Here is a 57,671-nt window from a genome sequence, read left to right as displayed (position 1 = left end):
CCAGGTTCGCAGAGCATGCGTGTCCCAAATTGTGTAGGTCGCAATGGAGACCCCGGTCAACACTCCGAAGACGATGCTCAGATCGAGCCCCCGTCGCGCACCCGGTGCAGGTTTTGTTCGGCCGATCAGGCCCGTGAAGACCACCCCGACGACAATGACAGCGATGCCGATTCCGGCGACCAGGCCGATGTGCTCTCCCAGCAGCACCACGGCGAGAAACGAGCTCAATGCCGGTCCGGTCCCGCGGGCAGTCGCGTAGACCGTCGACAACCGGCCGCGCGCGTAGCCCTGCTGGAGCACCAGCATGTACACCACGTGCAACACTCCCGAGACGCCCACCCCCAGGGCGAATCCGGTGAGCAGCTCAGGCCCGCCGTCTCCGAGACCACCGGTGAATGGAATGAGCGGCGCCCAGATCACCGTGCTCGCCAGAGCTCCCCACCAGAGGAATGGAATGCCGGTCCGGCTCACGCTGTGAGCAAGCACATTCCAGGCCGCATGGCAGACTGCGGCGGACAAGACGAGAAACAGAACGAAGGCTGACACGAAGGACCTTTCCTGCCGCGCGAAGGCGCGGCTCAGGGGTCCTCCAGGCTTCTATCCCTTGAGATGACGGTCGATCGATCGCGGTCGCCGTGGCGCCGCTCGAACCAGACAGACGGTGTCGTCCCGGAACCCTAGGCGCTATCGGGGGCGAGCGTAGCAGCAGCAAGTAAACGCTCGGTGCCACCCGCACCTGGCCGAGTCATCGCGGAATGCGGTGAACAGATTCAGGCGAAGAAGCGCCGGAGATAGCCAGATCCGGATGCTCGGCAAAGAATGTGACGTAGTTCAGGAGGTCTTGCACTTCGCGCATGTGCTGACCCGGGCATCCGCCGTTGACGCTGCCACGCTAGGCCCCCTAGATTGGGGCGGGAACCCGGGCAATGACATGACTACTCCTCCTCGCTCCCCGTCGGCCGATGAGCGCATCCCGGCCTCGCCTGGCGCTGCGGTATCCGCTGTGCTCCGTTCCCCGTCGGTGATCGTGCCGCTCGTGCTCGTGTGGGCCGTTGTCGGCGCATCCGTCGCCTTCGGCCCGACTCTGTTTGCTGCGCCAATCGCTCCAGTGGTCGCCGGCGGATCGTTCGTCGTGATCTTGGCGGCCATCGTCGTCGCGTCGTTTGGTGTGGTTCGCGAGGCCGAGCATCTCGCCCAGGCGCTCGGCGAGCCTTTCGGCACCCTTGTTCTGACGCTGTCGATCGTTCTCATCGAGGTGATCCTGATCTCGTCGGTGATGCTCGGCCCCGCCGCATCCCCGACGATCGGCCGCGATTCCTTGTTCGCCGTGATGATGATCATCTTGAACGGCGTCATGGGTGTCGCGCTCGTGGCCGGCGGGCTGAAGTATGGCCAGCAGGCCTACAACCGGCAGGGCACCTCCTCGTATCTGGCGATGATCGTCGTGCTCTCGCTTCTCTCACTCGTGCTTCCGAACTTCACCTCGTCGACGGCCGATGGCTCGCTGGTTCCGCTGCAGGCGATCGTGCTCTCGGTGCTGGCCGCTGCCCTCTACGCGTTCTTCCTCATCTTGCAGATGACGACACACCGAGACCTGTTCGTGCAGCCGGGGCTGGGAGATGCACCGCCAACGGGTACTCCGGCGCAGCGCTCGGCACACGCTCCCTCCGTGCCATCGACCGTAGCCTCGCGGGTCCGACGCGCGACGCTCCTCACGCATTCCGTGCTGCTGGTGATCTTCGTGCTGCCCATCGTGTTGCTTTCGCACGACCTCGCGATCGTGCTCGACGTCGGTATCGAGCTGCTGGATGCCCCGGCCGTGCTGAGCGGCGTGCTCATCGCAGCGATCGTCTTCACCCCGGAAGCCGCAACCGCCATCCGTGCGTCACTCGGCAATGAGACGCAGCGCACGATCAACCTCGGGCTCGGAGCCTTCGTGTCGACGGTCGGGCTCACAATCCCGGCCGTGCTCATCATCGGTCTCCTGACGGGCAAGGCGGTGGTGCTCGGTGAGTCGCCCGCGAACATGCTCCTCATCGTCACGACGCTCGTGCTGACGATCGTCACCTTCACCGCGCGCCGCACAACCAGCCTGCATGGTGCCGCGCACTTGGTGCTGTTCGGGATGTTCGTGCTGCTGATTTTTGCGCCGTAGGTGACGTTTGCGTTGCCGGGCACGCACAGAAATGAAGCTAGCGTTGCCCCATGGACTTCACGCGCAGGATGATCCGGAGCGGGCAGCTCGACGTGGCGATCGAGACGGCCGGGCCCGAAGACGGCTGGCCGGTTCTGCTCCTGCACGGATTCCCGTTCGACCCGCACTCGTACGAAGCGGTCGCCGACGAATTGGTTGGCGCGGGAGCACGGGTTTTTGCTCCCTATCTGAGGGGTTACGGCCCGACGCGGTTCATCTCGGAGTCAACGCTTCGATCGGGCCAGCAAGCAGCAATTGGCAGCGATGCCATCGACTTGATCGAGACTCTCGCCCTCGACAACCCCATCGTCGTGGGCTTCGACTGGGGCGGCCGGGCGGCGTGCATCGCGGCCGCGACCCGCCCAGAGCTGATCGGGGGGCTCGTCGCGGTCGGTGGTTACGAAATTCAGGACATCGAGCGATTCGCCGAGCCGGAACCGCCGCTGGAGGAGAGCCGCGGCTGGTACCAGTTCTATTTCCATGGGGAGCGAGGCCGTGCGGGCCTTGAAAAATACCGAGCGGAACTCGCCGCACAGTTGTGGCAGGAGTGGGCGCCGGGTCGCGAGTTCTCACCGACCGAGTTCGCACGTGCCGCGGTCGCGTTCGACAACCCCGACTTCGTCGAGGTCGTCATCCACTCGTACCGTCACCGCTTCGGACTCGTTGCCGGTGCCGAGATGTATGACGAGCTTGAGCTCGCGCTGGCCGGCCAACCGCAAATCGCTGTGCCGACGATCGTGCTCGATCCGACCGAAGACCCCATGGTGGAGCCCCAAAGCAGGGAAGCCCACGCCGAGCGGTTCACGCGACTCGTTGATCACCGCCTCGTCTCAAGCGGACACGACATGCCGCACGATGCGCCGCATGCAGTCGCTACCGCCGTGATGGATCTCCATGCGCTGCAGGCGAGGAGCTAGTTTGTGTAGCCAATCGCTTCGACCACACGGCGCGAAGCGCCAAGATCATTCCTGGGCTTGCTTGCCCGTCTAGTTCGAGTGATCGGCCGCGGAATGGTGCCGGGGTGTTCCACCGATCGAGTGCTCAGCCTGGAAGATGGCGTCGGTCACCAGCTTGGAGACGTGTTCATTTTCAAGCCGGTAGAACACCCGCGTGCCCTCCTGCCGAGTAGTGACAAAACGACCGAGCCGAAGCTTGGCGAGATGTTGCGAGACCGCCGCCGGTGACTTGTCCACGATGTCGGCCAGGCTATTCACCGACATCTCGCCGTCGCGAAGTGCGAGCACTATTCGCACACGAGTGGCATCGGCAAGCATTGCGAAGACCTCGACGGCGAGTTCGACGTACTGGCTATCGGGCTCACGGCCGCACACGGGCTTGTCTGCATCCATATGCAGATCCTTTCACGGAAGCAGGCGCGGGCGGCTAAACCCCGCAGTAGTGCGCAACGCCGCTTCGCTGGTCACATCCGCATGCATGCATATCTGCATGCCTGCGCAGATATATGATTACTGAATCATCAATCGTTTGGAGTCACGCGTGCTGTCCGTTCTGCGAAGCCCCGTCTACCGAAATCTGTTTACCGCGCAGGTTGTCGCGCTTCTGGGCACCGGGCTGCTGACCGTCGCGCTGGGCTTGCTGGCGTATGACCTTGCCGGCCCGAACGCCGGCGCGGTGCTGGGAACGGCGTTGACCATCAAGATGGTCGCGTATGTGGGGGTTGCCCCCGTCATCGCGGCGATCGTCGCGCGGCTTCCCAAGAAGGCGGTACTCGTCTCGGCCGACGTCATCCGTGCACTCGTGGCGTTGTCGCTACCGTTTCTCGGCGAAATCTGGCAGATCTATGTTCTGGTCTTCGTGTTGCAGGCAGCATCTGCCACGTTCACCCCGGCGTTCCAATCGCTCATCCCAACGGTTCTTCCCGATGAGAAGGACTACACGAAAGCGCTCTCACTCTCCCGTCTCGCCTATGACCTCGAGGCACTCGTTAGCCCCATCCTTGCCGCGATTCTGTTGACCGTGATCAGCTACAACAACCTCTTCCTCGGCACCATGATTGGCTTTCTCGCCTCGGCGACCCTGGTCCTCGCAACGACCCTGCCGAGGCAGATGCTCGTCGCCCAGCCGGGCAACCTCTGGCAGCGCACAACACTCGGCGTTCGAATTTTCGCGCGCACTCCCAGCCTGCGCTTTTTGATGCTGATGAATCTCACGGTCGGCGCCGCGACCGCGCTGGTACTCGTCAACAGCGTCGTCTACTCCCGTGACGTGTTCGGCCTGTCCAGCTCGAGCCTGGCGATGGCACTCGCGTGCTACGGAGCCGGATCGCTGCTTGTGGCGCTCAACGTGCCTCGACTACTCAGCCGGTTCGGTGACCGCACCGTCATGTTCTCCGGAGGAATGGTTTCCGCGAGTGGGTTGCTCCTCTCGATACCGATGACCATTGCAGCGAAAGAGTGGGACGGAGCCTGGTGGATGCTCCTGGCCGCGTGGTTCATTATCGGCGCCGGAACCTCCCTCATCAGCACACCGTCGTCACGCCTTCTCCTGCGCGCCTCCACCGATGACACGCGCGGCTCGATCTACACAGCGCAGTTTTCGCTCTCGCACGCCTGTTTCCTCGTCACCTATCCGCTTGCCGGCTGGGTCGGTTCCGTGAGCCTGACGGCCGCCGCAGGTCTTCTCTTTGTCATTGCGTTTGCCAGCGCGTTCGCGGCTCGCCGCTTCTGGCCCACGGGAGTCACGCCGACACGTTCATCCGCGATGGTCGGAGCTGCATCGTGACTGCCTCTGCTCAACGTGGCTGAGAACTCACAGACAGTGTGGGAAACGAAAGTGAGCGGATGACGGGAATCGAACCCGCGCTATCAGCTTGGGAAGCTGAAGTTCTACCATTGAACTACATCCGCGCGACCGGCTTCTGACGAACAGACACCGGAACGGTGCCAGCTTAGCAACCTCACGCCGATAGGCTGGCAACGTGCTTCTCTCCGACCGTGACATCAAGGCAGAACTTCAGGCAGAACGAATTGGCCTCGCGCCATACCAGCCGGAGATGATCCAGCCATCCAGCATCGACGTGCGCCTGGATCGCTTCTTCCGCCTGTTCGACAACCACAAATACCCCTTCATCGACCCGGCCGCCGACCAGCCAGACCTCACCCGTCTGATCGAGGCGGAGCCGAACGAGCCCTTCATCCTGCACCCGGGTGAGTTCGTGCTCGGGTCGACCTACGAGCAGGTCACACTGCCCGACGACATCGCGGCCCGCCTGGAGGGCAAGAGTTCGCTCGGCCGTCTCGGCCTGCTCACCCACTCGACCGCCGGCTTCATCGACCCCGGCTTCTCGGGTCACGTCACCCTTGAGCTCAGCAACGTCGCGACGCTGCCGATCAAGCTCTGGCCCGGCATGAAGATCGGCCAGATGTGCTTCTTCCGCCTGTCGTCGCAGGCCGAGAAGCCCTACGGCTCGCAGGAATACAGCTCCCGCTACCAGGGCCAGCGCGGACCGACCGCGTCGCGCTCATTCCTCAACTTCCACCGCACGGATGTCTCGGACGACCGCGGTCTCGCGCTGGAGCCGAGCGGCGAGTAGCAAGAACCGCAAGTCTGAGCATCCTGTTCACGCCGGGGCCACCGCTCGAAACATCACCGATCGTGCAGATTCTGCCGATCGGTGATGTTTTTGCGTTGTCGGGGTCGATTTGTGATGTTTTCGTGCGCACCTGGGGCTGTCACGGGAGGAAATCACGAAATACGGATGCAACATCCCCTGGGTAAAATTGGGTCATGACCTCCGCAACCGATCCCCGTTTCGCCGAGGCGCTCACCGCCAGTGGCCCGACCCCGGACTACCCGGGGCGGATGAGCAGGTTCGGCCAGCTTGTCGGTTCCTGGTCGGCGAAGGGCTCGCGGCTCGACGAAGCAACGGGTGAGTGGCACGAGCGCGACTTCACCTGGATCGCCGAGTTCATCCTCGACGGCCGTGCGGTGCAGGATGTCGAGGTCGTGCCGAGCGACACGCATCCGTCGGGCTTTGAAACCGTGGCCACCGCCGTGCGCGTCTACGACCCGCACGCCGGCGTCTGGCGAGTGAGCTATTTTGCGCCGACGATGGGGGAGTACTGCAACCTGATCGCCACGGCCTGGCGGCACGGAATCCGCCAGGACGGCATGCGCACCGACGGTCGCTCCATCCGCTGGAACTTCACCAACATCACCGAAGACAGCTACACCTGGGAGGGCTGGCTGTCTGACGACGAAGGTGTGACCTGGCACCTGATCGAGCGCAACGAGGGCACCCGGATTCACTAGTTCTCGGTGGTCGAGCTTGTCGAGACCTGGTGAGCCGTTCTCAGAACGCGGGCTTGCGTCTGAGGATTGGCGTGCGGGGTCTCGACAAGCTCGACCACCGACTCGGCCGAGACCCCCATTAGAGCTACTCCGGACGCAACCGCAGGTTCTGCATTCCACCGTCGACGGCGATCGACGCCCCCGTCGTCGAACCCGAACGCGGGCTCGCCAGGTAGGCCACGGCATCCGCCACCTCGGCGGCCTCGACCAGACGACCGTGCGGCTGACGCGCGTTCAGCGCCGCCCGCTCGGCCTCGGGGTCGGGAGCCTGCGAGAGAAGCCGGCCAATCCACGGGGTGTCGGCGGTGCCGGGGTTCACGCAGTTGACCCGGATGCCTTCACGCAGGTGATCGGCGGCCATCGCGCGGGTCAGCGACAAGACGGCGCCCTTCGACGCGGTGTACAGCGCCCGTGCGGGCAACCCGGCGGTCGCGGCGATCGACGAGGTGTTGACGACGGATGCGGCGGGTGACGCGAGCAACCACGGCAGCGCGGCACGCGTCACCCGGGCGATGCCGGTGACGTTGATGCTGAACACGCGGGCCCACTCGTCGTCGTCGTTGTCGGCGATCGTGCCGATGGCGCCGATGCCGGCATTGTTGATCACGACGTCGATGCGGCCGAACTTCTCGCCGACCGCCGCGATGGCCGCGCGCACCGAGGCGTCGTCGGCGATGTTGGCCTGCACGGCGAAGTGCGCGGCATCTGCCGCCTCAGGCTGCAGGTCGAGCACCGCGACCGATGCCCCGGCGTCGGCCAGGCGGGTGGCGATCGCCGCACCGATTCCCGACGCGCCGCCCGTGACAACGGCGACGAGACCGTCGAACTCCCGACCCGACTGACCCGACTGACCCTGCTGACCCTGTTCGCTCATTGTGCTGCCTTCTCGTGTGCGACGAATTCCTGGCGCTGACGGCCGAGACCTTCGATTTCGATCTCGCAGACATCTCCGGCTGCGAGGTAGGGGAAACGGCCGGAGAGGGCGACGCCCTCTGGCGTGCCGGTGAGCACCAGGTCGCCGGGCTCCAGGGCGAGGTACTGACTGAGGTGCCAGATGATGAACTTCACGTCGAAGATCTGGTCGGCAGTGGTGGAGTCCTGACGGATCTCGCCGTTGACCCAGCTCTTCAGCGAGAGGTTCTGAAAGTCGACCTCGTCGGGCGTCACGAGCCACGGGCCGGTCGGGTTGAAGCCGGGGGCGCATTTGCCCTTCGACCACTGGCCGCCGGAGACCGTCATCTGAAAGTCGCGCTCCGAGACATCATTGGCGGTGACGAAGCCGGCCACATGCTCGAGGGCGTCCTCGGGCGAATCGAGGTAGGAGGCACGTTTGCCGATCACGATACCGAGCTCGACCTCCCAGTCCGTCTTGGTGCTGCCCGGCGGAATCTCGACCGAATCATTCGGGCCGACGACGGTGTTCGGCGTCTTCAAGAAAATGATCGGAATCTCAGGCGGCAGCGAACCGGATTCGGCGGCGTGCGCCGCGTAGTTCATGCCGATGCAGATGACAGCACTCGGGCGAGAAATCGGAGCTCCGACCCGGAGGGCGTCGGCGTTCGGGATCTCGGGCAGCCAGCCGGCCTCCAGTGCGACGCGGGCGCGCTCGATCCCGTCTGAGGCGAGGAAGTCGCCGTCGATGTCAGCGGTGAGCGTCAAGAGATCGTAGTGACGTCCCTCGTGAAACACGGTCGGGGTCTCCTGGCCAATCGGGCCGAGGCGGGCAAACTTCATGCGTCAACTCTCTTCTCTGGATCACATAGCAGCGCTCGGAACGCCCGGAACGTCAGAACAATAATGACGCTTCCCGCCGTCGATTCCTAGGAAATCGTGTCTGAGGGCACGATTGACATTCTATACATCGGATGTTTAGGCTCAAGGTGCCCAATCAAGGAGATTCTTCTGTGACTACCGTTCTCGCGCTGCAGACCAGCGACATCCGCTTTCCGACGTCGACCTCGCTCGACGGCTCGGACGCGATGAACCTCGACCCCGACTATTCGGCCGCCTACGTGCGCATTGTCACCGATGCCGACGACGGTCTCGAGGGTCACGGATTCGTCTTCACCATCGGCCGCGGCAACGACGTACAGGTCGCCGCCATCCAGGCACTTTCAGCCCACCTCGTGGGCCGCAACGTCGAAGAGTTGCTCGCCAATATGGGCGCCACCTGGCGCGAATTCGTCTGGGATTCCCAGCTGCGCTGGCTCGGCCCGGAGAAGGGCGTCATGCACATGGCCATCGGCGCCGTCGTCAACGCGCTGTGGGACCTCAAGGCCAAGCGCGCCGGCCTGCCGCTCTGGCAGCTGCTCAGCCGGATGACCCCCGAGCAGATCGTCGAACTGATCGACTTCCGCTACCTCACCGACGCGCTCACCCCCGACGATGCCCTGGCGATCCTGCGGGCGGCCGTCCCCGGCCGCGCCGAGCGCGAAGCGATCCTGCTCGAGCAGGGCTACCCCGGTTACACGACCACGCCCGGGTGGCTGGGCTACAGCGACGAGAAGCTCGTGCGCCTGGCCAAGGAGGCCGTCGCCGACGGTTTCGGCATGATCAAGCTCAAGGTCGGCGGCAACCTGCAGGATGACATCCGTCGCCTGCGCCTGGCTCGCGAGGCCGTCGGTCCCGACATTCGCATCGGCACCGACGCCAACCAGCGCTGGGGTGTCGATGAAGCCATCGAGTGGATGTCGCACCTTGCGAAGTTCGACGTGGCCTGGATCGAAGAACCCACCAGCCCCGACGACGTGCTCGCCCACGCCGCCATCGCCCGCGGCGTCGCGCCGATCCCCGTCGCGACCGGAGAGCACATGGCGAACCGGGTCATGTTCAAACAGTTCTTGCAGGCCGACGCGCTGCAGATCCTCCAGATTGACGCCACCCGCGTCGGCGGCGTCAATGAGAACATCGCGATCCTGCTGCTCGCGGCCAAGTTCGGCGTGCCGGTCTGCCCGCACGCCGGCGGCGTGGGCCTCTGCGAAGCGGTGCAGCACCTCTCGATGTTCGACTTCGTCGCCGTCTCGGCCACGACGGAGGGCCGCGTGATCGAGTTCGTCGATCACCTGCACGAGCATTTCGTCACCCCCGTCTCGATGCGAAACGGCGCCTACCAAGCCCCGATCGCGCCGGGCGCCGGCACCGAGATGCTCGCCTCCAGTCGCGCCCAGTACGCTTTTGGGTCAAATGCTTCTGCCTCCATTTCTGCTGCCCATGTCTAACCTGACCTTCGGCCGCCTCGGGTTCGGGGCCGCCAACCTGGGCAATATGTACGCCCCGATGACGGATGAGGCGGCGCACGAGATCCTGCAGGCCGCCTGGGATGCCGGGGTGCGCTACTTCGACACCGCGCCGCACTACGGCTTGGGGCTCTCCGAGCGCCGGCTCGGCGCGTTCCTGGCGACCAAGCCGCGCGGCGAGTATCTCGTTTCGACCAAGGTGGGCCGACTGCTGCGACCCAACCCGGACGGCGTCGGAACCCTCGACCTCGAGAACAGCTTCATGGTGCCCGCCGACCAGAAGCGCGTCTGGGATGCCTCGGCCGACGGCATCCGTCGCAGTGTCGACGAGTCGCTCGAGCGCATGGGCCTCGACCGGTTCGACGTGCTGTTTCTGCACGACCCGGAGCGTTACGACCTGGCGCAGGGTCTCGATGAGGGCATCCCCGCTCTGGCCGCCCTGCGCGACGAGGGAATCATCGACGCGATCGGCGTCGGTTCGATGACGACCGAGGCACTGCTCGCGAGCGTGAACACCGGCCTGATCGACCTGCTCATGATCGCCGGACGTTTCACGTTGGCCGAGCAGCCGGCGCTGGCCGAGGTGATTCCCGCCTGCCGCGAGCACGGCGTCGGCATCGTCAACGCCTCGGTGTTCAATTCAGGGCTGCTCGCCACCGACAACCCGGGAGCCACCGACCGCTACGAATACGGTCAGGTGCCCTCCGAACTGCTCACCCGCGTGCAACAGATCGCCGCGATCTGCCACGAGTTCGGCGTCAGCCTCCCCGCCGCCGCGCTGCAGTACACGCTGCGCGAGAAGAGCGTGCGCACCGTCGTGGTCGGCGGCAGTCGCCCCGAACAGATCGGTCAGAACGTCGAACGTATCAACGTGGACATCCCCGAAGCACTCTGGGATCGCCTCACCGAGAAAGGTCTCATCCCGGCATGAGTTCCCCCGTTCCGCGCATCGACGCGCACCTCCACCTCTGGAACCGCGACGTCAGTGACTACTCCTGGCTCGTGCCGGAGTTCGGTGCGCTCTACGCCGATTTCACGCCCGCGCAGGCGAAAGCGGAGCTGGATGCGGCGGGGATGGCGGGAGTCGTGCTGGTGCAGGCCGAGGATTCCCTCGTCGACACGCAGTTCATGCTCGACGTCGCCGCTGCGAACCCCTGGGTCTGGGGCGTCGTCGGCTGGGTGAACCTCGAGAACCCCGCCGAGGCGGAGGCGTCGCTCGATCTCTGGCAGCAGCATCCGGCATTCGTTGGAATCCGCCACCTCGTTCACGACGACCCGCGCGACGACTTTCTGAGCTTCCCTGGCGTGCGCGACTCGCTGCGCCTGCTCGCCGCTCGCGGGCTCGCCTTCGACGTTCCGAATGCGTGGCCGCGGCACCTCGGCGCCCTGACCGACGTGGCACGGGACATCCCGGAGCTCACGGTGGTCATCGACCACCTGGCCAAGCCGCCGCGCGGCACGGATGCCTACCCCGAGTGGGAGCGCCAGCTCCGTGCAGCCGCCGCGCTGCCGAACGCGGTCGCCAAGTTCTCCGGCCTCGGAGCAGACGGCCAGCCCTTCACCCCCGACGCGCTGCGCGGAGTATGGAATGTCGCGCTCGAGGCATTCGGGCCCTCACGTCTGATGTACGGCGGCGACTGGCCGATGACCGTGCTCTCCGGCGGCTACCAGGCGACCTGGGCCGTGCAGAGCGCGCTGATCAGTGAGCTCTCGCATGACGAGCAGGCGAGCATACTGTCGGGCACGGCGACCGAGGTCTACCGACTCGACGTCGCATCCGGCACACCAGGGGGCACCAAATGACCCTTCGACGCATCGCCTCGGTGATCGGCCTGCCGGCCGAGAACGTTGCGGAGTACGAGCGACTCCACGCCGAAGTCTGGCCAGAGGTGCTCGCGCGCATCAGTGCCAGCAACGTGACGACCTATTCGATCTTTCGTCACGGCGACCTGCTGTTCTCCTACCTGGAGTACGTCGGTGACGACTACGAAGCCGACATGGCGGCGATGGCAGCCGACCCGGCGACCCAGCGCTGGTGGGCGATCTGCGAACCGTTGCAGCGTCCCGTGGCGGATCGCGCGCCCGGAGACTGGTGGAAGCAACTGCCAGAGGTCTTTCACGCGGCCGACAGCGACCCCACACTCGAACGTCAAAGATCTGATGTCTAACCGTTACCAAAGCATCCGATGTCTGCATTGACACCCCGACAGCCCATACTTAGTATTGCCAACGAACTACATCTCAAGGAAGAGGGTCATCGTGACCGCAGTGATACATCCGATCTTAACGGATGAGCTGGGTGAACGTCCCCCTCTGCTGCAGGTCGTCGGCGCCAGCAAAAGCTTTCCCGGCGTCAAGGCGCTGCAGAACGTGCGCCTCGAGGTGCGTCACAACGAGGTGCTCGCCCTGGTCGGCGAGAATGGCGCCGGCAAGTCGACCTTGATGAAGCTGCTCTCCGGCATCTATACCCCGGATGAGGGCGAGTTCTTTCTGAACGGCGAGAAGCTGCAGATCAACAACCCCCGCCACGCTCAAGAACTGGGCATCAGCATCATCCACCAGGAATTCAACCTGGCCAATGACCTCACCGTCGCGCAGAACATCTTCATCGGCCGGGAGCCGCGTCGCGCCGGCATCTTCCTCAGCGAGCGTGAGCTGAATCAGAAGGCGCAAGACCTGTTTGACCGCCTCGGCCTGGCGCTCAACCCCCGCCAGCGAGTAGGCGAGCTCACCGTGGCCCGCCAGCAGATGGTGGAGATCGCCAAGGCGCTCTCCTTCAACGCCAAGGTGCTGATCATGGACGAGCCGACCGCCGCCCTCAACGACGCCGAAGTGGCGACCCTGTTCGAGCTGATTGAACGGTTCACGACCCCGGAGACCGGCGTCATCTACATCTCCCACCGGATGGACGAGCTGAAGGTCATCTCCGACCGCATCAGCGTGCTGCGCGACGGCCAGTACATCGCCACCGTCGACACCCAGGCCACCGACATGACCGAGGTCATCTCACTCATGGTGGGGCGCGAGATCACCGGCGAGGCACGGCCCCAGGGCGCGGATGTGCGCGGCGAGGTCGTGCTCAGCGTCAACGGCCTGTCGACCAAGCACCTGTTGAACGACGTGAGCTTCGAGCTGCGCCGCGGAGAAATTCTCGGCTTCGCCGGCCTGATGGGTGCCGGACGCACCGAGGTGGCCAGGGCCATCGTCGGAGCCGATCCGAAAACGGCCGGACGCATCGAACTGAACGGAACGCCGGTCCAGATCGGCAGCCCGGCGATCGCCGCCGGACTCGGGATCGGCTACCTCTCCGAAGACCGCAAGGCACTCGGCGTGTTGCTCGAACGCGATGTGAAAGAGAACATCGCACTCGGGTCTCTGCCGGCGTTCGCCTCAGCGCTCGGCTTCATGAAGACCGACGCGATTCAGGCGACGGCGCAGAAGCAAGTTTCGGCGCTGTCGATCAAGACGCCGTCGATCGACCAGCTGGTGAAGAACCTCTCGGGCGGAAACCAGCAGAAGGTCGTCATCGCCAAGTGGCTGGTCAAGGACTGCGACATCTTGATCTTCGACGAGCCGACCCGCGGCATCGATGTGGGGGCGAAAGACGAGATCTACGCCCTGCTGAACGCTCTGGCCGCCGAAGGCAAGGCCATCATCATGATCTCCTCCGAACTGCCCGAGGTTCTGCGCATGTCCCACCGCATCGCGGTGATGTGCGAAGGCCGACTCAACACAATTCTTGACAACGCGGACGCGACTCAAGAAAACATCATGGATTACGCGACCCGTGCGCGGACCGAAGGATTGGTAACGGCATGACAACCATCGAATCTCCGCGAGTTGACTCACCGAAGGTTGCGTCGCCCGGCATCGTCGACAAGCTGCGCGGTCAGGTGCAGCAGCTGCTCGCCTTCGCCAGTCTCATCCTGATTGTCGCCTTCTTCGCGTTCGCGAGCCCGCACTTCTTCACCAGCTCGAACATCACCAGCATCCTGGTCGCCGCGACCGTGACCGGCATCCTGGCGCTCGGCACCACCTTCGTCATCATCACCGGCGGCATCGACCTGTCGATCGGCACCGGAATGATCCTCTGCGGCGTGATGGCCGGGGTGTTCTTGACCTATTGGGGCTGGCCGATCTGGGCCGGCGTGCTCGGCGCCATCCTTTTCGGAGCGTTGATCGGTTTCGTCAACGGCATCAACGTGGCCGTGTTGAAGATTCCGCCCTTCATCGCCACCCTGGCGATGATGCTCGTCGCTTCCGGCCTCGCCCTCGTGATCAGCGGAACCAAGCCGATCTACTTCAAAGAGCACCCCGACTTTCAGTCGATCATGAACCTGTCGATCATTCCGGGCATGCGATTCCCGCTCGGTGTGGCCATCTTCATGCTGATGATCGTCATCGCAGCGGTGCTGCTCTCCCGCACGATCTTCGGGCGGTACACCTACTCGATCGGCAGCAACGAGTCGGCGACGGCGCTCTCGGGTGTCAACGTGACCAAGTGGAAGATTCTCATCTACACGGTGTCCGGCCTCTTCGTCGGCGTGGCCGGCGTGCTCGCCGCCTCACGCCTCAGCTCCGCGCAGCCGACCGGGGGCATGGGTCTCGAACTTGAAGCTATCGCCGCCGTGGTGATCGGCGGAACCTCGCTGGCCGGAGGCAAGGGCTCGATCGTCGGCACCGTGATCGGCGCGCTGATCATGGCCGTGCTCACCAATGGGCTGCGGATCATGTCGATTCCGCAGGAATGGCAGTCGGTCGCCGTCGGCTGCGTCATCCTGATCGCCGTCTACCTCGACATGCTGCGCCGCAAGGGCAACTAGCCCGGCCGGCCTCACCTCTCGAGATTTTCTCCCGCGTTCGGGCCCGAACGCGAGGTTCCCGCTGTCTCTCGCACCGACTTATCCGCACACCATCTGTACCCAACGCACCACTCGGCATCATCGACCAGTATTACGAACAAGGGAGTTTGCAGACATGAAGAACAAAAAACTCATCACGGCAATGGTGGGCATCACCGCCCTCGCTGCCGCACTGACCGGCTGCTCGGCTGACACCAGCGCGACCGGCGGCGACGCATCCGGCGACAAGCCCTACATCGCGATCGTCTCGAAAGGCTTCCAGCACCAGTTCTGGCAGGCCGTCAAGGCCGGCGCCGAACAGGCTGCCGACGAATTCGACGTGAAGATCACCTTCGAAGGCCCCGACACCGAGTCGGATGTCGACCAGCAGATCCAGATGCTGCAGACGGCTCTCGACAAGGGCCCGGCCGCCATCGGTTTCGCCGCCCTCGACAGCCAGGCCGCGGGCCCGCTGCTGCAGCAGGCCAAGGACGCGAACATTCCGGTCGTCGCCTTCGACTCCGGCGTGGACAGCGACATCCCGGTCACCACCGCGTCGACCGACAACAAGGCTGCCGCGGCCGAGGCCGCCAAGCACATGGCCGAGCTGATCGGGCACGAGGGCAAGGTAGCCCTGGTTGTGCACGACCAGACGTCGGTCACCGGCGTCGACCGTCGCGACGGCTTCATCGAATACATGGAGAAGAACGAGCCCAAGATCACCGTCGTCGACACCCAGTACGGCGGAGGAGACCAGGCCAAGTCGGCTGACCTCGCCAAGGCGATCATCGCCGCCAACCCGGACCTCAAGGGCATCTACGGCAGCAACGAAGGCTCGGCCATCGGTGTTGTGCAGGCTGTCAAGGAACTCGACATGGCCGGCAAGCTCACCATCGTCGGATTCGACTCTGGCAAGGCTCAGATCGACGCGATCAACGACGGCCTGATGGCCGGCGCGATCACGCAGAACCCGGTTGGCATCGGCTACGAGACCGTCAAGGCCGCCGTTGAGGCGATCAAGGGCACGAAGCTCCCGAAGACCATCGACACCGGCTTCTTCTGGTACGACAAGACCAACATCAACGACGAGAAGATCGCCGCTGTTCTCTACGAGTAGATCTGTGTGAATGAGTGCCGGGGCGGACATCCGCCCCGGCACTTTCTCGTTGACGGCCCTGTCGTGACGCACGCACACTGCGTACCCTGAAATCATGGCCGAGACAATGAAGCCGTCGACACTCAAACGCTGGGTCTTCTGGCCGGCCGCCGCGGTCGTGATCCTATTCGTGACGTTTGCCCTCGTGGCGCCGGGAGCGGCAGAGAGCCTCTTCAAGGGGATCCAAAGCGGCATCGTCAACACCTTCAACTGGTATTACGTGCTGATCACGGCGTTCTTCGTCGTGTTCTGCCTCTTTCTCGGGTTCAGCCGGTTCGGTGACATCAAGCTGGGCCGCGACGACGACAAACCCGAATTCTCGCTGATGGCCTGGTTCTCGCTGCTCTTCGCGGCGGGAATGGGCATCGGTCTGGTCTTCTACGGGGTGAGCGAGCCGCTCAGCCACTTCGCCAACCCGCGGCCGGGAGTGACCGGGAATCCGCCGCAGCTCGCACAGCAGGCGCTGACCCAGACCTACCTGCACTGGGGCATCCACGCCTGGTCGATCTATGTGATCGTCGGGCTCGCGCTCGCCTACGCGATTCACCGGCGCAAACGGCCGATCTCCATCCGCTGGGCCCTGGAGCCGCTGCTCGGCAAGCGCGTGCAGGGCGGCTGGGGCAACGCCATTGACGTGATCGCCCTCGTCGGAACCCTGTTCGGAGTGGCGACGTCGCTCGGCCTCGGCGTGCTGCAGATCAGTGCGGGTCTGGATGCCGCCGGCCTGGTGACGCCGAGCCAGACCTCGCAGGTCGTGATCATCATCCTGATCTCGTTCTTCGTGCTGCTGTCGGTGCTCTCCGGTGTCACCAAGGGTATGAAGTGGCTCTCCAGCATCAACCTGATCCTGGCCGGCGCCCTCGTGCTCTACCTGCTCGCGTTTGGGCCGACGACGTTTCTGCTGCGGGAGTTCGTGCAGTCGATTGGCGCTTACATTCAGAACTTCGTCAGCCTCGCCTTCAACGTGAACGCCTTCACCGGCAGTGCCGGTGAAGCCTGGCAGGCCTCGTGGACCTCGTTCTATTGGGGCTGGTGGATCTCCTGGGCCCCCTTCGTCGGCATCTTCATCGCCCGCATCTCCAAGGGGCGCAGCGTGCGGGAGTTCGTGACCGGCGTCATCATCGTGCCGACGCTCATCGGCATCCTCTGGTTCAGCGTGCTCGGCGGGACCGCCCTCTACCTTGAGCTGACCAACCCCGGAACGCTGGTCGGAGAAAACGGCGCGGTGGATGTCGAGGGCGCGCTGTTCGAAATGCTCGCCCATATTCCCGGGTCGTCGGCACTCACGATCGGCGTGATCGTGCTGATCACCGTCTTCTTCATCACCTCGGCCGATTCCGGGGCACTGGTGATGGGCATGATCGCAACCGGCGGGCAACTGAACCCCAGCAAGCCGGTGCGCGCCTTCTTCACCGCGATCACCGCGCTGCTCGCCATCTCGCTGCTGCTCTCCGGCGGTTTGCTCGCCCTGCAAACCGCGGCGATCATCATCGCTCTGCCGTTCAGCGTGATCATGTTGTTGATCTGTTGGTCGACGGTCATCGCCTTCAGTCGAGAGCGCCGCGCCTATGAACGCGCGAGACGCGCCCAGCTCATCGATCACATCGGCGACTACTACGGCCTGGAGGTCGAGGAGTCATTGGAGCGGGGAATCCTGGTGGCGACCCCCGGCTGGATCCGCCGGTTCCGACGAAGGGGAGCACGTCCGGCGGAGACATCGAGCGGGCAGCCCGGTGTGCCGTCCGGCGTGCAGGCGGGTGTGCCGCCGGGTGCGCAGGTGACCGGCTTGACGCCGAGTCCCGAACCGTCGACCGCGGCCATCGACATCCTGATCGCGGCCGAGAATCCGCGGCATGCGTCGGAGCGCGCACTCATGACGGAGAACGCCGAGCCAGACGGGGTGTCGACCGACGACGTCGAGGAGATCGTGGAGCACGACCCGCGGTCGGGGTCGGATGTCGTTGACCTGCCGGACCGCGGGGAGGCGGGTCCGCCGAACTAGGGTCTGCCCGCACCGTTGGTCGAGCCTGTCGACACCGGGTGAGCCGATCCCGCCGACTTTGACACTTCCGGTCGAGTTTGCCAGGTCTACCGGTCAAACTCGACCGGAACGGTCAAGCTCGGCGAAGGAAGCCTCGCGACGATCGCGGGGGAACGGTCTTAGTCGGAGGTGGCCGCGTCACGCAGCCACTGCTCGACACCCGAAATGTGCACGACGGTGAGTGCCTGGGCGAGCTCCGCGTCGCCGCGCTCGAGCGCATCCACGATCATGCGGTGCTCGGTCAGGGTGCGGTGCACCGAGTTCTCCTGGGTGAGGCCGCGCCAAATGCGGGCCCGCACGGTGTGACTGGACAGCGATTCGATCAGGCTCGCCAGGTAGCTGTTGCCCGCCGCCGACGCGATGGCGCCGTGAAACTCGATGTCGTGCGCGACGAGACCTTCGACACTGGTGAAGTCGTCGACAGATCCGATCTGTGCGCGAAGGTCGTCGATGATGGCGGGTGTGACGTGGGCCGCGGCGAGAGCAGCGGCAGCCGGTTCGAGGATGCGCCTCACCGCGAAGAGCTCGAGGATCGACGAGTCGTCGTGCAGGTCGACGACGAAGGACATCGCCTCGAGCAACAGGCGTGGTTCGAGGCTCGTGACATAGGTGCCGTCACCGCGGCGCACGTCGAGCACCCGGATGACCTCGAGCGCCTTCACCGCCTCGCGCATCGAGCTTCGGGATAACCCGAGCCGTTCGCTCAACTCTTTTTCGGGCGGAAGTCGGTCACCTGGACCGAGCGCGCCGGAGATGATCATCTCTTTGATCTTGAGGATCGCTTCGTCGGTGACCGCCATGCAATGATCCTACCTTTGAGACGCTGGTCGAGGCGCTCGTCGCTCCCTTCTGGCGCCGTGCCGTGTCACACGACCACGTTGCGTGCGAGTGATGAATGCGGACATCGATGACAGTCCGGCGCGGTGTATCCCGGTGGGCGCGGTGTAGAGCGCGCGCCAGCGGGGATAAACCGCGCCGGAATCGCGTCGCTCCACGGCTTTGCGTCAGGATTGGCGCACAGAGAGCGCTAGACCGAGACGGATGCCGCGGCGACCGCACGCGCACTTCCAGCGCTGCCAGATCCCGCGCCGCCCGCTCTACCCGGACGCTCGCGGCCGAGCGACGCACTCGCCAGCATCGGCCGACCGGTGAGCGGATTCTCGACGAGCAACGCGTCGACCGCGAACACGTCCCGGATCAGTTCAGCGGTGAGCACCGCGCGGGTCTCGCCGGCCGCGACGACCCGGCCGGCCGATAAGACGATCACGTGATCGCTCGCGGCAGCGGCAAGCCCGAGGTCGTGCAGAGCGGCCAACACGGCCATGCCCTGAGCCGCCAGATCGCCGAGCAGTTCGAGCGTGGCGAGTTGCGCCTGAATGTCGAGGTGGTTGGTCGGCTCGTCAAGGATCAGCAGTTCCGGCTCCTGGGCCAGTGCCCGGGCGAGCTGCACCCGCTGGCGCTCGCCGCCCGAGAGACTGGTGATCTCCCGCCCGGCATACTCGGTCATCCCCACGCGGGCGAGCGCGGTGCCCACGATCTCCTCGTCGAGGGCGGAGTTCTGCGACCAGAGTGAATGATGCGGGGCGCGGCCGAGCGCGACGACCGCCGCGACAGACAGGGCGAGGTCGGTGGCGGCATCTTGTTCGACCAGTGCAATGCGGCGGGCGCGCTCGCGCCGCGGCATCCGAAACAGGTCGGAGCCGGTGACCGAAACACTGCCGTGATGCGGGCGATCGATGCCGGCCAGGATGCGGAGCAGGGTCGACTTGCCGGCGCCGTTCGGGCCGACGAGCGCGGTGAGGGCTCCGGCCGGGGCGGTGCAGTCGACACCGTCGATCAGGGTGCGACCGTCGACGGTGCGGGTGAGGTCGTGTGCGGCGAGGTGGTCGGGCGCGGTCATGAGATCCTCCGATTGCGCACGAGCAGCAGAGCAAAAACCGGGGCGCCGATCAGCGCGGTGACGATGCCGACGGGGATCTCTCGGGGATCGAGCAGGGTGCGGGCGAGGGTGTCGGCCCAGATCAGGAAGATCGCGCCGACGAGGGCGACGAGCGGCAGCAGGGCGCGGTAGCCGGGGCCAACGAGCAGCCGCACCGCATGCGGCAGGATCAGCCCGACGAATCCGATCGCCCCGCTGACCGACACCATCGCGCCGGTGAGCAGCGCGGTGCAGGCCAGCAATCCGAGGCGGGCGGCCTGCACATTGACGCCGAGTGAGGCAGCGGCGGTGTCGCCGAACGCGAACGTGTCGAGCAGGCGCCCGGTGAACAACAGCGGCAGCCCGGCCACCGCGAAACCGACCGCCGCGATGATCGCCGACGACCAGCCGGCTCCCGACAGCGAGCCCATCAGCCAACTCAGAATCTCGCGGTAGCTGTCGCCGGTCGCCGTCCAGAAGATGACAAAGCTGGTGACGGATGCCGCCAGTGACGACACCGCGAGGCCCGCGAGCACCATCCGGGTGGGGGTCAACCGGCCGCCGGCGCCGGCCAGCAGAACGGTCAGCGTCAGGGCGAGCAGTGCCCCGACGAAGGCGGCGAACGGAAGGAGCAGGCTGACCCCGAGCAGCAGCACGGCGACCGCACCGAGCGACGCGCCGGAGGAGAGCCCGAGCAGATAGGGGTCGGCGAGCGGATTGCGGGTGAGACCCTGCATCACGGCGCCGCTCACGGCGAGGCCGGCGCCGACCAGCGCCGCGGTCAGTACCCGGGGCATCCGCAGTTGCCAGATGATTCCGTCGCGGAGTGCAGAGGGGGTGCCCTCACCGACGCCGAGGTGGTGCGCGACGGTGGCCCAGACCTCGCCGACGCCCATATCGGCGGGCCCGACGGTGACGGCCACGATGATTGACAGGAGCAGCGCGAGCGCGAGTACCGGGCCGACGATCGCGACCCGGCTCAGCGTGCCGCGGACCGGCCGGCCGGCCGGCGCCCGAGTGCTGGTCGAGGCCGGTCGTGACTCGGCCGCCGGGGCCGACACCGACGCCACTAGTCGCCCAGCTTGAGCGCAGCCAACTGGGCGGCCAGGTCAGCCGCGGCATCGGCGCTCCGCACTCCGGCCTCGCTGGCCGCGAACGGAATGGTCAGGTAGCGCTGGTTGATCACGGCGTCGAGACGCGCGGTCGCCGGGTTGGCGGCGAGCATCTCCTTCTTCTGCGCTGCGGTGTTCCAGGCGGCGTCGACGAGCACGATCACGTCGGGGTTCGCCTCGACGATCGCCTCCCAGCTGTAGGAAGCCCAGGTGTCCTTCACGTCGGCGGCGATGTTCGTCAGGCCAACGGTGTCGAGCAGCAGCTGAGGCGCACCGCTTCCCGCGCCGATGTACGGGGTGTCGTCACCCGACGAGTACCAGAGCGCGGTCAGGCCGGCGGTGGATTTCTCGATGCCGTCGAGGGTCTTCTGCTGCGCGGCGAGCAGGGGCGTCGCATCCGTGCGGAAGATCGAGGCGACTTCGGTGATCTCGCCGAAGATCTGATCGAAGTCGAGACGTGTCGGCTTGTAGCCCGCTTCTTTGCAGGCGGCGGGCGAGACGTAGGTGTGTACGCCGAGCGCTTCGAGGGAGGCGCGCTCGCCGGCGCCCTCGGCGGAGAAGTTCGATTCCCAACCGGCGTAGACGAGGTCGGGCTCCTGCTCGAGCACGACCTCCTGCGAGGGGAGCTGGTCGGAGAGGATCGTGAGGCCGGATGCCGCGTCGGCGAGCGAGGCGGGAACCGGGCCGTCCTGGAACGCCGAGCCGACGATCCGGTCGCCGAGCCCGAGTGCCAGCAGCATCTCGGTCGAGGTGGACTTGATCGTCACCACCCGTTCGGGTGCGGCCTCGAAGCTGACCGGGGTGCCGCAGTTGTCGACGGTGACGGTGGCTGAGGCCGCCGAGGACTCCGACGGATGCGGGGTGGTCCCGGCGGACGTGCCGGTGGCGGCGCATCCGCTCAACACGACAAGAGCGGTGCCGGCGAGGGCGAAACTGAGAACAGACAGGGGGGAGCGGGTCATGGAGATCTCCATCGGCAGAACGGCACAGGGACGCGCAACGAAGATGTCGCGATGACCTGCCGCCCCAGACCGGGACCTGCTCACCGAATCAAAGAGTGATTCGGGGGTCTGCGGTTACTCTACCGACTTCTGGATCCCACTCAGACACCGCGTCGGCGCGTCACCGCCACATCGGTCGGTCGCGCGATCGCTCCACTACGCAAAGGAGGAGATTCTGCAACATGCCGCCTCAAACCGGCAGAAAAGCACGGCGATTCGCAGGATCTCCTCCTTTGCGTGCAGGATGCAGGCGACCGGATGCCACACCGGCCAGCGCCGAGAGGAGAGGAGAGGCCAGCGCTCAGGCCGGGTGCCGGTTCGTCGACTCCCGAATCCGCAACTCATTCTCGATCAGGGGTGGCACCAGATCGGTGTCGCCCTCGAGAAGGCGCACAAGCAGGGAGACGGCCTCCCGTGCGGTTCGCTCCGGCATCAGATCGACCGAGGTGATGGGCGGCGAACTGTTTCTGGTCTGCTCGGAGTCGGAGCCGGCCACGATCAACACGTCGGCCGGGATCGAGTATCCGGCCTCCTGCAAGCGCGTCTGCAGACCGGCCGCATGTCGCCCGGTCAAGCAGTAGACGGCGTCCGGGACCGGAGCCTCACCGGCCAACAGCTGTTCGGCGACCGCGCGCCCGCCTGCTTCACCGGATGTCTCATCCTGGCGGTAGAGGATGGCCGGCTGGCCCTGCTCGGCCGCCCAGGCCAAGTAGGTGGTTTCGCTGTCGATGTTCCAGGAGTTGACGTCGGTTCCCGTGACGATGGCAATGCGCTTCGCACCGCGTTCGCGCAGGTGGGCAATGATCGCAGCGCAGTCTGCATTCGCGCCGGTTCCGACCCAATCCCGAAAATCCGGTCGTTCGACATCCCGGCCGACCGTCACCAACGGGATGTCGTTGCGGTTGAGCAGCGCGATCACGGGATCGTTCCCGATCGGGTCGGAGATCACGAACCCGTCGACGGCGAGGGCGATGTCGGGCACCTTGGACGTGGTGGGATCGCGAACCAGCATCAGGCCGAAGCCTCGGTCGAGAGCCTCGACTGCCGCCGCACCCGCGAAACGCATGAAGTAGTCGACGCCGACCGGCTGATAGGAGTCGAGCGAGTCGAGCGGGCGGATGACCAGGCCGAGTACCCCGAGTCGGCTGCTGCGCAGCCCCCGGGCGATCGCGTCGGCGCTGTAGCCCATGCTCGCGGCGACGTCGACGACATGCTGCCGGGTCGCCGCTGCGACAACTCCTTTACCGTTCAGCGAATGGGACACGGTCGTGATCGACACCCCCGCTTGCTTCGCGACATCGTGGATCGTCACACGGCGTCGCCCCTGTCCGCTGTTCACCCCTGCACACTATCGGAAACAAACAGTTAACAAAACGTTTTGCTAATAACTCGCACAAAACGTTTTGGTCGGCTATCGTCACAAATCAAACGCTCACGCGACCCGCCTCGCGTCATGACTATGGGAGAAGTTCAATGAAGAAAAGAACCAGAGCATTCGCCGTCCTCGGAGTGATGTCACTCGCCCTGACCGGTTGCGCGAGTGGGCCCACCACCTCCAACGCCGCACCGGACCTGACCGACCTTCTGGTCACGACGCCCGCCGCCACGGGCGAACTCGATCTCGCAACGTGGAACCTTCCATTCGGCGAGCCGGCCTCACTCGACCCGATCAAGGCGTTCAACTACCCCGAGAACACCGTCGTGGCGAACCTGTGTGAGGGCCTCATGCAGCTGCAGCCCGACTACTCGATCAAGCCGGGACTCGCCGAGAAGGTCGACAGCCCCGACGCCTCCACCTACGTCTACACGATTCGCCAGGGAGTGACGTTCTGGGACGGCCAGCCGATGACCGCCGATGACGTGCAGTACAGCCTCAGCCGCCAGCTCGACCCCAACGAGGGAAGCTACTGGGCCGGCGGCATCGTTGAGAACATCGACTCGATCGAGAAGACCGGCGACTGGGAAGTCACCGTCAAGCTCAAAGCGCCCGACTCCACCTTCAACTCCTACATGGTGACGCCCATCGGAAACATCGTCGAGAAGGCGCACCGCGTCGCCGCCGGCGAAGACTACGGCAACCCCACCGGCAAGGTCATGTGCACCGGGCCGTACTCGGTCGGCGCCTGGAACCAGGGCCAGAGCATCTCGCTGCTGCGCAACGACAACTACTGGAACACCGAGAAGAAGGCGAAGACCAAGCAGGTCGACATCAACTTCATCGTGGATGCCGCGGCGATCTCCAACGCGCTGAGCACCGGCGCCATCGACGGTTCCTACGACGTGCCGCTCGGTGCGTTGAGCTCCCTGGAGAAGGCCACCGACGGTGACCTGTTCCTTGGCCGCTCTGTGCAGCTCGTCGCGATCATCGGCACCGGACACGGCGCATTCGCCGACCCCGCCGTGCGCCAGGCGCTGATGATGGCGACCGACCGGGAAGCTATCGCCGACACGGTCTTCGAAGGGACAGCGCAGGCCTCCCGCTCGCTGATCCCGAACAACGGCTGGGCCTACGGCGACAGCGAGTTCGCCAGCGCTCGCGAGAAACTCGCTCCCAGCACCGTTGATATCGCCGGGGCGAAGGAAGCCCTGAAGAAGGCCACCGTCGACCTGACCCAGACCATCAAGATCGTCTACCCGTCAGAGCGCAGCTACTACGCCGACATCATCTCCGAGATTTCAAACGGGGCGACGGCGATCGGGCTGAAGGTCGAGCCGGAGGGCATCCCGAGTGCCCAGTTCGGTGCTTTCTTCTCCGACCCCAAGGCCCGTGAAGGTCACGATGCGTTCGTGACCAACAACTACATGGATGTCCCCGACCCGCTCGCCTTCCTGCGCACGATCGTCGGCACTGGCGGCTCGCAGAACTACAACGACTACAGCAACCCTGAGGTCGACAGTCTGCTTGCCGAGGCCGCCGCGGCGAACGACGAGAACGAGCGAGCCGCACTGACCAATCAGATCCAGGAAATCGCCATGGCAGACCTGCCCTGGATTCCGATCGTCGACCCGTCGGTTCGACTGTTCCTGAACAAGCGGGTCACCGGAGTGCCGGCCTCGTTCGTCTACCTCTACTACCCGTGGGCCGCCGATCTCGGGGCTTCAGGCAACTAAGTAGTCGTTCACACCGCTGTGAAGAAGGGGTTTTCTCAATGATGTTTGTCCTCCGCCGAATGCTTGCCCTCGCTGGTGTGCTGGTGGTGTCGAGCTTTCTCGTCTTCGCCGCGATGTACGCCGCGCCGGGAAGCCCAGAGAACTTTCTGGTGCAGGGCCGCACGGTTTCGCCCGAGGTGCTCGCCGCGATCCGTGAACAGTACTCATTGGATGACCCCTTCTTCGTGAGGTTCTGGAACTGGCTCACCCAGGTGCTCCAGGGAAACTTCGGGCAGTCGCTGGCCAACCGTCAGGATGTCGGGAGCCTGCTTTCCGAGCGGCTCCCGACAACGCTGACCCTGGTGCTGATGGCCGCCCTGATCATCGTCATCTTCGGGATCGGTCTCGGCGTGATTGCCGGAACCAGAGACGGGTTCGTTGACAAGCTGGTCATCCTCGGCTCGAACCTCGGCTTCGCGATCCCGACCTTCTTCGCCGCGCTCATCCTGATGAGCATCTTCAGCGTCGGTCTCGGCTGGTTTCCGGTCTTCGGCTCGGGAACCGGATTCTTCGACCGGATCTGGCACCTCACCCTTCCCGCCATCGCCTTGGCCCTGCCCTCAACGGCCGTCGTCGCCCGCATCACCCGCACCGCCATCCGGGAAGAACGCGATTCCGAGCATGCGGTGATGGCCAGGGCCAGAGGCGTGCCCCGCAGCCTGGTGTTGCGACGACACGTGGTTCGCAATTCCATGCTGCCGGTCAGCACCGTCGTCGGCGTGCACATCGCCGGCCTGATCGCCGGGTCGTTCGTGGTGGAGTACGCGTTCACCCTCGATGGCATCGGCACGCTGCTGGTGAACGCGGTGCAAAAGAAAGACTTCGCGGTCGTTCAGGCGATCGCCATCATCCTGGTCGCGGCGTTCGGGATCATCAATCTGCTGGTGGACCTGCTCTACGCCTCGATCGACCCACGAGTGAGGGAGGTGCGTACCCGATGAGACGCTTTGTTGAACGGATGGGCCCCGTCGGCACTACCGCCGCCGTGCTTGTGCTCGTCGTCGTGCTGGGCGCTCTGCTCGCCCCGATCATCGCCCCCTACGACCCGACCGTCGGGTCGGTCACCCAGCGGTACCAGGGCCCCAGCCCCGCGCACCTGCTCGGCACCGACCAGGCCGGCCGTGACATCTTCTCCCGCCTGCTCTGGGGAGCCCGGTCGAGCCTGATCGGCCCACTGATCGTCGTCACCATGACGGCGGTCTTCGGCACCGCGATCGCGCTGATCAGCGTGTGGTGGGGAGGAGCAGTCGACTCCTTCCTCAGCCGTGTTCTCGACCTGCTGTTCGCATTCCCCAACCTGCTCCTGGCCATGCTCGCCATCGCCGTCTTCGGTCCGAGCCTGACCACCGCGGCCCTGGCGCTCTCCGTGGCGTACATTCCGTACACGGCCCGGGTCATCCGGAGCACGGCGCTCAGGGAACGCAACCTGCCGTACATCCGTTCTCCTCAACTCCAGGGAATCTCTGGAGTCACGATCACCGCCCGGCACCTGCTGCCCAACGTCGCGCCCCTGATCGTGACCGGTGCAACGATCAACTTTGGATTCGCAATGATCGAACTCGCTGCGCTCTCGTTCCTTGGCCTGGGTGTGCAACCGCCAGCCGCCGACTGGGGTCTGATGGTCTCGAACGGTCAGCAATCCCTGCTCAAGGGGTACCCGGCCGAGAGCATGCTGGCCGGCCTCTGCATCGTGCTCACGGTGGCGAGCCTCGGCTACATCGGCGAACGTTTGGGTGGCCGCGCTGCGGCCGGAAGGAAGGCCTGATGCTTGAGATCACACACCTGTCGCTCGCCCTGGCAGCCGATCGGAGTTCCATCGAAATTCTGAAGGATGTCTCGATCAGTGTCGCCGCCGGCGAGGCGGTCGGCCTGGTCGGCGAATCCGGCAGCGGCAAGTCGATGACACTGCGCTCGATTCTGCGCACCTTGCCCGCCCGGTCCAAGCTCACGGGAAAAATCACCCTCGACGGTGTCGATGTATTGGGCCTCCGCGGCGAGGCCTTGCGACGGATGCGCGCGAACGACGTGTCGATGATCGCCCAGAACCCGCACGCCGTGTTGAACCCGGTTCTGCCCATTGTGCGTTACCTCGTCGAAGGGATGCACGACGCGCAAGGGCTCCCGGCCAGCGTCGCCCGGCTACGTGCCGGCGAACTGCTCGAACAGGTCGGCATCGACGCCGTCGACCGAGTACTCAGCGCCTACCCGCACCAACTCTCCGGCGGGATGCTGCAACGCGTCGTGATCGCCGGGGCGATCGCCGGAAAGCCGAAGCTGATGCTCGCCGATGAGCCGACGACGGCACTCGACGTCACCACGCAGGCCGAAGTCATGGCCATTCTCGACGAGTGCCGCCGAAACCTCGGAATGGCCATGCTCTTCGTGACCCATGACCTCGACCTGGCCGCGGCGGTCTGCGACCGGATTAACGTGATGAAGAGCGGCGAGATCGTCGAGACCGGTGTCCCCGATCAGCTTCGAGACAACCCGCAGCATCCGTACACCCGCATTCTGATGGATTCGCGCCCGCAGGGCATCAACTGGACCGGCACGATCGGAGGCGCCGCATGACCGCCCCGGCAATCGCCGTCACAGGCCTGAGCAAGACGTTCACGACCGGGCGGCCCAAGCAGACGGTGACGGCGCTCGACGCCGTGTCGCTGACCGTTGAGCCCGGAACCTGCCTGGCCGTCGTCGGCGAATCAGGATCAGGAAAAACGACCCTGGCCCGCATCATCGTCGGACTCGAGACCGCGGATTCCGGCACTGTGCTGCTGAACGGTGAGCCGGTTGCCATCCGAGCCAATCGGCACGAGCTGGGCCGACGGGCGCGAGTTATCCAGATGGTGTTCCAAGACCCGCAGAGCTCCCTGAACCGGCGGCTGCGGGTTCGAAGTGCCGTCGACGAGGTGCTGCAGGCGCACACCCCGCTCGGACTCGCGGCCCGCCGCACACGTTGCGCAGAACTCTTCGCCCTGGTCGGCCTCGAGCCGCGTCACCTCGACGCGCTCCCCGAGGAGCTCTCTGGAGGGCAGCGGCAACGGGTGGCCATCGCCCGAGCGCTCGCGGCAGAGCCGTCGATCATCGTGCTCGACGAATCGGTGGCGGCTCTCGATGTCACCGTGCAGGCACAGATCCTGGAGCTCCTGGCCGATCTGCGCACCTCGAAGGGCCTGACCTACCTCTTCATCACCCATGACCTCTCGGTGGTTCAGATGATCGCCGATTCGGTCGTCGTCATGCGTCGCGGGGCCATCGTGGAGCGGGGCGACACGGCATCCGTATTGCAGAACCCACAACATCCCTATACGCAGCTCCTGCTGGAGTGTGCACCGAAACCCGGCTGGAAGCCCCAACGCGGCGTGATTCGCGCGCTGCGAGAGGAGATCGCCTCATGACGATTGCTGTTCCCACTGTTGTTCACATCGAGTCGGCGGATGCCTACGAGCGCGGAATAGAGCGTGGGCGTGCGATTCGCGAGACCCTCGCCGATGGGCTCAGGATCTATTGTGAGCTCTTCGACGTCGTCGGCATTTCGCGGGCGGCGGTGAAGGCGGATGCGCTCACGTCGATTGCGGCGACCGAGCGGTGGAGCCCGGCGCTGGCCGAGGAGATGCGGGGCACGGCGGTCGGGGCGGGCCTTGAACTGTGGCAGATCGGCGCGCTCAACGCGCGCACCGAGATCTTGGCCGCAGCGACCGGGGCGAAGCCCGGTGAGTGCTCGACAATCGTGAACACTCGGGCGGGCGCGATCGGCGCGCAGACCTGGGACTGGCATGAGGAACTCTCGCACTGCTGGCATCTGCAGCAGGTGAGCGGCACCCCGCGCAGCTTCGTCGGCTTGACCGAGCACGGCATCCTCGGAAAGATCGGCATGAATGACGCCGGCGTCGGGATCATGTTCAACATTCTCGGGCACCAGCAGGACCGCGCATTCGGCGTGCCCGTGCACCTCGTCGCCGCACGGGTGTTGGCCGAGGCTGCCACTCTCGCCGACGCTGTGACGATCTTGCAGACCGCCCCCGTGAGCACCTCAAGTGCCATCACCGTCGTGAGCCCTGATGGCGCTGTGATCGTCGAGCTGAGCCCCGAAGGCGCCGCGGTGTTGGAGCCACACGACGGTGTGCTCCTGCACACCAATCACTTCCTCACCGAACGACTCGGACAGGGAGAGAAGCCAGGCTTGTACGACCCGGATTCCCAGCTGCGCTACGCGGTTCTGCTCGAGCGGGTTGCCGAAGCGCCGCTGCCGACGAGCGCGGCCGAACTCATCCCGTACTTGGTGTCGCAGCCCGGTGATGAGGCTCAACTCTGCTGTGTTCCCGCACCCGGCGCGGTCTTCGGCGATCGGTGGGCGACCCTGGCCACGGTCACCCTGGATTCTGCGGCGCGGACCATGACCGTCGTCGCCGGCACGCCCATCGATGCACTCGCCGCGGAGCCGTTGCGTCTGGTTGCGGGAGTCTAGCCGTCTCGTTGGTCGAGGAGCGAGCGAGCGCAGCGAGCCCGTGTCTCGAGACCTCGTGAGCCGATCCTCAGACGTGACCTCAGTCCGGAGATCGACTCGCGTGGTCTCGAGATGCGCGCTCCTGCGTCGCGTGCTCCTCGACCAACGAGAGGGTCGGCCTAGCTGAGCTGCTTCTGCTTCGCGTGCACCGGAATCAGCAGGGCGAGACCGATCGCGATGATCAGCACGATGCCGAGGATGCCCCAGTACTGTGCGCCGCCCAGGGTCACGAAAAGTGCGAAAGCGGTGGGCGCCAGGAACGTGGCCGCCTTGCCGGTCGTCGCATAGAGGCCGAAGACCTCGCCCTCGCGCCCGGCCGGAATGACGCGGGCGAGGAACGAACGGCTCGCCGACTGCGCCGGTCCGACGAAGAGGCAGAGTGCGAGGCCGAAGGTCCAGAACACGATCTGGCCGCCGTCGTGAAAAATGAACACGGCCAGGCCGCAGACGATCAGGCCGACGAGTGACGCGACGATGACCGGCTTGGGGCCGACCTTGTCGTCGAGCAGGCCGATTGTGATGGTGGCGACCCCGGCGACCACGTTTGCGGCGATCGCGAAGATGATGACCTCGCCGGCCGAGAATCCGAAGGTGCCCGCTGCCAGGATGCCACCGAACGCGAAGACGCCGGTGAGCCCGTCTCGGAAGACCGCGCTGGCGATCAAGAAGTAGACGGTCTGCCGACTGTTCTTCCACAGCGCGGCGATGTCGCGGCCGAGGCGGGCGTACGAGGCGAAGAACCCGACCTTCTCGCGCGCCACCTTCGCCGGCGCATGGTACTCCGGCACGGCGAGCAGAACGGGCAGCGCGAACAGGCCGAACCATGCGGCAGAGATGAGCATCGCCACGCGCACCGACAGTCCCTCGTCACCGGTCACGCCGAACAGGCCGACCTCGGGATTKATGAAGCCGAAGTACACGATCAGCAGCAGCACGATGCCACCGAAGTAGCCCATCGACCAGCCGAATCCGCTGACCTTGCCGATCGAGCGCGGTGTGGAGACGTAGGCGAGCATCGCGTTGTAGTTGACCGACGCGAATTCGAAGAACACGGTTCCGACGACCAGCAACAACAGGCCGAGCCAGAGGTAGCCGGGCTCGGGTTTGACGAAGAACATCAGTGCCGTGACCGCGACGACGATGTACGTGTTGACCGCGAGCCAGAACTTGCGGCGACCAGAGACATCCGAACGTTGCCCGGTGATCGGCGCGAGTGCGGCGACGAGAAGGCCGCCGATGGCGAGCGTCCAGCCGAGCTGCGCCGAGACGAAGGCTTCGCCGCCGAAGGATTCACTCGTGAGGTAGACGGTGAAAACGAAGGTGGTGACGACGGCGTTGAACGCCGATCCGCCCCAATCCCAGAGGCTCCAGGCGAAGATGCGACCCTTGCGGGCACCCTGCGCCGAGACCGCTTCGATCTGCTCGGTCGAAATTCCGATCGTCGCCGCCGCCCCGTCGGCCGGGGTCAGGTGGGCCGGCGGAAAGTTGCGGGGCGCATCGGAGGGGTCCGGCGTCGAGTTGTCGGTCATGGCCTCAGGGTAGCGGGTGCAGAAACCCGGGAGGTGCGCTCGTTCGGCGCGTTCTCGCCGTGCTGTTCACGCTCCGGGTGCCGCACCCTCGTCGGTCCGGGCGGGCAGGTCGTTCCCGCCCGGACTGACTGTCGGCCGGCTACGCCAGCGCGGCCAGTGCCTGGTTCGCCGCGACGATGCCGGAGTTGCGCGAGGAGTGCACTGTGCTGGTGGTCATGCCCGCCCAGAACAGCGTGTTGTTGATCGGGGTGTTCAGGCCGGAGCGACGCGAGAAGGGTCCGGGGTAGGCGCCGCGGGCGTACTGGTCTTTCGACCAGTCGTAGGTGGAGGCGTTCACGTACTCAAGATCCGGCTTGCCGCTTGTGGCCCGCACAGTCTCGAGCGCGGCGGCGAGGCGATCCTGCTCGGGCAGGTCGAGCAACGCTTGCGCTTTCCCGCCGGTCATCCAGGTTACGACGAGTTGCCCGGTGTAGCCGGGGGTTCCCTCAGACGCGTTCCAGGTCGACGGCGGGTTCATGTCGAAGGGGGTCAGGATGTCCCAGTCCGGCGTGCTGGGCATCCCCACGGGGAGCACGGGTTCCGCGAACTCAAGAATTGCCTTGAACACGGACAGGTAGCTGATCTCCTGGATCGCCGCGCTGCGCGCCGCCGGCAGCGGCGGGTTGAAGGTGATGTCGCCGTTCTTCAGAACGCCGCCGGGCACGGCGAGGACGATCGTGCGCGCCTTGTATGTGTCGCTGCCGACGTGCACCTCCACGCGGTTCTTGTTGCGGTAGTCGATGCTCGTGACCGGGCTGTTCAACACAATGGGGATGCCCGCCGCGAGCGGCTGCAGCACCTGCTTGTAGCCGCCGATGACGCGGTAGTCCCCGTACGCCTCGGGAGGCATCGGGCCCGACTCGCCCTGCAGCGAGAGGGCGAACTCGACATCGCCGAAGATGAATTCGGCGGGCAGCACGTCGAACTGTTCGGTATCGACCTCGATAGCGAGCACCGAGATCGGGTAGTTAGAACGCGGAATGCCGATCCGGTTCAGCCAATCGAGAGCTGTCTCGCCATCGAGGGGCTCCGGGAGGCCGCCGGGGAAGGACGGGGCGCCCTCGGGGAAATGGAACGTCTCGAAAGTGCTGGCGTCGACCCAGGCCGCGTCGCTGGCGTTGTACTTCCCGAAGGTCTTCTCGAACCGGTGGGTCTGCAGGCCTTGCTGATTGATGAGGTCCCAGGTCGACACGGTGTTGCCGTGCACAAGCTCGGCGCCCCGCTCGAACGGGATGGTCATCGACGTGCTGTCGGTCCAGAGGCGGCCGCCCGTGCGGTTGCGCGCCTCCAGCACGAGCACCTTCTTGCCGGCGTCGGCGATCACGCGCGCTGCGCCAAGGCCGGCTGGGCCGGCGCCGATCACGATCGTGTCCCACATGCGGTTCAGGGATCCCTGAACTCCGGGCGAGGTGCGGGCGCCCGCAGTGAGCAGCACGCCGGCGGTCGCGGCTGCGGCGAACCCGACCACCGAACGGCGCGTCACGTCGCCGAGGCCTTTCTGCATTGGTTCGGGTTCGATCGCGGGATGCATCTCTGAACCGGTCATGACTCGTCCTCCATCGGTTGGCGCGGCGGGGAGAAAAGATGAGCGCTGCGCGCCACTCTGCACGCTCCAATCCCGAACCTGTGACGGGATTGCCTGATTATGGGTCGGGACCTTGCTGTTGCCACAGAGATGCGCAGAAATTGTTGCGCTTTCGTTAGAAATTTGTGCCGAAAGTGGATTATTCGTGCAATTCGGGCCTTGCCTCGGATGGTCTTCGAGGGTAGGGCATTCGATCGAAACTGAGAGTTGAGTCAAGTTGACTCAACTTTGTCGGTTTCGGTTTGACACGTTTTTCCCGCTCTGGCATACTTGAGCCACCGGGACTCAACTCTCGGCCCTCAATTTTGAATCACCGAAACACACTGAAGGAGAATCGCATGGCACGTGCAGTTGGAATTGACCTCGGAACCACAAACTCGGTCGTCTCAGTCCTCGAAGGTGGAGAACCCACCGTCATCGCAAACGCCGAAGGCCTCCGCACCACCCCCTCGGTGGTTGCATTCACCAAGGATGGCGAGGTGCTCGTCGGTGAAACCGCCAAGCGTCAGAACGTCACCAACGTTGACCGCACCATCTCCAGCGTGAAGCGCCACATGGGCACCAACTGGAACGTCGACATCGACAGCAAGAAGTACACCCCGCAGGAGATCTCGGCCCGCATCCTCGCCAAACTGAAGAGGGACGCCGAGCAGTACCTGGGCGACACTGTCACGGATGCCGTCATCACGGTTCCTGCGTACTTCAACGACGCAGAGCGTCAGGCCACGAAGGAAGCCGGTGAGATCGCCGGCCTCAACGTGCTGCGCATCATCAACGAGCCGACCGCAGCCGCGCTGGCATACGGCCTGGACAAGGGCAAAGAAGACGAGCTCATCCTGGTCTTCGACCTCGGTGGCGGAACGTTCGACGTTTCCCTCCTTGAGGTGGGCAAGGATGACGACTTCTCGACCATCCAGGTTCGTGCCACTGCCGGTGACAACCGCCTCGGCGGCGACGACTGGGACCAGCGCATCGTTGAGCACCTGATCAAGAAGTTCAAGGAGACCACCGGTGTTGACGTCTCGAACGACAAGATCGCGAAGCAGCGTCTGAAGGAAGCCGCTGAGCAGGCCAAGAAAGAGCTCTCGAGCAGCATGTCGACGAGCATCCAGCTGCCCTACCTCTCGCTGACCGAGAACGGACCGGCCAACCTCGACGAGACGCTGACCCGCGCTCAGTTCGAGCAGATGACGAGCGATCTGCTCGACCGCACGAAGAAGCCGTTCCAGGACGTCATCCGTGAGGCCGGCGTCAAGGTGAGCGACATCGACCACGTCGTTCTTGTCGGTGGATCGACCCGTATGCCCGCTGTCTCCGAGCTCGTCAAGCAGGAGACCGGCGGCCAGGAGCCCAACAAGGGCGTCAACCCTGACGAGGTCGTCGCTGTCGGCGCCGCCCTGCAGGCCGGCGTGCTGAAGGGCGAGCGCAAGGACGTTCTGCTCATCGACGTCACCCCCCTGAGCCTCGGCATCGAGACCAAGGGCGGCATCATGACCAAGCTCATCGAGCGCAACACGGCCATCCCGACCAAGCGCAGTGAAACCTTCACCACGGCCGACGACAACCAGTCGTCCGTTGCGATCCAGGTCTTCCAGGGCGAGCGCGAGTTCACCCGCGACAACAAGAACCTCGGAACGTTCGAGCTGACCGGTATCGCACCGGCTCCGCGCGGCATCCCGCAGGTCGAGGTCACCTTCGACATCGACGCCAACGGCATCGTGCACGTGTCCGCCAAGGACAAGGGCACCGGTAAGGAGCAGTCGATGAAGATCACCGGCGGCTCCTCGCTGAGCAAGGAAGACATCGAGCGGATGGTGCGCGAGGGCGAAGAGCACGCCGCCGAGGACAAGAAGCGCCGCGAGGCCGCTGAAGTTCGCAACGGCGCCGAGCAGCTCGCCTACTCGATCGACAAGCTGATCAAGGAAAACGCGGACAAGCTGCCCGAAGACGTCAAGAGCGAGGTGCAGGGCGACGTTGACGCTCTGAAGTCCGCGCTCGTCGGCGAAGACGACGACGCAGTGAAGACCGCGTTCGACAAGCTGAACGCCAGCCAGGGCAAGCTCGGCGAGGCCATCTACGCCTCCAGCCAGGCCGACGAGGCAGCAGCATCCGCATCCGCAGAGCAGCCGGCCGACTCGTCTTCTGACGAAGACGTTGTCGACGCTGAGGTTGTCGAAGACGAAGAAGAGAAGAAGTAACCATGGCAAACGACACGAATGCAGGGGGCAACCCGGCGGACGAGCCGTTCGACGCAACTGAGGGGGCGCCCACCGGCGCCGCCTCGGCTGCGGCCGACGCCGAGGGAATTGAGGAAGACGAGCTGACGGTTCAGGACATCCTGGATGCCGCAGATCTCGAGGCCAACGACCCGTCGGCCGAGCACCTCGCCGATCTCAAGCGCGTCACGGCCGAATACGCCAACTACCGCAGGCGCACTGAATCGAACCGCGAGGTGGAGCGCGAGCGCCTCACCGGTGGCGTTGTCGCCGTTCTGCTGCCGGTGCTCGACGACCTCGACCGTGCTGAGAAGCACGGCGACCTGGTTGCCGAGACGCCGTTCGCGACGATCGCGGCCAAGCTGCGCGCATCCGTCGAGAAGCTCGGCCTGACGCCGTTCGGCACCGTCGGTGAACCGTTCGACCCCACCGTGCACGAGGCTGTTTTTCAGCAGCCGAGCGCCGATGTCACGGTCGAGACGGTCGCCGACGTGGTCGAGACCGGCTACACCCTAGGCTCCACGCTTCTGCGCGCGGCCAAGGTTGTGGTTCAGGTACCGAGCGATGGCTAGCCAGGACTGGTTCGACAAGGACTTCTACAAGATCCTCGGTGTTTCGAAGAATGTCACGCCGGCCGAGCTGAAGAAGGCCTATCGCAAACTGGCCCGCAAGTATCACCCCGATTCCAACCAGGGTGATCCGGCATCCGAAGCAAAGTTCAAGGAGATCAGCGAGGCCAACTCGGTGCTCTCTGACCCCGAACAGCGCAAGGAATACGACGCAATCCGTGCCATGGGGGGTGGAGCTCGCTTCACCGCCCCCGGCACGGGTGGCGGCCAGCAGGGCGGCTTTGACGACTCGTTCGGTGGCATGTTCGGCGGCGGCGGGCAGCAGAACTACACCTTCCAGCAGGGCGGCGACTACGACGACATTCTCGGCGGGCTGTTCGGCGGGCGCGGTGGCCGGTTTGGCACCGCATCCGGCGGCTACCGCGGTGCCGGCGGACCGACTCGGGGGCGCGACGTTGTCGCATCGACGACCATCGACTTCGTCACCGCAACCCACGGCGATCAGATCACCCTGCAGACACAGGACGGGCGTGAGCTCAAGGTCAAGATCCCGGCCGGCGTTGCCGACGGTCAGAAGATCAAGTTGCGCGGCAAGGGCCAGCCGAGCCTGGATGGCGGTGAAGCCGGCGACATCGTGCTCACGGTGTCGGTGCGCAAGCACCCCGTCTTCGAGCGCGATGGCCTGAACCTGCGCGTCACTGTTCCGATCACCTTCATCGAAGCCACGCTCGGAGCGACGATCGAAGTACCCACCCTCGGTGGGCCACCGGTCAAGCTGCGAGTGGCACCGGGAACCCCGAGCGGCCGCATCCTGCGCGTCAAGGGTCGCGGCGTCGAAACGGCGAAGGGCACCGGCGATCTTCTCGCCGAAGTGCAGGTTGCCGTGCCGTCACACCTCTCGAAAGAGGCGGAAGCGGCCCTCGAGGCGCTCGCCGCAGCGCTGCCCGAAGAGAATCCCCGGGAAGAGCTTCTCGCCAAGGCGCGGGGATAACAGGAATCGACATGGATGAGTTCAGCCGAGTTTTCGTGATCTCCACGGCCGCAGAGTTGGCGGGTATGCACCCGCAGACTCTGCGGCAGTACGACCGCTTGGGTTTGGTCAGCCCCGGGCGCACCCCGGGCAAGTCGCGCCGCTATTCGATGCGCGACGTGGCCAAGCTGCGGGAGATCGCGGAACTCGGTGCCGAAGGCGTGAGCCTGGAAGGCATCCGTCGCATTCTCGAACTCGAAGATCGCGTGCGTGGGCTCGAATCCCGCCTGCGCGAGCTGGAATCGGCACTGGCCGATGAGTTGCTCAGCCGTCCGGGGCGTCGCGTGTTCGCGGCGGGCTCCGCGGGTGACGTCATCTCGATGAAGGCCGGCACCCGGATGCGCCGCTCGAATCAGATCGTTGTCTGGCGGCCGCTCGATCGCGGCTAGCGCGATTCTCTGACTCAGCCTCGCGGCACATATGTACGAAGCCGGCACGCGTTCAATCGCGTGCCGGCTTTTTCGTTGCGTGCCGCGACACGCGCACGGGTACGCGTGTCGCCCACGTCTTTCTCGCGCGTGCGCGCAAATTGTCGCCTCGACTTCGGTCGGCCGACGATGTGGGCGCACGCGTGAGTCTTAGGTCGAGATCGGTCGGTCGGCCCGCTGCTCCGCGGCCTCGGCGCTGGCCAACGGATGCGCGAGGTAGCGTTGACGAAGTGACTTCTGAATTCTCGTTCGACCTTCTGCGCCGCTGGCCCGACGTTGAGGCGACGAACCTGTTCGCCGTCGACGCGAGCGACCGGCTGATCCTCGCGGAGGCGGCCGACGACCTCGCTGCCGCAGCGGCCGCCGCCACATCGGGTGGCGAGCTGCCGGGTGCCGTCGTCGTGATCGAAGACCATTACGGCGCACTGACCCTGGGGGCCGCGGCGCAGGCCGGGCTGGTCGGCATCCGGGTGCATCAGGACGCCCTCTCCGGCGAGCTTGCTCTCGCCGCAAACGCCGCCGAAGCCGGACTCTCCGGCGCCTATCGTTCGCTCGACCTCGGCGCAGAGCTCGTGCAGGGCGCGCGCGTCGTGCTGATGCAGCTTCCGCGCAGCCTTTCGGCGCTCGACGAGATTGCCGCCGACATCGCCCGCTACGCCGACCCCTCGGTGCGCGTCTACGCAGGCGGCCGGGTCAAGCACATGACCCCGGCGATGAACGAGGTGCTGCGCCGTCACTTCGGCGAGGTCACCGCTTCACTGGCAGCCCAGAAGTCGCGCGTGCTCACCGCATCGCAGCCGCTGACCAGCGCCGAAGCCCTCTCGGAATGGCCGCACCGCGCCGTGCACGCCGACCTCGGGCTGACCGTTTGCGCCCACGGGGCCGCGTTCGCCGGCACCACCATCGACATCGGCACTCGCTTCCTGCTCGAGTTCATCGATCGTATGAAGCCCGATGCTCAGACGGCGATCGATCTCGGCTGCGGCACCGGCGTGCTGGCGACCTCGCTCGCCCTCGCCCGCCCGACCCTTCACGTGACCGCCAGCGACCAGTCGGCCGCTGCCGTCGCATCCGCCCGCGCCACGGCCGAGGCGAACGGCGTGGCCGACCGGATCACCGTCGTGCGCGACGACGCGCTGCAGAGCCAGCAGGATGCCTCGGCCGAGCTGATCGTGTTGAACCCGCCGTTTCACATCGGCAACTCGGTGCACGCCGGAATCGCCCTCAAACTGTTCGAGGACGCGGCCCGTGTGCTGAAGCCCGGCGGCGAACTCTGGACCGTGTGGAACACGCACCTCGGCTACCGCCCCGCCCTGAACCGCATGGTCGGCCCGACCCACCAGGTCGGCCGCAACACCAAGTTCACAGTCACCGTCTCCACGCGTGGCTAACTCCTGCAATCCTTCGGAATCACGCTGAAAAGTGCCCTCCCGAGGTGATTTTGGCCGGGATTGCAGGAGTTAGCCCCACCCCTTTCCCCACGAGCTGAGGCTAGCCAGCTAGCCAGCCAAACAGCCTAGCTGGCTGCAGCGACGAGGTGGCCGAGCAAGGCGATGAAGTAGTCGCGGTTGTCGTCGGTGATCGAGGGCAGAGTGGGGACGAAGTGTGCGTCGGCGATTCGAAACGCTTTCTTATCGGCGACCCACTCAATGTCTCTGATGTCGGAGAGCGCCGTTCGGTCAAGCGGCTCCATGAGGTCCCGGGAGTACAGGGCGCGATCGGTGATCGCGAGTCCGTAGATGCCGGCCAAGGTCGCGCTCGACAGCGATGTGCGCACCGACTCGTCGGCAGGGAGCTGCCATTTTGCGCTCAGCTTGGCGAGTTTCTTCGCGTCTTTCGGGCGACTGGGAAGCAGAAAATCCTCGCTGAGACGGCTCGCCCGCACAAGCTGATCGACGTTGTTGTCGGTGTCGCCGGCGTCGGCTGCCGCGTCAGCCACGGCACCGCTAGACGATGCGCCCAGCTCTCCTTGAAGCGTGCCGATCACGTCGCGCAGGTAGGCAGCGGAATCTGCCGGGCTTGACGGCATGAGCAACCGTGCAATCTGGTCGAGTCCGATGCGGGAGCTGCCGATCGCAAGTGCGTGTGCGTCGGCCTGAATAGAGGAGACGTCGACAGTGTTGAGCGCAAGTTGGGCTGAGCTGTTGCCGACATCCATCAGATAGAGCGTGCGATCGGTGATGAGGATTCCGTTTGACGACCGTCTGGCCAGGAGATCGTAGGAATGGAATCCCCAGTAGAGCACTGGCAATTCACCGTCGGAGGCGGCGTGCGGCAGATAGAGCTGTTCCACAGCCTTCCAGAACACGACGTCGGCATCGGCGAATTCCGGATGCCCGATCTGGTCGGGAAGAAAGACGAATGAGTTGATCGAATCGGGTACGCCCACCGCGGCGACCGTTGCGGCGAGATGCTCGAAAAGTGTCAGACGGGCCGGTGAAAGTGTCTCGAGATAGTCGGAAAGCTCGTTCTTCTTGCCCATCATCTGCCCCCAGAGGTTGATAGCTGCGCTCTTCGACGCCATCCTATCTGGGCCATTTCGCGCGGTGCATTCGAACGCCTTGGGACGCACTCAGCGCCAACGATACACACGGGCTGGAAGGAGCAGGCTCAGCGCTCCATCGCCCGAATCGCCAGCCACGCCGCCGTGCGATCGTCGGGGTCTGACATCGACAAGCCGGTGAGCTCCTCGATGCGCTGGATGCGACTCGTCAACGTCTGACGATGGATGCCGAGCTGCCTCGCGGTGACACCCCAGGAGCCGTGCTCGGCCAGGTAGACCCGCAGCGTACTGGTGAGCTCACCGTGCCGACCGTTCGCCCCACGCAGCCCGTCGAGGGCGTTGGCAATCTGCGCCGCCCCGTCGTCGTCGAGGCGGTCGAGCACATATTTCACGGTCGGGAGCGCGCGATAGCGGGCGAGCGGCCGGCCGTCGGTGACGGCCACGTCGTGCGCTTGGCGTGCCTCAGAGGCGCTCCGACCGAGGGCATCGATGCCGGCGCTCGAACCGATGCCACACCGCAGCGGAACCTGCACCTCGCTGGCATAGCGCTCGACCCAGTCCGTGATCTGGGCGACGTGGTCGTCACGCACAAAACCGAGCACCCGACCGTTCACCGTCGTCATCACATGCACCCAGCCCAACTCGTCGAACCAGCGCGTGACGAGGCGTTCGAGGTCGACGGCCTTCGACCGCGAGCTCAGCACGAAAGCGGTCAACGATGTCTCGTGAACGCCCCACCGCTGCAGCAGGGATTCCGCGGCGGCGGGCGTGCCGGACACCAGAGTTGAGATCATGACCTCGCGGCCGAGTTGCTCGGTCATGGTGTGGTCGTGGGTGCGCAGAATGAGGTCGAGCAGCGCCGCCGCCTGCGAGGCCAAGTCGCGGTTGCGGCTCATCGACCTCTCGTGGGAAGCGATCACCAGATACGCCGTCAGGTCTTCATTCGGGCCCACCGGGTGCACCTGCAGGCCCGGGTGGCGTACGCGCACCGGCCGCCGAAAGGCCACTGCCGTCGCATCCTGCACATGCAGGGCTCCGGCTCCGGCGCTGGCGATCGGATGCCCCTGGCCGTCGAGCAGCACAGCCCAGCCATCGATGCGTGCGGCGAGTTCTGCGATCACCGCGCTCACCCCGCCGCGACGGGCAACCTGGGTGAGCACCTTCGTTCCACTCGTCACGAGGCGGTCTTCTGCCGCTTGGTCGGTGGCCAGGAGTGCGACGAGGGTCGGCTGCAATACGAGAGCGTCGGCTCCGGGGCAGAGAATCGCCGTCGCCCGCGACGCTTCGATCAGCTCGCGGAGTTCCCGAGAATCCTCGGTGGTCACCAGAACCGCCTGGCGCACGGCATCGCGGCGCGGGTCGGCTGGGTCGAGGAGCGCGCGAAGCTCGGCCGGAGTCGCGACGACGAGGCTCGCGAAATTCGGATGCGCGTGCACGGTGAAATCCGCAGCCGGGACCGCCGAGTCAACGGGCGCGCCGCCGCTGACCCAGCTGCCGACAAGCGTTCCGGCGAGCACCCGGGCAACTGAAGAAACGTCTCGAGCCATGCAAGCAATTGTACGAAATGTTGAAGAAGCAGAAATTGCTCACACTTTTTCGCAATGAATGCGTCGAGATTCGCTCCTAACATCGGCGTATCCCGATATTCAATCCCAGGAGGATTTCATGAAGGCCGTTGTCTTCCGCTCGCCCGGTGCGCCCCTCGAATACATCGACGTCGAACTCGCCGCCCCCAAGGCCGGGGAAGTGCGCGTCAAGATCGCCGCCGCCGGCGTCTGCCACTCCGACCTGCACGTCAAGCGCGGCGAATGGGACGCCCCGGCTCCCCTGGTGATGGGTCACGAAGGCTCCGGCGTCGTCGTCGAACTCGGCGAAGGCGTCACGTCCCTGTCGGTCGGCGACCACGTCGTGCTCTCCTGGGTTCCGCCGTGCGGCGAATGCCGCTACTGCCGTTCCGGCCATGAAGCCCGCTGCCAGAAGGTGGCCACCGTCGTCGCCCCGCACGGCGTGCTCTTCGACGGGACCTCCCGCCTCTCGATCGACGGCGAACCCATCCACCACTACCTCGGAGTCTCCTCGTTCGCCGAAGAGGTCGTCGTCCCGGCCTCCGGCGCCGTGAAGGTGCGCGATGATGCGCCGCTCGACGTGGTCGCCCTCGTCGGCTGCGCCGTCGCGACCGGCGTCGGCGCGGTGCTCAACACGGCCGCCGTCGAACCCGGCTCCACGGTCGTCGTGATCGGCTGCGGCGGCGTCGGTCTCAACGTCGTTCAGGGCGCCAAACTAGCCGGTGCCGAGCGCATTGTCGCCATCGACGTGAACGCCGACAAGACCGCCCTGGCCGCACAGTTCGGGGCGACCGACAGCATCGACGCGTCACGGACGGATGCCGTCGCCGCCCTCTACGAGCTCATCCCCGACGGCGTCGACTACGCGTTCGACGCGATCGGGCGCACCTCCACCACCGAGCAGGCCATTCAGATGCTCGGCCTCGGCGGCGCCGCCGTCATCGTCGGCCTCCCGCCGACCGGCGCAAAGGCCTCGTTCGAGCCGCTCGTGCTCGCCGAAGCCGACCAGCGCATCCTGGGCTCCAACTACGGCAGCGTGCGCCCCTCGATCGACATCCCCGCCCTGGTCGACCGCTACATGGATGGCCAGCTCAAGCTGGACCCGCTGGTGTCGGGGCGTCGTCCGCTGGCCGAGGCGGCCCAGGCATTCGAAGACCTCGAGTTCGGCGGCGCACTGCGCACCCTGCTCATCCCCTGACGTTCCCCCGCGTCAGAACCACCCCTCCCGTTCCCCCGACTCATAGGAGAGTTCGTTCATGTCTACAACCACCCGCAGTTCGCGAAAGGCTGAGTCGCCCCCCGTCGACGCCGGTCTCCGTCGCGGCGTGATGAGCGGGCCTGAGCTTGCCGCTCAGGCCATCGCCAACATCGCGCCGACCGCGGTCATCGCGTTCACCGCCGCCGCGATCTTCATCGGCGCCGGCAACGGCACCCTGCTCTCGTTCATCCTGGCGACCATTGTCATCCTCTGTGTCGGTTACTGCGTCGCCACCTTCGCCAAGCGTCACGCGTCGGCCGGCTCGCTCTACACCTACGTGTCGAAGGGCCTCGGCCCGTTCGGCGCCTACCTGGCCGGTGTCGCGCTGATCATCGGCTGCTGGGGCATCGCCGCCGGGTCGCTCGGCGGCTCGATCGCATACATGAGCCAGTTCCTGATCCTTCTCGGCATCCCCGCCGGTGGGGTCGGCGCCCAGGTGGTGCTCGCCATTGTGCTCGGTGGGCTGGCCACCCTGTTCACGATCCGCGGCATCCGCATCTCCGCCCGCGTCTCGCTGGTGCTCGAGCTGGTCTCGGTGAGCATCGTGCTGTTGCTGCTCGTGCTGGCACTGGTCTGGGCCGGCCCGAAGGCATGGGACCCGTCGCTGTTCGACCTGACCGGCGTGCCGCTGTCTGGCGTTGCCACCGGCATGGTGCTCGGTATTCTCGGCTTCGTCGGGTTCTCCTCGGCGGATGCCCTGGGTCGCGAAGCCCGGAACCCGTACACCGCGATTCCCCGCGCCATCATGTGGAGTGCCGTCACGGTCGGCATCCTCTATGTCTTTGCCGCGTACACGCAGCTCGTCGTGCTCGGCGATGCCCTGGCCACCAGTGCCAGCCCGCTTGAAGACATCGCCACGCAGATCGGCCTGCCGAGCTGGTTCGCCTTCCTGATCACCTTCGGCGTCGGCGCCTCGTTCTTCGCCGTCGTCGTCGCACCGCTCAACGTCGTCGGCCGCATCATCTACGTGATGGGCAAGGAAGGCGTCGTGCCCGAGCGCTTCGGCCGCACCCACGAGAGCCACCTCACCCCGCACCGCGTGCTGCTCGTCGCCGGCCCCGCCGCGATCGTGCTGGACATCATCCTGCTCGTCTCCAACGTGCACCCCATGGACATCACCGTGTACGTCGACACCTTCGGCACCTACGGTTACATGGTCGCCTACTCGCTGGTGGCGATCGCCTGTGTGATCTACACAAAGCGGGAGAAGATCCCGAACGTGCTCGTCTGGATCTCGGCCACGATCGCCACGCTGAGCATGATCTACGTGTTCATTGCGAACGTCTACCCGGTTCCCGCCTACCCGCTGAACGTCATCCCGTACATCTTCCTCGTGGTGATGCTCGCGGCCATCGGCTGGTACGTCTACCTGGCGAAGAAGCGCCCAGAGGTGATCCTGAACATCGGCAACACTGAAACCGACCAGCTGGAGGGCATGGGTTAGACCCACCACCTCGCATCGCCGTCAGGCGATCCACAAGCGGCGCCTCCTTCGACATCCTCCCCCCGGATGTCGGGGGAGGCGCCTTTCGCGCGCGCCGACCAGTGCCGCGCCTCCATGAGGTGCCAAGACGCGCGTGGATCAGCTTCGCAGGTAGGCGAGGACGGCAAGGACGCGACGGTGGCCGCTGTCGCTGGAGGCCAAGCCGAGCTTCGCGAAGATGTTCCCGATGTGCTTGCTCACTGCCGTCTCGGTGACGAACAGGCGCCCAGCGATGGAGGCGTTGTCGAGCCCCTCCGCCATCAGACCCAGCACCTCGCGCTCACGCGGCGTGAGCGTCTGCACGGGGTCGTCGGCGCGGCGCCGGCTCATCAGCTGAGAGATGACCTCGGGGTCCATCACGGTGCCGCCCGCTGCAACCCGGTGCAAGGTGTCGATGAATGCGGCCACCTTGCCGACCCTCTCCTTGAGCAGGTAGCCGAGACCGTTCGCGCCCCCGGCGATCAGCTCGCCGGCGTAACGGTCCTCGACGTACGCCGAGAGCACCAGCACGGGGAATCCGGGGCGACGGGTCCGAGCCTCGACAGCCGCTTTCAGGCCTTCGTTGGTGAACGTCGGCGGCATCCGGACGTCGAGCACCGCCACATCCGCCTCATCCAGATGCTCGAGGAACTCCTCGCCGTTGTCGACCGCCGCAACGACGTCGAAGCCCTCGCTGCGCAACAGCAGGGCGAGCCCTTCCCGCAGCAGGGTGTCGTCCTCGGCGATCACGATCCGCACAGTAGCTCCGTCCTCAGTCGAGTCGGCCCGTGGAGCGGGCTGGTCACCGACAGGTTCCCCTCGAATGCCTCGACGCGGCGACGGATGCCGGCCAGACCGCCGCCCGGCCGCTCCCGTGCGCCGCCGACCCCGTCGTCCTCGACGTCGATCACCAGCCGCTCGCCATCACGCGAGACCCGCACCGTGACATGCGATGCCCGGCTGTACTTGTTGACGTTCGTCAGCGCCTCCGCCACCACGAAGTAGCTCGCCGACTCGACCGCCGCCGGAACCCGGCGCACGTCGTCGATCTCGATGGTGCACGGGACGACACTCCGCCCGGCGAGGGAGGCAAGCGCGCCGTCCAGCCCCAGTTCGTCGAGGATCGGCGGGTAGATGTCGTGCACGGTCCTGCGGAGGCCGGCGAGGGCATCCGTCGCCGCATCCTGGGCACGCCGCAGATGCGGGAGGGCATCGGTCGTCCCGGTTTCCATCGCCCGTTCGGCGATGCCGAGCATCATCACGACGCTGACCAGACGATTCTGCGCGCCGTCGTGGAGATCGCGTTCGATGCGACGCAGCTCGGCGGCGTGCGCGTCGAGGGCTGCGGCGCGACTCAACGTCAGGGCATCCACCCGCCCCGCGAGGAGCGTCTTCGGCGGCGCTGAGAGCAACCGTGCCGAGACCCGCGTCAGCAGCCGTGCAACCGCGGGGATCAGTGCCCAGCAGATGAGCGCGTAGACGACGGCGACGAGCGGCACCGTGGCCGCTATCTCCCACGACGTCACCGGGTACGGGGATGTGATGGGATCGTCGGCCGGGGCGAGCTGCCAGTAGAACGGGACGGCAAGCGAGTTGACGACCCCGAGCGGGAGCAGCACGGTGGTCAGGGAAACGAACAACACGGGCAGGGCGTGCACCGTGAGCCAGACGGCGTCTCGGCCCGCGGCGCGGGAGCAGGCGAAGCGCAGGCGCTCGTCGATCGTGGACCCCGGCGGGAGCGCGGCGGAGGAAACGAGGATCTGCTCGCCCCGGCGGAGGCCGATGCGTCGACGGGCGATGTTGCTCCACCAGTGCAGCGCCTTCACGGCCTCGGGCAGCAGCAGCACCCCGCCCGTGATGATCATGAGCGGCAGGAGCGTGAGGCCGAGGCAGAACAGGACGACGGAAACGACGGATGCCGTGGCCTCGACAGCCACGAACTTCCAATCGCGCAGCCAACGCCGTATCCGTCCTCCTCTCATCCTTCCAGTCTGCCGTAACGCCCGACCCCGCACGGTATAGCCAGCACCACCATCGATCCGGTACCTGGCCGGATGGGGCAGCGCACGCATTCTTCCTAGCGTTGAAGCATGACTTCTCTCCTTCCTGGCGCCGCCCCCGCGACGCCACTCTCCACTGAGGCGCTACGCCTCGACTCCGTCGTCAAGCAATACGGCTCCGGCGCCAACGCGGTGACCGCACTGCGCGGCGTGAGCCTCTCCCTCGGGCGCGGAACCTTCACCGCGATCATGGGGCCGTCCGGCTCGGGCAAGAGCACGCTGCTGCACTGCGCGGCGGGCCTCGACACTCCCACGAGCGGGTCGGTCCGCCTCGGCGGCACGGAGGTCTCCGGGCTGCGCAAGAAGGCACTCACCGAGTTCCGTCGCGACCATGTGGGCTTTGTGTTCCAGGCGTACAACCTGCTCCCCGCCCTCTCGGTGGAGGAGAACATCAGCCTGCCTCTCCTGCTCGCCGGGCGCCAGGTCGAGCGGAGATGGCTGGACTTCCTCCTCGATTCAGTCGGTCTCGCCGACCGTCGACGTCGGCGTCCAGCCGAGCTGTCCGGCGGGCAGCAGCAGCGGGTTGCGATCGCCAGGGCGCTGATCACCCGCCCGTACGTCGTCTTCGGCGATGAACCCACCGGTGCCCTCGACTCCCGCTCCGGCAAGCAGGTGCTGGATCTCCTCGCGCACACCGCACGGGAACTAGACCAGACCGTCGTCGTCGTCACGCACGATCCGGTCGTCGCCGCGCACGCCGACCGGGTGATCTTCCTCGCCGACGGTGCCTTCGCGGGCCACCTCGACGGTGCGACTCCCGCGCAGATCACCGACCGCATGAGCTCCCTCGGGGAGTGGTGATGGCCACCCGACGCCTCGGCTTTGGCCGGTTGGTCAGTGCCGATCTGCGCCATAACCGTGGCAGCTTCACGGGGGTCGCGGTATCGGTATTCGTCGCGACGGCGCTCATCACGGGTCTCGGCGTGCTCGTCGAATCCGGCATCCGCGGCGGTCTCGCGCCGGAACGCTACACGACCGCAGATGTGATCGTCGGCGGCAGCCAGTCCGTCTCCGCCTACGGGGACATCCCCGTGCCCCTGGTCGAACGAGTGCCACTTCCGGCCGGCGTGGCAGACGAGATCGTCGCTCTCCCCGGGGTCGCCTCCGTGGTCGGAGACGTCACAGTGCCACTCGTCGCCGAGGACGGGCCGGTCGAAGCGCATCCGTGGTCGGCCTCGGCCCTGAGCGGGTTCGAGATCCGTGAGGGGGTTGCTCCGTCGGCCCTCGATGAGGTCGTGGTAACGACTTCAGGGGCCGCCGCGATCGGCGACACCCTCAGCCTCAGGCACGGCGGCGACCTCGCTGAGTATCGGGTCGTAGGCATCGCGGAGGCTCCGGTGAAACCTGAGCGCTCCGACCACGTGTTCCTCAGTGAGCAGCGGATCGAGCAGCTCGACCCGCGGGGTGGCGCGGCTCCCGTGCTCGGCGTCTTCGCGGCCGAGGGAACCTCGGTCACAGCGCTGGCGGCGGATATCACCGAGAGGTTTCCCGATCTCACCGCGCAGACGGATGAGGCCAGAGGCGATGTAGAGTTCCTCGACTCCGGCGCCGCTCGTACCTCGCTGGTGGCCATCGGCTCGGCCTTCGCAGGCACGTGCCTCCTCGTCGCGATGTTCATCGTCTCTGGCACCCTGTCGCTCTCGGTTCAGTCCCGTCGACGGGACTTCGCGCTGCTCCGCGCTGTCGGGGCGAGCTCCGCTCAGGTGCACCGATTGGTCGCTCGGGAGGTGCTCGCTGTCGCCTCGCTCGCCGCGCTCCTCGGCATCATTCCCGGCTATTTGTTCGCGACCACGCTGCAAAGCGCCTTCGTGCGGGCCGGAGTGATCCCGGACGGCTTCGCCCTTGCCCTGAGTCCGATTCCCGCTGTCGGTGCGATCATCCTCGTGCTCCTCGCGGGGTGGAGCGCCGCCAGGATCGCCGCGAGCCGCCCGGCGCGGATCGACCCGATCGAGGCGCTGCGAGAGGCCGCGACCGGTCCGGCAATGATCGGCCGTGGCCGGAAGATCACGGGCCTCGCCTTCGGGGCGGCCGGACTGGCACTCTCGATGATCCCGTTGGCTGTTCGCGGTCCGGGCGCCGCCGGTGCGGCCGCCGGGGCGTCGATCGTCCTGATCATCGCGCTCGCACTGCTCGGTCCCGCGCTCGTCGGCCACGCCATCCGTGGCATCGGCGCGGTGCGCCGGCGCAGGTCGGCTGCGGCTTTCCTCGCATCGGCGAACGGCACCGCCAACGCGCAACGGCTGGCCTCGGCGATCACGCCGATTGCCCTGGGAATCTCGCTGGGACTCGTGCAGCTCGGCGCTCCGGCGATCGTGGCCAGCGAGGCGAGTGCGCAGGCCCAGGCCGGCGTCATCGCAGAACTGCGGGTGAGCGTGCCGGGTGGAATCTCCGATGAGGGCGTCGAAATGATCAGGGCGCTGCCCGGTGTCGCTGGAGTGAACCCGGTGACCGTGAGCCAGGCGGTGCTCGACTACATCGAGTTCGGCGACCAGGAGATCAGCAGTTCCGAGTTCGTCCTGCAGGGTATCGACCCACAGGCGGCCCCGGGAACGATCGACCTCAAGGTGCGGGAGGGGTCGTTGGACGCTCTCGCCGGCGAACACCAGGTCGCACTGAGCAGTGACGCGCGGCAGACGCTCGGTCTGGACATCGGGGAGACCATCGTCGGCCGGTTCGGCGACGGTGCGCCGCTCAAGGCGGAGGTCGTCGCGATCTACGAGCGCGGGCTGGGGTTCGGCGCCGTCACGATGTCCGGCGACGTGGTGCGATCGCACACGACCACCGCCCTGAACGGGTTCGCCCTCGTGGATGCGGGCGACGACGTCGACGCGACACGGTCGGCGCTCGCGGATGCAGGGTTCGCCGTGAGCGGCGGCAGCGGGTTGGCGTCCGCCGGCGCCGACGGGCGGTCGCAGCAGGGCTGGGTGAACATGGTCGCCCTGATCGTGATCCTCGGCTACATCGCGATTGCTGTGGTGAACACCCTGATGATGGCCACCGGGGAGCGCTCCCGTGAATTCGCCTTGATGCAGCTCATCGGCGCGACGCGACGTCAAGTGCGCGGCATGATGCGGACGGAGTCCGTGATGCTCGCGCTGATCGCCGCCGTGTTCGGCGTTGCGATCGCTATACCGCCGCTCGTGGGGATGAGCGTCGGGATCACCGGGCAGCCGATCCCGCACCTCCCCCTGCTGTCGTGCCTCCTCGTGATCGGTTCGATGTGCGCTCTCGCACTGGCCGCCCAGGCAGTGTCGACGCGCTCCGCCTTGCGGACCAGGCCGATCGAGGAGATCGGCTCGCGGCAGTAGGCAGCGCCCGGACGTTACCGCGCCTCCCCGATCCGATTCGAGGGGGCGCGGTGAGGCGTTCCCGACTCAGCCGTGGCGAACGAGCACCCGGTTGACGCGCTCGTTCCCTCGCAAAAGTTGGCACCCCACGGGCAAAGATCGCGACCCCCTTTAGGGTGCGTTCGGCGACCCAGTCGGCAAACGAGGAGTGCCGGAGTTGAGCCGGAGTTGAACATCCTCTGAAGCGTTTGAGAACCCCCTGAGCTGCGCCGAAATCGCCCGATACGTTGACAGCGCTGGCGGTCATTTTGCTGTGCCCGCTGCTCCACTGACACTTCGTGACGCGACCGCGTCCACCACCCAAGGGGGCATCCACCGGGATGATCGGCAATCTGATGACGCGCTGGGCAACTTCGCCGAAGAAGCGCAATACCGTAGTGGCCGGCGGCGTCATCGCCGCGCTGGCTTTGACCGCCGCGGGCGGAGGGATCGCCTTCGCCGCCGGAGGACTCGCTCCGCCCCCGGTTCCGCCGGCGAGCATCCACCTGGCCTCCGCCGTGCCCGACCGGGTGATTCTCACCCCGAGTGCGACGCCGGCGAGCAGCCAGAACGTCTCCTGGCGCACCTCCACCGACGTGACGAGCCCGCAAGTTCAGCTGGCCGCCATGACCGATGGGCCGATCACCCCGTCGAGCACCGTCGCAGCGGTGAGCACGACCCAGATCGCGACCGACCTCGGCTACCCGATCAAATACCACACGGCGACCCTGACCGGGCTGGCCGAATCGACCACCTACGTCTACCGTGTCGGCGACGGCGAGACCTGGAGCGAATGGTTCGAGTTCGCCACGGCATCCGCCAGTGCCGCTCCCTTCAGCTTCTTGGTGCAGGGCGACGCGCAGAACGACGTCAAGTCCTACGCCTCCCGCTCGTTCCGTGCCGCCTTCGAGGCGCGCCCCTACGCGAAGGCCGTCGTGCACCTCGGCGATCTCATCGACACCGACATCGCCGACGCCGAATGGGGTGAATGGTTCGCCGCAGCCGGCTTCCAGAACTCCTACCTCAACGTGATGGCCACCCCCGGAAACCACGAGTACTACCCGGGACCGCAGTTGACCAAGTATTGGAAGGCCCAGTTCGAGTTTCCGGAGAACGGCCCCGCCGACACCCCGGAGATCAAGGCGCAGTTCAGCGAAAACACCTACTTCGTCGACTACCAGGGCGTTCGGTTCATCTCGCTCAACGCCTCGCAGATCAACGGAGCCGACATGACGGCCCAGACCAACTGGCTCGACGCCGTGCTCACCGAGAACCCGAACAAGTGGTCAGTCGTGTCGTTCCACCAGCCGGTCTTCTCGGTGACGAGCGGTCGCGACAACAAGGTCATCCGCGACGCCTGGCTGCCGATCTTCGAGCGCCACAACGTCGACCTCGTGCTGCAGGGCCACGACCACGCCTACGGGCGCGGCAACCTCTTCGCCAACGAGCAGAACCTTCCGGCCGGTGCGAACCCGGCCACCAGCCAGACCGGACCGGTCTACATGGTCACCGTCGCCGGCCCCAAGATGTACGTGCCCGACGACCCGGCCACCAACAACTGGGTCACGAACGGCGCCCACCTGCGGAGCATGAACCGCGACACGCAGATGTACCAGACGGTCGATGTGACGAACGACGAAATCCACGTCGAGAGCCGCACGGTCACCGGCGACCTGTTCGACGCGTTCACGATCGCCAAGACGGATGCCGGCGCCAAGCTGGTGACCGACGAGACGGTCGGACGCGCCAGCGGCCCGGGTTCCGTCCGATCGACGATCAACGCGCCGGAGCGCCCGCCGGTCACGGTGCCGGGTGGAAAGCCGACCCCGACCCCGACTCCGACTCCGACCCCGACCCCGACTCCGACCCCGACCCCGACCCCGACCCCGACTCCGACTCCGACCCCGACGACGGAGCCCACCGCCGTGCCGACGACCGTGCCGACGACAGTTCCGACGAGCGAGCCCACGTCAGTACCGACCACGACGCCGACCACCAAGCCGACCACGGAACCGACCGCATCCCCGACTCCCCGGCCCGGTGCGCTTGAGCTCTCGGTGACAGGCGTCGCAGCCGGCGGAACCTTCTCCATGAAGGGTTCGGGGTTCACCCCGAACGAAGACATGGAGGTCTCGCTGCACTCCGACCCGGTCATCCTCGGTTACCCGACCGCTGACGCGTCAGGAAACTTCACCTTCACCGGTCGCATTCCGGCCGGCATCCCGGCCGGCACGCACACCGTGATCGCCCGCGGCCTGGAATCGGGCGTGACCGCATCGGCGTCCGTCACCGTTCTCCCGGTTGGCTCGGCGAGCACCGGAGTGCGTGACCTCGCCAGCACCGGCGTGGCCCAACTGGGCACGATCATGGCCCTCGTCGGAATCACGATTCTGGCCGGCCTGACCTTGCTGATTCTCGCCCGTCGCCGCCGCACCGCTCGCGGAGACAACGCATGAACCGCACGGCTCCAGGCGGCAATCCAACGCCTTCGCAACATCCGTCGAAACACAACGTCCGGAAAGGCCGACAGCCCATGACGAGTTCGTCATCATGGTTCCGTAGTGGCAGAGTCAGCGACTCACCCAGCGGCACGCGCACCACCAAGCGGACAGCGGCCACGCTCATCGTGGCCGCCCTGGCCGCGGCGCTGCTCACCCCGATCGTCGGGTTTGCCGCCCCTGCCTCGGCGGCAACGGTGACCCCGGCCGTGCAGCACGGGCCGTCCCGCATCCCCGACCGCATCGTGCTCACGCCGTCGGGCGACCTGGCCACGTCTCAGGCCGTCACCTGGCGCACCTCGACCGGTGTCACCACGGCTCAGGCGCAGATTCGCGTGGCCACCGCCGAGCCGTACCGCACGGACTACAAGACCGTGACGGCATCGGACAGTGAATCGGTCGCGACGAGCCTCGGCTACACCGAACTCTTCCACAGCGTGAAGTTCACCGATCTCGCCCCGGCAACGCAGTACATGTACCGGGTCGGCGACGGCACGAACTTCAGCGAGTGGCAGCACTTCACCACCGCTGCGGCCACGGCAGAGGACTTCTCGTTCATCTACCTCGGGGATGTGCAGAACGGCATCAAGTCCGACGCCTCCCGCGTCATCCGCAACGCGTTCCGTGACCGTCCCGATGCCAGTCTGGTGCTTCAGGCCGGCGACCTGATCGACGACGCCAACGACGACGCGCAGTGGGGCGAGGTCTTCGACGCCGCCGGCTACAACTTCGGCACGCAGAACTTCTTGGCCGCTGCGGGCAACCACGAATACGAGGGCGCCGAGCTCTCGAAGCAGTGGCAGGCCCAGTTCGAATACCCCGCCAACGGTCCGCAGGGATCAGCCGCGATCAATGCGCTGCTGGATGGCACGGTCTACTCGACCGACTACCAGGGCGTGCGGTTCATCTCGTTGAACAGCAACATCACGGATGCCGCGGCGCTCGCCGTGCAGACCGCGTGGCTGAAGACGACACTGGAGACCAACCCGAACAAGTGGACAGTGGTGTTCTTCCACCACCCGGTGTTCTCGCTCGACGAGGGCCGCAACAACCGGGCGATCCGTGAGGCCTGGCTGCCGCTCTTCGAAGCGAACAATGTCGACCTCGTTCTGCAGGGACACGACCACAACTACGGTCGCGGCAACTCGAACGACGCCGAAAAGGGCAACCCGGCCGACTGGAATGCGACCCGCAACTACGACGGCCCCGTCTACGCGGTCTCGGTCGTCGGTTCCAAAATGTATGACGGCGCCGGACCCCGCCTCTGGACAGAGAACGACGCCCACCTGCGCAAACTCGGCGGCGGCATCGAGCTCTACCAGCTCATCGATGTCTCTGGCGATGAGCTTCGCTACGAGTCACGCACCGCCGACGGCGAGTACTACGACGGTCTCACGATCGTCAAGAACGACGCCGGCAAGGCCGTGACCGACGACACCGAACCGCAGGTGATCGACCCGGGAACCCCGAACCCGTGCCTGGGCTGCAACCCGAACCCCGATCCCAACCCGGGAACGGGTGAGCCCGGCGAAGCCGTCGACTACACGGTCACCGGCGCCGTCGCCTCGGTCAACAAGACGAACGCGAAGCTGCCTGCCGGATCGGCTTTCTCAGAGGGCAAGGACCGCCTCTACCTCGGCGACCAGAACTCACGCGTGATCTTCGAGGTCAATCCCGACACCGACGAGGTCACCCGTCAGATGACCCTGCCGGAGAACATCCGTGACATCGGAATCGACGATGCCAAAGAGCTGCTCTACGTCGGGCAGCAGAACCGCAACTGGGTGGTCGTCTCGATCGCCGATGCCACATTCGGCCAGGTTGTGCGCGGCCCGTTCCCCTTCATCGAATCGAACCGCTCGATCGACGTCGACCCGATCAAGGGCTACGTCTACGGCGCAGTTCCGTCGAGGGGCATCGAGGTTCTGAATGCCGAGACCGGTGCATCGATCGGTGTCGTCAACGGAACCGCCGACGCCTATTACGTCGCAGCCGACCCGGAGAATGGCCGAGTCGCAGCCGCGTATTTCAGCGATGTCACCGACGCCGTCAACATCGAGGCGTTCGATGTCGAGAACGATTTCGCCTCGCTGTGGGAGAAGACCAGTCGCGCCAACCCGCGTCAGCTCGACTTCGACTCGACGAACGGACTGCTCTATGTCGGTTACACCGGCACAACTGTCGGCAGCGGTGGATTCTCGGTGCACGACCCGGCGACGGGTGCGGTGCGCGGTGACTTCGCTGACCCGAAGTACGGCAAAGACGGCTACGGCATCTCGGTCGACGAAGAGCACCAGCGGGTCTTCGTCTCGAACCGGGACTTCCGGCTGAACCCGCCCGGGTCTGAGATGGCCCCGGTGGCCGTCACAATCAGCACACGTGTTCTCGACGCAGCGTACGACTACGCGCCGATCCGCAACCTCGCATCCGTCAGCAAGCCGAACGCGCAGTTGCCGGCCGGCTCGGCCTATTCGGAGAGTCGCGACCTGCTCTACCTCGGTGACCAGAACTCGCGCACGATCTTCGAGGTCGATCCCGACACCGACAAGGTCGTACGTCAGATGACCTTGCCGGAGAATATCCGCGACCTCGGCATCGACGACGCGAACAAGCTGCTCTACGTCGGGCAGCAGAACCGCAACTGGGTGGTCGTCTCCATTGCCGACGACAGCTTCGGCACGGTCGTGCGCGGTCCGTTCCCGTTCATCGAGTCGAACCGTTCGATCGACGTCGACCCGGTCAAGGGCTATGTCTATGGCGCGGTGCCGTCGCGCGGCATTGAGGTGCTCAACGCGGTCACCGGCGCCTCGCTCGGTGTGGTCAACGGAACAGCGGATGCCTACTACGTGGCAGCCGACCCGGCCAAGGGGATCGTCACCACCTCGTTCTTCAGCGACGTGCCCGATGCAATCAACATCGCGGCCTTCGACGCGAACAACGACTTCGCGATGCTCTGGCAGCAGGCGACCCGGGCCAACCCGCGTCAGATCGACGTGGACTCGACCCATGGTCTGGTCTATGTCGGCTACACCGGCACCGCGGTCGGTTCCGGCGGATTCTCGGTGCACGACCTGCGCACCGGAGCCCGTCTGGCCGACCTGGCCGACCCGAAGTACGGCAAAGACGGCTACGGCATCTCGGTCGACGAGGAGCACCAGCGCGTGTTCGTCTCGAACCGGGACTTCCGCCTGAACCCGCCCGGGTCAGAGATGGCCTCTGCCGCGGTGACGGTCAGCCAGCGCGCGAAGTCGGGTGGACCGGTCACGCCGCCCACGACTCCGCCGACAACCCCACCCACCACACCGCCGACGACTCCGCCGACGACTCCGCCGGCTGTTCCGACGGGCACCAGCTACACGCCGACCGCACTCGCGGCGATCCCGTCGGCCCAGGCGAATCCCGACCTCGACACCAAGCCGGTCGGCTCGGTCGTCGACTCCCGCACCGGTCATGTCTTCGTCGGAAACGAACAGCGCCCGGCACGCGTCGTTGAAATCGACCCGAAGACCGACACCGTCGTGGCAACCCACCTCATTCCGGGTGGCGCGGCCGAAGGTGTGCGCGACGTGGCCATCGACACGGCGAAGAACGAGCTCTACGTGGCCTACGGGGCATCGTGGGCCGTGCTGAACCTCGCCGATGACACGTTGCTGCGCGGGCCGTTCCCGTTCTCCGGCAACGTGCGGGGCATCGACGTCGACCTGGTCGGCGGGCGGGTGTTCGGCACCACCCGCGGCACCGGCTTTGATGTGGCGGATGCGACGACGGGAGCCCTGACGACCACTGTCACCACCGTGGGCGCCAACTGGCGCTCGCACGGCATCGCCTTCGACCCGACCACGAATCGCGTGTACCTGAGTAACTCCGATGTCACCGATGCAACGGCAGCGGTGCGGGTCTACGACGGAACCAGCCTCACGGTCATCGACGAGGTGGCCACGGTCACGGCTCCTGACCTGCGTTCAGTCGCGGTCGACCCGGTCAGCCAGCGTCTGTATCTCGGCCACCAGAGCGACGCCTTCGAGGCCAGCGGCGTACTGATCCTCTCGGCCACCGATCTGACCACGATCCAGGACTACCCGGGCACCGCCTACGGCAACAAGGTCTACGGAATCTCGGTCGACTCGCTTCATGGCACGGTCTACGTCTCCGCCAGAGACCGACTTCCGGCCGGGATCGTCTCGCTGCAGCGGGCGGCGTCGTAACCCGAACCCTGCACACGACCGGCGTCACCCCGAATCAGGGGTGGCGCCGGCCGTCTTTCCAGCTGAATCTCAGGCGTCGTGCCCTAGTGCAGCACAAACGTTCAGCATGCGTGCGATAAAATTCACCCATGACAAAAGCGCCGACATCATTGCCGACCACCCGTCACTATCCGCCGCAGAACCGCGGGCTGCAAAGCATCGGATACCTCATCTTCCTCAGTCGCTGGCTGCAGGCTCCGCTCTACCTCGGCCTAATCGTGGCCCAGGTCGTCTACGTCGTCGTGTTCATCACCGAGCTCGTGCACCTCGCCGGTGAAGTCTTCAGTGATCTGCGTCACATCGACGAAGCGATGATCATGCTCAGCGTGCTCGGCCTCATCGACGTGGTCATGATCGCCAACCTGCTGATCATGGTGATCATCGGCGGCTACGAGACGTTTGTCTCGAAGATCAAGATCGACGGACATCCCGACCAGCCCGAGTGGCTCTCGCACGTCAACGCGAACGTGCTCAAGGTCAAGCTGGCCATGGCCATCATCGGCATCTCGTCGATCCACCTGCTCAAGACCTTCATCGAGGTCGGCGACATGGCCGCCCGCGGTCAGGTCGACACCGGCGAGTCGATCACGGGTGAGCGGTACACCTGGGATGGCGTGATGTGGCAGGTCATCATCCACATGGTCTTCATTATCTCGGCCGTCGCCCTCGCCTGGATCGACAAGATCTCCCGCGGCGACGACCATGGGATGCCCGCGGTCGCCGCCCAGCAGGCTCACGCCTCGGTCGTCCAGCCCGAGCAGTTCGGTCACCCGCACGCGGTCGGCCAGGAGTCGCTGCACCCCGCCGAGCTGGAGCGCGAGCGCGCCTAGCGCGCCGCGGTCGGCGCGACGCGCGAGGCGGCGAGGGCCGGCTCCGTTTCGCCCGCGCGGGCCAGCATCCAGAGCCGGAGCACCGACCAGCCGAGCATCACGATCAGCAAGGCGTTGCGCGCGGTGAGCAGGATCAGGACCGCCGGGTCACCGTCGATGAGCGGCAGGTAAAACACCGGGAAGATCAGTGTGGTCAGCACGCCGATCACGAGCATCAGGTAGGCCGGGACGCGCCACCGGTTCCAGTCGGAGGCGACGCCGACGGCCACGATCGGTGCGATCCAGAGCATGTACTGCGGTGAACCGACCTTGTTGAAGACCACGAGTGCCGATGACAGGGCGAGCGCGCCGAGCAGAATCAGGTGCGCGCTGTCGGTGCGGCGTCGTTTCGCGACGACGATGAGAGCCAGCACCCCGCCGATCGCCAGAATCATGACCGGGGTCATCGCGGATGCGGCAGCGGTGGCGCCCGGACCGGCGACCTCCCGGGTTGCGATTGCGAAGTTCTGGTAGATGTAGCTTCCCCGCGACCCGAGTGCGGCCAGCCAGACCCAGGGTGTGGAGACCGGGGCCTCCAGCTGCAACGCCCGGTCGGATTGCATCGTGATGAATCCGGTGAGGTAGGCCAGGCCGCCCAGCGCCCAGACGCCGGCCACGACGCCGGCCGAGACGACGGCGGCGGTCGCGATGACGAGCATCCGTTGCCGGGAAACGGCGACGATCGAGAGGAGAACGGCGACCGGCCAGACTTTGATCCAGGTGGCGACGGTGAGCAGAGCTGCGGCGATGACCGGTTGCCGGGCCAGGAGTACCAGCGCGATGATCACCAGTGGGGCGGTGATGCCTTCGAGGCGCAGCAAGGCGACCGGGCTGAGCACGAAACAGAGCAGCATCCACCACCAGGCGGCCGCGTAGCCGCTGGTGCGACGCCCGAAATCGGTGAGGGCGGCGATCGCACCGGCGTTCAACATCGTGGTCATCACAAACCAGAACAGCAGGTACAAGCCGGGGCCGCCGAGCGCGGCGAGGGTGATGGGCGCGAGGGCGCCGATCGGATAGACC

Annotated in this window: 47 protein-coding genes and 1 tRNA gene (2 of these 48 cut by a window edge); 31 read left to right on the top strand and 17 right to left on the bottom strand. The window is 65.9% G+C overall.

What is annotated here, in order from left to right; genetic code table 11:
- Positions 1 to 546 carry the 5' portion of an EamA family transporter gene (locus AB4Y63_RS08270; protein ID WP_441790576.1) on the bottom strand. Its footprint begins 333 nt before the window's first position, so 546 of the gene's 879 nt are visible here — the first part of the coding sequence; its start codon is at positions 544 to 546; its stop codon lies off the left edge, out of view.
- A gap of 385 nt (positions 547 to 931) precedes the next feature.
- Between AB4Y63_RS08270 and AB4Y63_RS08265 the strand changes: the two genes are divergently transcribed.
- On the top strand, positions 932 to 2,155 hold the full coding sequence (locus AB4Y63_RS08265; protein WP_441790575.1) for a calcium:proton antiporter: 1,224 nt from the start codon (positions 932 to 934) through the stop codon (positions 2,153 to 2,155).
- A 50-nt stretch (positions 2,156 to 2,205) separates the two neighbouring features.
- Positions 2,206 to 3,111, top strand: coding sequence for an alpha/beta fold hydrolase (locus AB4Y63_RS08260; protein ID WP_441790574.1), 906 nt, complete (start codon positions 2,206 to 2,208; stop codon positions 3,109 to 3,111).
- Positions 3,112 to 3,180: 69 nt separating this feature from the next.
- On the opposite strand, the gene AB4Y63_RS08255 is transcribed toward AB4Y63_RS08260, so the two are convergent.
- Positions 3,181 to 3,543: an ArsR/SmtB family transcription factor gene (locus tag AB4Y63_RS08255; protein ID WP_441790573.1), complete on the bottom strand. Its 363-nt coding sequence runs from the start codon at positions 3,541 to 3,543 to the stop codon at positions 3,181 to 3,183.
- 148 nt (positions 3,544 to 3,691) lie between these two features.
- Here AB4Y63_RS08255 and AB4Y63_RS08250 point away from each other — a divergent pair, with 148 nt between their 5' ends.
- On the top strand, positions 3,692 to 4,936 hold the full coding sequence (locus tag AB4Y63_RS08250) for an MFS transporter (RefSeq protein WP_441790572.1): 1,245 nt from the start codon (positions 3,692 to 3,694) through the stop codon (positions 4,934 to 4,936).
- 54 nt (positions 4,937 to 4,990) lie between these two features.
- Here the strand turns inward: AB4Y63_RS08250 and AB4Y63_RS08245 are convergent.
- Positions 4,991 to 5,061, bottom strand: a tRNA-Gly gene (locus AB4Y63_RS08245).
- A gap of 71 nt (positions 5,062 to 5,132) precedes the next feature.
- Between AB4Y63_RS08245 and dcd the strand changes: the two genes are divergently transcribed.
- The gene (dcd, locus tag AB4Y63_RS08240; RefSeq protein WP_441790571.1) at positions 5,133 to 5,747 is read left to right on the top strand and encodes a dCTP deaminase; all 615 of its coding nucleotides are present in this window, start codon (positions 5,133 to 5,135) and stop codon (positions 5,745 to 5,747) included.
- Positions 5,748 to 5,941: 194 nt separating this feature from the next.
- Entirely contained in the window at positions 5,942 to 6,466 is a 525-nt protein-coding gene (locus tag AB4Y63_RS08235; protein ID WP_441790570.1) for a hypothetical protein, read from the top strand.
- A 124-nt stretch (positions 6,467 to 6,590) separates the two neighbouring features.
- Here AB4Y63_RS08235 and AB4Y63_RS08230 read toward each other — a convergent pair whose 3' ends face one another.
- Both AB4Y63_RS08230 and AB4Y63_RS08225 read right to left on the bottom strand, forming a co-directional pair.
- A complete protein-coding gene (locus tag AB4Y63_RS08230; protein ID WP_441790569.1) occupies positions 6,591 to 7,379 on the bottom strand; it encodes an SDR family NAD(P)-dependent oxidoreductase in 789 nt (262 codons plus the stop codon).
- Positions 7,376 to 8,239: a fumarylacetoacetate hydrolase family protein gene (locus AB4Y63_RS08225; RefSeq protein WP_441790568.1), complete on the bottom strand. Its 864-nt coding sequence runs from the start codon at positions 8,237 to 8,239 to the stop codon at positions 7,376 to 7,378. The genes AB4Y63_RS08230 and AB4Y63_RS08225 overlap by 4 nt, the downstream gene beginning before the upstream one ends.
- Before the next feature lie 170 nt (positions 8,240 to 8,409).
- Between AB4Y63_RS08225 and AB4Y63_RS08220 the strand changes: the two genes are divergently transcribed.
- From AB4Y63_RS08220 to AB4Y63_RS08185, 8 genes are all read left to right on the top strand, one after another.
- The gene (locus tag AB4Y63_RS08220) at positions 8,410 to 9,723 is read left to right on the top strand and encodes an L-fuconate dehydratase (protein WP_441790567.1); all 1,314 of its coding nucleotides are present in this window, start codon (positions 8,410 to 8,412) and stop codon (positions 9,721 to 9,723) included.
- Entirely contained in the window at positions 9,716 to 10,672 is a 957-nt protein-coding gene (locus AB4Y63_RS08215) for an aldo/keto reductase (protein WP_441790566.1), read from the top strand. The genes AB4Y63_RS08220 and AB4Y63_RS08215 overlap by 8 nt, the downstream gene beginning before the upstream one ends.
- Positions 10,669 to 11,544, top strand: coding sequence for an amidohydrolase family protein (locus AB4Y63_RS08210; protein ID WP_441790565.1), 876 nt, complete (start codon positions 10,669 to 10,671; stop codon positions 11,542 to 11,544). Before AB4Y63_RS08215 ends, AB4Y63_RS08210 begins: the two co-directional genes overlap by 4 nt.
- Entirely contained in the window at positions 11,541 to 11,909 is a 369-nt protein-coding gene (locus AB4Y63_RS08205) for an L-rhamnose mutarotase (protein ID WP_441790564.1), read from the top strand. Before AB4Y63_RS08210 ends, AB4Y63_RS08205 begins: the two co-directional genes overlap by 4 nt.
- Before the next feature lie 91 nt (positions 11,910 to 12,000).
- Entirely contained in the window at positions 12,001 to 13,560 is a 1,560-nt protein-coding gene (locus AB4Y63_RS08200; protein WP_441790563.1) for a sugar ABC transporter ATP-binding protein, read from the top strand.
- Positions 13,557 to 14,564 carry an ABC transporter permease gene (locus AB4Y63_RS08195; protein ID WP_441790562.1) on the top strand — a complete coding sequence of 336 codons (1,008 nt, stop codon included), beginning with the start codon at positions 13,557 to 13,559 and terminating at the stop codon, positions 14,562 to 14,564. Before AB4Y63_RS08200 ends, AB4Y63_RS08195 begins: the two co-directional genes overlap by 4 nt.
- Before the next feature lie 154 nt (positions 14,565 to 14,718).
- The gene (locus tag AB4Y63_RS08190; protein ID WP_441790561.1) at positions 14,719 to 15,699 is read left to right on the top strand and encodes an ABC transporter substrate-binding protein; all 981 of its coding nucleotides are present in this window, start codon (positions 14,719 to 14,721) and stop codon (positions 15,697 to 15,699) included.
- A gap of 94 nt (positions 15,700 to 15,793) precedes the next feature.
- Complete coding sequence (locus tag AB4Y63_RS08185; RefSeq protein WP_441790560.1) at positions 15,794 to 17,740, top strand: BCCT family transporter; 1,947 nt, start codon at positions 15,794 to 15,796, stop codon at positions 17,738 to 17,740.
- Positions 17,741 to 17,898: 158 nt separating this feature from the next.
- On the opposite strand, the gene AB4Y63_RS08180 is transcribed toward AB4Y63_RS08185, so the two are convergent.
- From AB4Y63_RS08180 to AB4Y63_RS08160, 5 genes are all read right to left on the bottom strand, one after another.
- On the bottom strand, positions 17,899 to 18,579 hold the full coding sequence (locus tag AB4Y63_RS08180) for a FadR/GntR family transcriptional regulator (RefSeq protein ID WP_441790559.1): 681 nt from the start codon (positions 18,577 to 18,579) through the stop codon (positions 17,899 to 17,901).
- 227 nt (positions 18,580 to 18,806) lie between these two features.
- A complete protein-coding gene (locus AB4Y63_RS08175) occupies positions 18,807 to 19,679 on the bottom strand; it encodes an ABC transporter ATP-binding protein (protein WP_441790558.1) in 873 nt (290 codons plus the stop codon).
- On the bottom strand, positions 19,676 to 20,758 hold the full coding sequence (locus tag AB4Y63_RS08170) for a putative F420-0 ABC transporter permease subunit (RefSeq protein WP_441790757.1): 1,083 nt from the start codon (positions 20,756 to 20,758) through the stop codon (positions 19,676 to 19,678). Before AB4Y63_RS08170 ends, AB4Y63_RS08175 begins: the two co-directional genes overlap by 4 nt.
- 8 nt (positions 20,759 to 20,766) lie before the next feature.
- Positions 20,767 to 21,771 (bottom strand): putative F420-0 ABC transporter substrate-binding protein, encoded by a 1,005-nt coding sequence (locus AB4Y63_RS08165; RefSeq protein ID WP_441790557.1) that lies wholly within the window; start codon positions 21,769 to 21,771, stop codon positions 20,767 to 20,769.
- Positions 21,772 to 22,111: 340 nt separating this feature from the next.
- Positions 22,112 to 23,149 carry a LacI family DNA-binding transcriptional regulator gene (locus AB4Y63_RS08160; protein WP_441790556.1) on the bottom strand — a complete coding sequence of 346 codons (1,038 nt, stop codon included), beginning with the start codon at positions 23,147 to 23,149 and terminating at the stop codon, positions 22,112 to 22,114.
- 134 nt (positions 23,150 to 23,283) lie between these two features.
- Here AB4Y63_RS08160 and AB4Y63_RS08155 point away from each other — a divergent pair, with 134 nt between their 5' ends.
- From AB4Y63_RS08155 to AB4Y63_RS08130, 6 genes are read left to right on the top strand one after another with little or no spacing between them, the layout of a single operon-like run.
- Positions 23,284 to 24,921 carry an ABC transporter substrate-binding protein gene (locus tag AB4Y63_RS08155; protein ID WP_441790555.1) on the top strand — a complete coding sequence of 546 codons (1,638 nt, stop codon included), beginning with the start codon at positions 23,284 to 23,286 and terminating at the stop codon, positions 24,919 to 24,921.
- A 38-nt stretch (positions 24,922 to 24,959) separates the two neighbouring features.
- On the top strand, positions 24,960 to 25,901 hold the full coding sequence (locus AB4Y63_RS08150; protein ID WP_441790554.1) for an ABC transporter permease: 942 nt from the start codon (positions 24,960 to 24,962) through the stop codon (positions 25,899 to 25,901).
- Positions 25,898 to 26,725, top strand: coding sequence for an ABC transporter permease (locus tag AB4Y63_RS08145; protein WP_441790553.1), 828 nt, complete (start codon positions 25,898 to 25,900; stop codon positions 26,723 to 26,725). Before AB4Y63_RS08150 ends, AB4Y63_RS08145 begins: the two co-directional genes overlap by 4 nt.
- Positions 26,725 to 27,531, top strand: coding sequence for an ABC transporter ATP-binding protein (locus AB4Y63_RS08140; RefSeq protein ID WP_441790552.1), 807 nt, complete (start codon positions 26,725 to 26,727; stop codon positions 27,529 to 27,531). The genes AB4Y63_RS08145 and AB4Y63_RS08140 overlap by 1 nt, the downstream gene beginning before the upstream one ends.
- Positions 27,528 to 28,358, top strand: coding sequence for an ABC transporter ATP-binding protein (locus tag AB4Y63_RS08135; protein ID WP_441790551.1), 831 nt, complete (start codon positions 27,528 to 27,530; stop codon positions 28,356 to 28,358). Before AB4Y63_RS08140 ends, AB4Y63_RS08135 begins: the two co-directional genes overlap by 4 nt.
- Positions 28,355 to 29,428 carry a C45 family autoproteolytic acyltransferase/hydolase gene (locus AB4Y63_RS08130; protein WP_441790550.1) on the top strand — a complete coding sequence of 358 codons (1,074 nt, stop codon included), beginning with the start codon at positions 28,355 to 28,357 and terminating at the stop codon, positions 29,426 to 29,428. Before AB4Y63_RS08135 ends, AB4Y63_RS08130 begins: the two co-directional genes overlap by 4 nt.
- Before the next feature lie 158 nt (positions 29,429 to 29,586).
- Here the strand turns inward: AB4Y63_RS08130 and AB4Y63_RS08125 are convergent, their stop codons facing one another.
- Positions 29,587 to 30,996, bottom strand: coding sequence for an MFS transporter (locus AB4Y63_RS08125; protein ID WP_441790549.1), 1,410 nt, complete (start codon positions 30,994 to 30,996; stop codon positions 29,587 to 29,589).
- A 139-nt stretch (positions 30,997 to 31,135) separates the two neighbouring features.
- Entirely contained in the window at positions 31,136 to 32,581 is a 1,446-nt protein-coding gene (locus AB4Y63_RS08120; RefSeq protein ID WP_441790548.1) for a flavin monoamine oxidase family protein, read from the bottom strand.
- Positions 32,582 to 32,958: 377 nt separating this feature from the next.
- Here AB4Y63_RS08120 and dnaK point away from each other — a divergent pair, with 377 nt between their 5' ends.
- The 5 genes from dnaK to AB4Y63_RS08095 all read left to right on the top strand — a co-directional run bounded on the left by dnaK (position 32,959) and on the right by AB4Y63_RS08095 (position 38,254).
- Positions 32,959 to 34,818 carry a molecular chaperone DnaK gene (dnaK, locus tag AB4Y63_RS08115; protein WP_441790547.1) on the top strand — a complete coding sequence of 620 codons (1,860 nt, stop codon included), beginning with the start codon at positions 32,959 to 32,961 and terminating at the stop codon, positions 34,816 to 34,818.
- 2 nt (positions 34,819 to 34,820) lie between these two features.
- Positions 34,821 to 35,408: a nucleotide exchange factor GrpE gene (locus tag AB4Y63_RS08110; RefSeq protein WP_441790546.1), complete on the top strand. Its 588-nt coding sequence runs from the start codon at positions 34,821 to 34,823 to the stop codon at positions 35,406 to 35,408.
- The gene (locus AB4Y63_RS08105; protein WP_441790545.1) at positions 35,401 to 36,396 is read left to right on the top strand and encodes a DnaJ C-terminal domain-containing protein; all 996 of its coding nucleotides are present in this window, start codon (positions 35,401 to 35,403) and stop codon (positions 36,394 to 36,396) included. The genes AB4Y63_RS08110 and AB4Y63_RS08105 overlap by 8 nt, the downstream gene beginning before the upstream one ends.
- 11 nt (positions 36,397 to 36,407) lie before the next feature.
- Positions 36,408 to 36,824, top strand: a complete 417-nt coding sequence (locus AB4Y63_RS08100; protein ID WP_441790544.1) for a heat shock protein transcriptional repressor HspR — start codon at positions 36,408 to 36,410, stop codon at positions 36,822 to 36,824.
- Between the two features lie 269 nt (positions 36,825 to 37,093).
- Complete coding sequence (locus tag AB4Y63_RS08095) at positions 37,094 to 38,254, top strand: class I SAM-dependent methyltransferase (RefSeq protein ID WP_441790543.1); 1,161 nt, start codon at positions 37,094 to 37,096, stop codon at positions 38,252 to 38,254.
- A gap of 125 nt (positions 38,255 to 38,379) precedes the next feature.
- Here AB4Y63_RS08095 and AB4Y63_RS08090 read toward each other — a convergent pair whose 3' ends face one another.
- Positions 38,380 to 39,387, bottom strand: a complete 1,008-nt coding sequence (locus tag AB4Y63_RS08090; protein WP_441790542.1) for a hypothetical protein — start codon at positions 39,385 to 39,387, stop codon at positions 38,380 to 38,382.
- 86 nt (positions 39,388 to 39,473) lie between these two features.
- The gene (locus tag AB4Y63_RS08085; protein ID WP_441790541.1) at positions 39,474 to 40,913 is read right to left on the bottom strand and encodes a PucR family transcriptional regulator; all 1,440 of its coding nucleotides are present in this window, start codon (positions 40,911 to 40,913) and stop codon (positions 39,474 to 39,476) included.
- Between the two features lie 118 nt (positions 40,914 to 41,031).
- Here AB4Y63_RS08085 and AB4Y63_RS08080 point away from each other — a divergent pair, with 118 nt between their 5' ends.
- Together AB4Y63_RS08080 and AB4Y63_RS08075 are read left to right on the top strand one after the other, a co-directional pair.
- Positions 41,032 to 42,129, top strand: a complete 1,098-nt coding sequence (locus tag AB4Y63_RS08080) for an alcohol dehydrogenase catalytic domain-containing protein (protein ID WP_441790540.1) — start codon at positions 41,032 to 41,034, stop codon at positions 42,127 to 42,129.
- Positions 42,130 to 42,187: 58 nt separating this feature from the next.
- Positions 42,188 to 43,633, top strand: a complete 1,446-nt coding sequence (locus AB4Y63_RS08075; protein WP_441790539.1) for an APC family permease — start codon at positions 42,188 to 42,190, stop codon at positions 43,631 to 43,633.
- Between the two features lie 138 nt (positions 43,634 to 43,771).
- Here the strand turns inward: AB4Y63_RS08075 and AB4Y63_RS08070 are convergent, their stop codons facing one another.
- Together AB4Y63_RS08070 and AB4Y63_RS08065 are read right to left on the bottom strand one after the other, a co-directional pair.
- Complete coding sequence (locus tag AB4Y63_RS08070; RefSeq protein WP_441790538.1) at positions 43,772 to 44,410, bottom strand: response regulator; 639 nt, start codon at positions 44,408 to 44,410, stop codon at positions 43,772 to 43,774.
- Positions 44,398 to 45,633 carry a sensor histidine kinase gene (locus tag AB4Y63_RS08065; RefSeq protein WP_441790537.1) on the bottom strand — a complete coding sequence of 412 codons (1,236 nt, stop codon included), beginning with the start codon at positions 45,631 to 45,633 and terminating at the stop codon, positions 44,398 to 44,400. The genes AB4Y63_RS08070 and AB4Y63_RS08065 overlap by 13 nt, the downstream gene beginning before the upstream one ends.
- A 108-nt stretch (positions 45,634 to 45,741) precedes the next feature.
- On the opposite strand from AB4Y63_RS08065, the gene AB4Y63_RS08060 reads away from it, so the two are divergent.
- The 5 genes from AB4Y63_RS08060 to AB4Y63_RS08040 all read left to right on the top strand — a co-directional run bounded on the left by AB4Y63_RS08060 (position 45,742) and on the right by AB4Y63_RS08040 (position 56,609).
- Positions 45,742 to 46,512: an ABC transporter ATP-binding protein gene (locus AB4Y63_RS08060; RefSeq protein ID WP_441790536.1), complete on the top strand. Its 771-nt coding sequence runs from the start codon at positions 45,742 to 45,744 to the stop codon at positions 46,510 to 46,512.
- The gene (locus AB4Y63_RS08055; protein WP_441790535.1) at positions 46,512 to 49,019 is read left to right on the top strand and encodes an ABC transporter permease; all 2,508 of its coding nucleotides are present in this window, start codon (positions 46,512 to 46,514) and stop codon (positions 49,017 to 49,019) included. The genes AB4Y63_RS08060 and AB4Y63_RS08055 overlap by 1 nt, the downstream gene beginning before the upstream one ends.
- Before the next feature lie 359 nt (positions 49,020 to 49,378).
- Positions 49,379 to 51,493: a fibronectin type III domain-containing protein gene (locus AB4Y63_RS08050; RefSeq protein WP_441790534.1), complete on the top strand. Its 2,115-nt coding sequence runs from the start codon at positions 49,379 to 49,381 to the stop codon at positions 51,491 to 51,493.
- Positions 51,494 to 51,570: 77 nt separating this feature from the next.
- Positions 51,571 to 55,740 carry a metallophosphoesterase gene (locus AB4Y63_RS08045; protein WP_441790533.1) on the top strand — a complete coding sequence of 1,390 codons (4,170 nt, stop codon included), beginning with the start codon at positions 51,571 to 51,573 and terminating at the stop codon, positions 55,738 to 55,740.
- Positions 55,741 to 55,868: 128 nt separating this feature from the next.
- Complete coding sequence (locus tag AB4Y63_RS08040; protein WP_441790532.1) at positions 55,869 to 56,609, top strand: TIGR00645 family protein; 741 nt, start codon at positions 55,869 to 55,871, stop codon at positions 56,607 to 56,609.
- Here the strand turns inward: AB4Y63_RS08040 and AB4Y63_RS08035 are convergent.
- Positions 56,606 to 57,671 carry the 3' portion of a glycosyltransferase 87 family protein gene (locus AB4Y63_RS08035; RefSeq protein ID WP_441790531.1) on the bottom strand. It continues 242 nt past the right edge of the window, so 1,066 of the gene's 1,308 nt are visible here — the last part of the coding sequence; the start codon falls outside the window, past its right edge — the gene reads right to left on this strand; it ends in the stop codon at positions 56,606 to 56,608. The two genes, AB4Y63_RS08040 and AB4Y63_RS08035, sit on opposite strands and share 4 nt — an antisense overlap.

Origin of the sequence: Leifsonia sp. YAF41 (assembly GCF_052113185.1) — a bacterium.
GTDB lineage: Bacteria > Actinomycetota > Actinomycetes > Actinomycetales > Microbacteriaceae > Cryobacterium.
The sequence above is the reverse complement of the archived record's forward strand: the minus strand, read 5'-3'. Positions and strand labels throughout refer to the sequence as shown.

Excerpts from the sequence above, each read along its gene's own strand:
- AB4Y63_RS08065 (WP_441790537.1), bottom strand. The coding sequence starts at position 45,633 with ATGAGAGGAGGACGGATACGGCGTTGGCTGCGCGATTGGAAGTTCGTG.
- AB4Y63_RS08210 (WP_441790565.1), top strand. The coding sequence starts at position 10,669 with ATGAGTTCCCCCGTTCCGCGCATCGACGCGCACCTCCACCTCTGGAAC.
- AB4Y63_RS08105 (WP_441790545.1), top strand. The coding sequence starts at position 35,401 with ATGGCTAGCCAGGACTGGTTCGACAAGGACTTCTACAAGATCCTCGGT.
- AB4Y63_RS08150 (WP_441790554.1), top strand. The coding sequence starts at position 24,960 with ATGATGTTTGTCCTCCGCCGAATGCTTGCCCTCGCTGGTGTGCTGGTG.
- AB4Y63_RS08130 (WP_441790550.1), top strand. The coding sequence starts at position 28,355 with ATGACGATTGCTGTTCCCACTGTTGTTCACATCGAGTCGGCGGATGCC.
- AB4Y63_RS08075 (WP_441790539.1), top strand. The coding sequence starts at position 42,188 with ATGTCTACAACCACCCGCAGTTCGCGAAAGGCTGAGTCGCCCCCCGTC.
- AB4Y63_RS08190 (WP_441790561.1), top strand. The coding sequence starts at position 14,719 with ATGAAGAACAAAAAACTCATCACGGCAATGGTGGGCATCACCGCCCTC.
- AB4Y63_RS08175 (WP_441790558.1), bottom strand. The coding sequence starts at position 19,679 with ATGACCGCGCCCGACCACCTCGCCGCACACGACCTCACCCGCACCGTC.
- AB4Y63_RS08140 (WP_441790552.1), top strand. The coding sequence starts at position 26,725 with ATGCTTGAGATCACACACCTGTCGCTCGCCCTGGCAGCCGATCGGAGT.
- AB4Y63_RS08215 (WP_441790566.1), top strand. The coding sequence starts at position 9,716 with ATGTCTAACCTGACCTTCGGCCGCCTCGGGTTCGGGGCCGCCAACCTG.
- AB4Y63_RS08120 (WP_441790548.1), bottom strand. The coding sequence starts at position 32,581 with ATGACCGGTTCAGAGATGCATCCCGCGATCGAACCCGAACCAATGCAG.
- dnaK (WP_441790547.1), top strand. The coding sequence starts at position 32,959 with ATGGCACGTGCAGTTGGAATTGACCTCGGAACCACAAACTCGGTCGTC.
- AB4Y63_RS08050 (WP_441790534.1), top strand. The coding sequence starts at position 49,379 with ATGATCGGCAATCTGATGACGCGCTGGGCAACTTCGCCGAAGAAGCGC.
- AB4Y63_RS08045 (WP_441790533.1), top strand. The coding sequence starts at position 51,571 with ATGACGAGTTCGTCATCATGGTTCCGTAGTGGCAGAGTCAGCGACTCA.
- AB4Y63_RS08205 (WP_441790564.1), top strand. The coding sequence starts at position 11,541 with ATGACCCTTCGACGCATCGCCTCGGTGATCGGCCTGCCGGCCGAGAAC.
- AB4Y63_RS08040 (WP_441790532.1), top strand. The coding sequence starts at position 55,869 with ATGACAAAAGCGCCGACATCATTGCCGACCACCCGTCACTATCCGCCG.
- AB4Y63_RS08085 (WP_441790541.1), bottom strand. The coding sequence starts at position 40,913 with ATGGCTCGAGACGTTTCTTCAGTTGCCCGGGTGCTCGCCGGAACGCTT.
- AB4Y63_RS08230 (WP_441790569.1), bottom strand. The coding sequence starts at position 7,379 with ATGAGCGAACAGGGTCAGCAGGGTCAGTCGGGTCAGTCGGGTCGGGAG.
- AB4Y63_RS08260 (WP_441790574.1), top strand. The coding sequence starts at position 2,206 with ATGGACTTCACGCGCAGGATGATCCGGAGCGGGCAGCTCGACGTGGCG.
- AB4Y63_RS08080 (WP_441790540.1), top strand. The coding sequence starts at position 41,032 with ATGAAGGCCGTTGTCTTCCGCTCGCCCGGTGCGCCCCTCGAATACATC.
- AB4Y63_RS08195 (WP_441790562.1), top strand. The coding sequence starts at position 13,557 with ATGACAACCATCGAATCTCCGCGAGTTGACTCACCGAAGGTTGCGTCG.
- AB4Y63_RS08155 (WP_441790555.1), top strand. The coding sequence starts at position 23,284 with ATGAAGAAAAGAACCAGAGCATTCGCCGTCCTCGGAGTGATGTCACTC.
- AB4Y63_RS08165 (WP_441790557.1), bottom strand. The coding sequence starts at position 21,771 with ATGACCCGCTCCCCCCTGTCTGTTCTCAGTTTCGCCCTCGCCGGCACC.
- AB4Y63_RS08185 (WP_441790560.1), top strand. The coding sequence starts at position 15,794 with ATGGCCGAGACAATGAAGCCGTCGACACTCAAACGCTGGGTCTTCTGG.
- AB4Y63_RS08145 (WP_441790553.1), top strand. The coding sequence starts at position 25,898 with ATGAGACGCTTTGTTGAACGGATGGGCCCCGTCGGCACTACCGCCGCC.
- AB4Y63_RS08110 (WP_441790546.1), top strand. The coding sequence starts at position 34,821 with ATGGCAAACGACACGAATGCAGGGGGCAACCCGGCGGACGAGCCGTTC.
- AB4Y63_RS08265 (WP_441790575.1), top strand. The coding sequence starts at position 932 with ATGACTACTCCTCCTCGCTCCCCGTCGGCCGATGAGCGCATCCCGGCC.
- AB4Y63_RS08235 (WP_441790570.1), top strand. The coding sequence starts at position 5,942 with ATGACCTCCGCAACCGATCCCCGTTTCGCCGAGGCGCTCACCGCCAGT.
- AB4Y63_RS08060 (WP_441790536.1), top strand. The coding sequence starts at position 45,742 with ATGACTTCTCTCCTTCCTGGCGCCGCCCCCGCGACGCCACTCTCCACT.
- AB4Y63_RS08055 (WP_441790535.1), top strand. The coding sequence starts at position 46,512 with ATGGCCACCCGACGCCTCGGCTTTGGCCGGTTGGTCAGTGCCGATCTG.
- AB4Y63_RS08225 (WP_441790568.1), bottom strand. The coding sequence starts at position 8,239 with ATGAAGTTTGCCCGCCTCGGCCCGATTGGCCAGGAGACCCCGACCGTG.
- AB4Y63_RS08135 (WP_441790551.1), top strand. The coding sequence starts at position 27,528 with ATGACCGCCCCGGCAATCGCCGTCACAGGCCTGAGCAAGACGTTCACG.
- AB4Y63_RS08100 (WP_441790544.1), top strand. The coding sequence starts at position 36,408 with ATGGATGAGTTCAGCCGAGTTTTCGTGATCTCCACGGCCGCAGAGTTG.
- AB4Y63_RS08090 (WP_441790542.1), bottom strand. The coding sequence starts at position 39,387 with ATGGCGTCGAAGAGCGCAGCTATCAACCTCTGGGGGCAGATGATGGGC.
- AB4Y63_RS08180 (WP_441790559.1), bottom strand. The coding sequence starts at position 18,579 with ATGGCGGTCACCGACGAAGCGATCCTCAAGATCAAAGAGATGATCATC.
- AB4Y63_RS08255 (WP_441790573.1), bottom strand. The coding sequence starts at position 3,543 with ATGGATGCAGACAAGCCCGTGTGCGGCCGTGAGCCCGATAGCCAGTAC.